The 56915-nt window shown below is 65.7% G+C and carries 51 protein-coding genes and 2 tRNA genes (1 of these 53 running past the window's edge); 28 read left to right on the top strand and 25 right to left on the bottom strand.

Going from position 1 to position 56915, the window contains the following annotated elements; all coding sequences use genetic code 11:
• Nucleotides 1-385, bottom strand: the start of a protein-coding gene (carA, locus tag PV781_RS20325; protein WP_274777452.1) for a glutamine-hydrolyzing carbamoyl-phosphate synthase small subunit. The gene continues 830 nt to the left of window position 1, outside the view; 385 of the gene's 1215 nt are visible here — the first part of the coding sequence; its start codon is at nt 383-385; its stop codon lies beyond the left edge, outside the window.
• Nucleotides 386-769: 384 nt separating this feature from the next.
• Between carA and PV781_RS20320 the strand changes: the two genes are divergently transcribed.
• The 4 genes from PV781_RS20320 to PV781_RS20305 all read left to right on the top strand — a co-directional run bounded on the left by PV781_RS20320 (nt 770) and on the right by PV781_RS20305 (nt 6201).
• Complete coding sequence (locus PV781_RS20320; RefSeq protein ID WP_274777451.1) at nt 770-1228, top strand: GatB/YqeY domain-containing protein; 459 nt, start codon at nt 770-772, stop codon at nt 1226-1228.
• Nucleotides 1229-1383: 155 nt separating this feature from the next.
• Entirely contained in the window at nt 1384-3303 is a 1920-nt protein-coding gene (gene dnaG, locus PV781_RS20315) for a DNA primase (RefSeq protein ID WP_274777450.1), read from the top strand.
• A gap of 191 nt (nt 3304-3494) precedes the next feature.
• Nucleotides 3495-5495: an RNA polymerase sigma factor RpoD gene (gene rpoD / locus PV781_RS20310; protein WP_274777449.1), complete on the top strand. Its 2001-nt coding sequence runs from the start codon at nt 3495-3497 to the stop codon at nt 5493-5495.
• 142 nt (nt 5496-5637) lie between these two features.
• Nucleotides 5638-6201: a type 1 glutamine amidotransferase domain-containing protein gene (locus PV781_RS20305; RefSeq protein ID WP_274777448.1), complete on the top strand. Its 564-nt coding sequence runs from the start codon at nt 5638-5640 to the stop codon at nt 6199-6201.
• Nucleotides 6202-6252: 51 nt separating this feature from the next.
• Here PV781_RS20305 and PV781_RS20300 read toward each other — a convergent pair whose 3' ends face one another.
• The 6 genes from PV781_RS20300 to PV781_RS20280 form a co-directional block, all read right to left on the bottom strand.
• A complete protein-coding gene (locus PV781_RS20300; protein ID WP_425532441.1) occupies nt 6253-6510 on the bottom strand; it encodes a DUF2798 domain-containing protein in 258 nt (85 codons plus the stop codon).
• Between the two features lie 1081 nt (nt 6511-7591).
• Nucleotides 7592-7810, bottom strand: coding sequence for a DUF6538 domain-containing protein (locus PV781_RS24075; protein ID WP_342455461.1), 219 nt, complete (start codon nt 7808-7810; stop codon nt 7592-7594).
• A 96-nt stretch (nt 7811-7906) separates the two neighbouring features.
• A tRNA-Phe gene (locus PV781_RS20295) sits at nt 7907-7982 on the bottom strand.
• Nucleotides 7983-8448: 466 nt separating this feature from the next.
• Nucleotides 8449-11658, bottom strand: coding sequence for an efflux RND transporter permease subunit (locus tag PV781_RS20290; protein ID WP_274777446.1), 3210 nt, complete (start codon nt 11656-11658; stop codon nt 8449-8451).
• A gap of 200 nt (nt 11659-11858) precedes the next feature.
• Nucleotides 11859-13121: an efflux RND transporter periplasmic adaptor subunit gene (locus tag PV781_RS20285; protein WP_274777445.1), complete on the bottom strand. Its 1263-nt coding sequence runs from the start codon at nt 13119-13121 to the stop codon at nt 11859-11861.
• An 18-nt stretch (nt 13122-13139) separates the two neighbouring features.
• Complete coding sequence (locus PV781_RS20280) at nt 13140-13994, bottom strand: alpha/beta hydrolase fold domain-containing protein (protein ID WP_274777444.1); 855 nt, start codon at nt 13992-13994, stop codon at nt 13140-13142.
• 139 nt (nt 13995-14133) lie between these two features.
• On the opposite strand from PV781_RS20280, the gene PV781_RS20275 reads away from it, so the two are divergent.
• From PV781_RS20275 to PV781_RS20235, 9 genes are all read left to right on the top strand, one after another.
• Entirely contained in the window at nt 14134-15078 is a 945-nt protein-coding gene (locus PV781_RS20275; RefSeq protein ID WP_274777443.1) for a LysR family transcriptional regulator, read from the top strand.
• Between the two features lie 117 nt (nt 15079-15195).
• Entirely contained in the window at nt 15196-15816 is a 621-nt protein-coding gene (locus PV781_RS20270) for a cupin domain-containing protein (protein WP_274777442.1), read from the top strand.
• Between the two features lie 216 nt (nt 15817-16032).
• The gene (locus PV781_RS20265) at nt 16033-17259 is read left to right on the top strand and encodes an alpha/beta hydrolase family protein (RefSeq protein WP_274777441.1); all 1227 of its coding nucleotides are present in this window, start codon (nt 16033-16035) and stop codon (nt 17257-17259) included.
• Nucleotides 17260-17324: 65 nt separating this feature from the next.
• Nucleotides 17325-18569 (top strand): C39 family peptidase, encoded by a 1245-nt coding sequence (locus tag PV781_RS20260; RefSeq protein WP_274777440.1) that lies wholly within the window; start codon nt 17325-17327, stop codon nt 18567-18569.
• A gap of 79 nt (nt 18570-18648) precedes the next feature.
• Nucleotides 18649-19641: an ABC transporter substrate-binding protein gene (locus PV781_RS20255; RefSeq protein WP_274777439.1), complete on the top strand. Its 993-nt coding sequence runs from the start codon at nt 18649-18651 to the stop codon at nt 19639-19641.
• 16 nt (nt 19642-19657) lie between these two features.
• Nucleotides 19658-20440, top strand: a complete 783-nt coding sequence (locus tag PV781_RS20250) for an ABC transporter ATP-binding protein (RefSeq protein WP_274777438.1) — start codon at nt 19658-19660, stop codon at nt 20438-20440.
• A gap of 7 nt (nt 20441-20447) precedes the next feature.
• Entirely contained in the window at nt 20448-21263 is an 816-nt protein-coding gene (locus tag PV781_RS20245) for an ABC transporter permease (RefSeq protein ID WP_274777437.1), read from the top strand.
• A gap of 89 nt (nt 21264-21352) precedes the next feature.
• Complete coding sequence (locus PV781_RS20240; RefSeq protein WP_274777436.1) at nt 21353-22573, top strand: alpha/beta hydrolase family protein; 1221 nt, start codon at nt 21353-21355, stop codon at nt 22571-22573.
• Between the two features lie 30 nt (nt 22574-22603).
• The gene (locus tag PV781_RS20235; protein WP_274777435.1) at nt 22604-23437 is read left to right on the top strand and encodes an aldo/keto reductase; all 834 of its coding nucleotides are present in this window, start codon (nt 22604-22606) and stop codon (nt 23435-23437) included.
• Nucleotides 23438-23541: 104 nt separating this feature from the next.
• Here the strand turns inward: PV781_RS20235 and otsA are convergent, their stop codons facing one another.
• Nucleotides 23542-25014, bottom strand: coding sequence for an alpha,alpha-trehalose-phosphate synthase (UDP-forming) (gene otsA / locus PV781_RS20230; RefSeq protein WP_274777434.1), 1473 nt, complete (start codon nt 25012-25014; stop codon nt 23542-23544).
• Nucleotides 25015-25028: 14 nt separating this feature from the next.
• A complete protein-coding gene (gene otsB / locus PV781_RS20225; protein WP_274777433.1) occupies nt 25029-25823 on the bottom strand; it encodes a trehalose-phosphatase in 795 nt (264 codons plus the stop codon).
• Nucleotides 25824-26032: 209 nt separating this feature from the next.
• Between otsB and PV781_RS20220 the strand changes: the two genes are divergently transcribed.
• Both PV781_RS20220 and PV781_RS24150 read left to right on the top strand, forming a co-directional pair.
• Nucleotides 26033-26449: a hypothetical protein gene (locus PV781_RS20220; protein WP_274777432.1), complete on the top strand. Its 417-nt coding sequence runs from the start codon at nt 26033-26035 to the stop codon at nt 26447-26449.
• Nucleotides 26450-26583: 134 nt separating this feature from the next.
• Nucleotides 26584-26865, top strand: coding sequence for a YMGG-like glycine zipper-containing protein (locus PV781_RS24150; protein WP_425532440.1), 282 nt, complete (start codon nt 26584-26586; stop codon nt 26863-26865).
• Between the two features lie 255 nt (nt 26866-27120).
• On the opposite strand, the gene PV781_RS20210 is transcribed toward PV781_RS24150, so the two are convergent.
• Nucleotides 27121-28365 carry a transglutaminase family protein gene (locus PV781_RS20210; protein WP_342455459.1) on the bottom strand — a complete coding sequence of 415 codons (1245 nt, stop codon included), beginning with the start codon at nt 28363-28365 and terminating at the stop codon, nt 27121-27123.
• Between the two features lie 155 nt (nt 28366-28520).
• Entirely contained in the window at nt 28521-28691 is a 171-nt protein-coding gene (locus PV781_RS20205; protein ID WP_274777430.1) for a DUF1328 domain-containing protein, read from the bottom strand.
• A 558-nt stretch (nt 28692-29249) separates the two neighbouring features.
• Here PV781_RS20205 and PV781_RS20200 point away from each other — a divergent pair.
• Entirely contained in the window at nt 29250-29501 is a 252-nt protein-coding gene (locus PV781_RS20200) for a hypothetical protein (protein ID WP_274777429.1), read from the top strand.
• 239 nt (nt 29502-29740) lie between these two features.
• Here the strand turns inward: PV781_RS20200 and PV781_RS20195 are convergent, their stop codons facing one another.
• The 3 genes from PV781_RS20195 to PV781_RS20185 form a co-directional block, all read right to left on the bottom strand.
• Complete coding sequence (locus tag PV781_RS20195) at nt 29741-30322, bottom strand: sigma-70 family RNA polymerase sigma factor (protein ID WP_274777428.1); 582 nt, start codon at nt 30320-30322, stop codon at nt 29741-29743.
• A gap of 182 nt (nt 30323-30504) precedes the next feature.
• On the bottom strand, nt 30505-30774 hold the full coding sequence (locus PV781_RS20190) for a con-10 family general stress protein (RefSeq protein WP_247658670.1): 270 nt from the start codon (nt 30772-30774) through the stop codon (nt 30505-30507).
• A 126-nt stretch (nt 30775-30900) separates the two neighbouring features.
• The gene (locus tag PV781_RS20185) at nt 30901-32628 is read right to left on the bottom strand and encodes a sensor histidine kinase (RefSeq protein ID WP_274777427.1); all 1728 of its coding nucleotides are present in this window, start codon (nt 32626-32628) and stop codon (nt 30901-30903) included.
• Nucleotides 32629-32904: 276 nt separating this feature from the next.
• Between PV781_RS20185 and PV781_RS20180 the strand changes: the two genes are divergently transcribed.
• Both PV781_RS20180 and PV781_RS20175 read left to right on the top strand, forming a co-directional pair.
• Complete coding sequence (locus PV781_RS20180) at nt 32905-33696, top strand: response regulator (protein ID WP_274777426.1); 792 nt, start codon at nt 32905-32907, stop codon at nt 33694-33696.
• Nucleotides 33697-33756: 60 nt separating this feature from the next.
• Nucleotides 33757-34074: an ElaB/YgaM/YqjD family protein gene (locus tag PV781_RS20175; protein ID WP_274777425.1), complete on the top strand. Its 318-nt coding sequence runs from the start codon at nt 33757-33759 to the stop codon at nt 34072-34074.
• A gap of 121 nt (nt 34075-34195) precedes the next feature.
• Here PV781_RS20175 and PV781_RS20170 read toward each other — a convergent pair whose 3' ends face one another.
• Together PV781_RS20170 and PV781_RS20165 are read right to left on the bottom strand one after the other, a co-directional pair.
• A complete protein-coding gene (locus PV781_RS20170; protein WP_274777424.1) occupies nt 34196-34582 on the bottom strand; it encodes a response regulator in 387 nt (128 codons plus the stop codon).
• Between the two features lie 252 nt (nt 34583-34834).
• Nucleotides 34835-35407, bottom strand: a complete 573-nt coding sequence (locus PV781_RS20165) for a PRC-barrel domain-containing protein (protein ID WP_274777423.1) — start codon at nt 35405-35407, stop codon at nt 34835-34837.
• Nucleotides 35408-36117: 710 nt separating this feature from the next.
• Here PV781_RS20165 and PV781_RS20160 point away from each other — a divergent pair.
• From PV781_RS20160 to PV781_RS20135, 6 genes are all read left to right on the top strand, one after another.
• On the top strand, nt 36118-36600 hold the full coding sequence (locus tag PV781_RS20160; protein WP_274777422.1) for a tellurite resistance TerB family protein: 483 nt from the start codon (nt 36118-36120) through the stop codon (nt 36598-36600).
• The gene (locus PV781_RS20155) at nt 36581-37369 is read left to right on the top strand and encodes a glutamine amidotransferase (protein ID WP_425532439.1); all 789 of its coding nucleotides are present in this window, start codon (nt 36581-36583) and stop codon (nt 37367-37369) included. The genes PV781_RS20160 and PV781_RS20155 overlap by 20 nt, the downstream gene beginning before the upstream one ends.
• A gap of 201 nt (nt 37370-37570) precedes the next feature.
• The gene (locus PV781_RS20150; protein ID WP_274777421.1) at nt 37571-40045 is read left to right on the top strand and encodes an ATP-binding protein; all 2475 of its coding nucleotides are present in this window, start codon (nt 37571-37573) and stop codon (nt 40043-40045) included.
• Nucleotides 40042-40419 carry a response regulator gene (locus PV781_RS20145; protein ID WP_274777420.1) on the top strand — a complete coding sequence of 126 codons (378 nt, stop codon included), beginning with the start codon at nt 40042-40044 and terminating at the stop codon, nt 40417-40419. The genes PV781_RS20150 and PV781_RS20145 overlap by 4 nt, the downstream gene beginning before the upstream one ends.
• Before the next feature lie 103 nt (nt 40420-40522).
• Nucleotides 40523-41449, top strand: a complete 927-nt coding sequence (locus PV781_RS20140) for a sugar phosphate isomerase/epimerase family protein (protein WP_274777419.1) — start codon at nt 40523-40525, stop codon at nt 41447-41449.
• A 129-nt stretch (nt 41450-41578) separates the two neighbouring features.
• Nucleotides 41579-43231, top strand: a complete 1653-nt coding sequence (locus PV781_RS20135) for an FMN-binding glutamate synthase family protein (protein ID WP_274777418.1) — start codon at nt 41579-41581, stop codon at nt 43229-43231.
• A 76-nt stretch (nt 43232-43307) separates the two neighbouring features.
• On the opposite strand, the gene paaZ is transcribed toward PV781_RS20135, so the two are convergent.
• The 3 genes from paaZ to paaN form a co-directional block, all read right to left on the bottom strand.
• Nucleotides 43308-45386 carry a phenylacetic acid degradation bifunctional protein PaaZ gene (gene paaZ, locus PV781_RS20130; protein WP_274777417.1) on the bottom strand — a complete coding sequence of 693 codons (2079 nt, stop codon included), beginning with the start codon at nt 45384-45386 and terminating at the stop codon, nt 43308-43310.
• 115 nt (nt 45387-45501) lie between these two features.
• Nucleotides 45502-46710 carry a 3-oxoadipyl-CoA thiolase gene (pcaF, locus tag PV781_RS20125; protein WP_274777416.1) on the bottom strand — a complete coding sequence of 403 codons (1209 nt, stop codon included), beginning with the start codon at nt 46708-46710 and terminating at the stop codon, nt 45502-45504.
• 22 nt (nt 46711-46732) lie between these two features.
• Nucleotides 46733-48382: a phenylacetic acid degradation protein PaaN gene (paaN, locus tag PV781_RS20120; RefSeq protein ID WP_274777415.1), complete on the bottom strand. Its 1650-nt coding sequence runs from the start codon at nt 48380-48382 to the stop codon at nt 46733-46735.
• Nucleotides 48383-48505: 123 nt separating this feature from the next.
• Between paaN and paaG the strand changes: the two genes are divergently transcribed.
• Genes paaG through paaK form a run of 3 tightly spaced genes read left to right on the top strand, consistent with a single transcriptional unit; the run spans nt 48506 to nt 51129 of the window.
• Nucleotides 48506-49294: a 2-(1,2-epoxy-1,2-dihydrophenyl)acetyl-CoA isomerase PaaG gene (gene paaG, locus PV781_RS20115; RefSeq protein WP_274777414.1), complete on the top strand. Its 789-nt coding sequence runs from the start codon at nt 48506-48508 to the stop codon at nt 49292-49294.
• Nucleotides 49291-49779 (top strand): hydroxyphenylacetyl-CoA thioesterase PaaI, encoded by a 489-nt coding sequence (paaI, locus tag PV781_RS20110; RefSeq protein WP_274777413.1) that lies wholly within the window; start codon nt 49291-49293, stop codon nt 49777-49779. The genes paaG and paaI overlap by 4 nt, the downstream gene beginning before the upstream one ends.
• A gap of 18 nt (nt 49780-49797) precedes the next feature.
• Nucleotides 49798-51129, top strand: a complete 1332-nt coding sequence (gene paaK, locus PV781_RS20105) for a phenylacetate--CoA ligase PaaK (protein ID WP_274777412.1) — start codon at nt 49798-49800, stop codon at nt 51127-51129.
• Between the two features lie 1129 nt (nt 51130-52258).
• Here the strand turns inward: paaK and arsC are convergent.
• Together arsC and PV781_RS20095 are read right to left on the bottom strand one after the other, a co-directional pair.
• Nucleotides 52259-52675, bottom strand: coding sequence for an arsenate reductase (glutaredoxin) (gene arsC, locus PV781_RS20100; RefSeq protein WP_274777411.1), 417 nt, complete (start codon nt 52673-52675; stop codon nt 52259-52261).
• 233 nt (nt 52676-52908) lie between these two features.
• Nucleotides 52909-53574 carry an ArsR/SmtB family transcription factor gene (locus PV781_RS20095; RefSeq protein WP_342455460.1) on the bottom strand — a complete coding sequence of 222 codons (666 nt, stop codon included), beginning with the start codon at nt 53572-53574 and terminating at the stop codon, nt 52909-52911.
• Between the two features lie 456 nt (nt 53575-54030).
• On the opposite strand from PV781_RS20095, the gene PV781_RS20090 reads away from it, so the two are divergent.
• Nucleotides 54031-54927 (top strand): DMT family transporter, encoded by an 897-nt coding sequence (locus PV781_RS20090; protein WP_274777409.1) that lies wholly within the window; start codon nt 54031-54033, stop codon nt 54925-54927.
• 128 nt (nt 54928-55055) lie between these two features.
• Here the strand turns inward: PV781_RS20090 and nusG are convergent, their stop codons facing one another.
• The 4 genes from nusG to PV781_RS20070 form a co-directional block, all read right to left on the bottom strand.
• Entirely contained in the window at nt 55056-55586 is a 531-nt protein-coding gene (gene nusG / locus PV781_RS20085; RefSeq protein ID WP_209102882.1) for a transcription termination/antitermination protein NusG, read from the bottom strand.
• Between the two features lie 5 nt (nt 55587-55591).
• Nucleotides 55592-55792 carry a preprotein translocase subunit SecE gene (gene secE, locus PV781_RS20080; RefSeq protein WP_274777408.1) on the bottom strand — a complete coding sequence of 67 codons (201 nt, stop codon included), beginning with the start codon at nt 55790-55792 and terminating at the stop codon, nt 55592-55594.
• Nucleotides 55793-56127: 335 nt separating this feature from the next.
• Nucleotides 56128-56204, bottom strand: a tRNA-Trp gene (locus tag PV781_RS20075).
• A gap of 600 nt (nt 56205-56804) precedes the next feature.
• Nucleotides 56805-56915: EF-Tu C-terminal domain-related protein (locus PV781_RS20070; protein ID WP_489667331.1), on the bottom strand; the 111-nt coding region annotated here is incomplete at its 5' end.

Raw genomic sequence — 56915 nt, 5'->3', positions numbered from 1 at the left:
GCGCCTTCAGCCACTGATCGAAGTGGCGGGTGGCGCGGAAGTTGGATGGGTCGGTGACGGGGGCGCGCAGCACGACGCCGCGCACGCCGGAGGCCGAGGCCATGGACACCGTCTCGATGTCCTCCTCGTTGGTGCCCACATTGCCGATATGGGGGAAGGTGAAGGTGATGATCTGGCCGCTATAGGAGGGGTCCGTCAGGATCTCCTCATAGCCGGTGATGGCGGTGTTGAAGCACACCTCCCCCACCCCTTCGCCGATGGCGCCGAGGCCGTAGCCTTCAAGGACGGTCCCGTCCGCGAGCACCAGCAGCGCGGTCGGTTTCTGTTCGACCCAGCCGTCGGCACCGCCGACGGGGGCATGGGCGTGATCTTGTTCCTGGCTCATGGATCGCCTAGATAAGGGTTCACGCGCCGCTGATCCAGTGGGGCGAGGGCCTTTGCGCGGTTTTTGCAACGCTGCCATTCGCGCAGGGCGGCCGGGCCGGCCGGGTGCCCGAGATTTTTAGAAGCTGGGGCTTGGTGGTTCGGGACAATAAGGCCGGCCAAACGTGTTTTCGCCAACCCGTTTTGGGGCCACCGAGGGGTTCGACCTGCCATAAGTATATCGGACCAGGAGACCTGGAGCGGGGCGAGTGGAGCCACGGGCGGGACGCAAGGTGGACATTGGGGCGAAAGCTGGCGCGTTCAGGCGCTGGCAGAGGCCGGATCCGGAGGCCGCGCGGGGCGGCGGGCGGACGGTGGCAACAAGATTAGACGAGACGAGGACAACGTGCTGCGCGACGACATCAACACCGCTTTGAAAGAGAGCATGAAGGCCGGCGACAAGGTGCGCCTGTCCACCTTGCGCCTCGTCAATGCCGCGCTGAAGGACCGGGACATCGAAGCACGCGGCCAGGGCAAGGACCCGCTGGGCGATGACGAGATCCGCTCGCTGCTCTCCAAGATGGCCAAGCAGCGGGAGGAAAGCGCGCGCATCTATGAAGAAAACGCCCGCCCCGAGCTCGCCGAGCAGGAGCGCGCCGAGATCGCGGTCATCCAGGACTTCCTGCCCCGCCAGCTCGACGAAGCCGAGACCCGCGCCGTGATCGCCGCCGTGGTGGCCGAGATCGAAGCCAAGGGCATCAAGGACATGGGCCGCACCATGGCCGTCCTGAAGGAGCGCTATGCCGGCGCCATCGACTTCGGCAAGGCCTCGCCCTGGGTGAAGGACGCTCTCACCGCCTCCTGAGGCTGTGAATTGCGGGGACAGTGGGCAAGACGGCCCAAACGCGGCCGCCCGCCTCTCCCGAGGCCCACTGCCCCCTGCCCGGCCGGTCGCCCGCGACCGGCCGAACTGCTATGATCGGGTCAGCGGCGGGACGTTGCCGCATGAGACTGGGCTGAATGCGATTCCCCCCCTCCTTCCTGGATGAGATCCGTGCCCGCCTGCCGGTCTCCGAAGTGGTGGGCCGCAAAGTCAGGCTGAAGAAGCAGGGGCGCGAGTTTGCCGGCCTCTCCCCCTTCAATGCCGAGAAGACCCCCTCTTTCTTCGTCAACGACCAGAAGGGTTTCTACCACTGCTTCTCCTCGGGCAAGCACGGCGACGTGTTTGATTTCCTGATGGAGACGGAAGGCGTTCCCTTCGGCGAGGCAGTGGAACGTCTCGCCTCCATGGCTGGCCTGTCCCTGCCGCAAGTCACGCCTGAGGCCGCCGCCAAAGAAGAGCGCCGCCGCACGCTCTATGACGTGCTCTCGCTCGCGGAAGCCTATTTCCGCGAATCGTTGCAGGCCCGTTCCGGCGCAAAGGCGCGGGGTTATCTGTCCGACCGCTCTCTCGGCCCCGCCACGCAGAAGCGCTTCGGCCTCGGCTATGCGCCCGGCGAGCGCTATGGACTGAAGGAAGCGCTGGGCAAGGCGGGCGTTTCGGTCTCCGACATGGTGGAGGCCGGCCTCCTGGTGGCGGGCGACGACATCCCCGTGCCCTATGACCGCTTTCGCGACCGGGTGATCTTCCCTATCACCGACCTGAAGGGCCGGACGGTGGGCTTCGGCGGCCGGGCGCTCGAAAAAGACGTGTCCGCCAAGTATCTCAACTCGCCGGAGACCCCGCTCTTCCACAAGGGGGGGCTGCTCTATAACGGATTTGCCGCCCGCGCCGCCGCGCACAAGGGCGCCCGCGTGGTGGCGGTGGAAGGCTATGTGGACGTGATCGCCATGGTGGAGGCGGGCTTCGAGGCGGCGGTGGCGCCGCTCGGCACCGCGCTCACCGACGAGCAATTGCAGTTGCTCTGGCGCATGGCGGACGAACCTACCTTGTTGTTTGACGGCGACAAGGCCGGCCGGCGCGCCGCCTATCGGGCCATCGACCTTGCCTTGCCCCACATCAAGCCCGGCAAGAGCCTGGCGTTCGGGGCCCTGCCCGATGGCCAGGACCCGGACGATCTGGTTCGGCGCGGCGGCCGGGAGGCCATGGAAGGCGTCCTCGCCCGCACCGAACCCTTGGCTGCCATGCTCTGGCAGCGCGAGACCGAGGCGGTGAACCTCGATACGCCCGAGCGCCGCGCGGCCCTCGAAACCCGGATCAGCGAGGTGGTGAACGCCATAGCCGACGAGACCGTGCGGCGCCACTACAAGTCAGACCTCACCGAACGCATGCGCCGCCTGCTGGCCCCGGCCGGCGCGGTGCGCACCCAATGGTCTGCCAGCCGCCGACCCGGACCTGGCGGCCAGAAGGGGCGCTCGCCCTCCCCGGGCGAGATGATGAGCCCGCGCGGCGGCGGCGAACTCAGCCGCTCCGCCGTCGTGCGCGGGCCGGGCGCCAGCCTGCCCCGCAACGAGGCCCTGCTGCTGTTTTGCTTGCTCAATCATCCCTGGCTAATGGACGAGATGGGCGAGGAAATCGCAGAGCTGCCATTCGCCCATGCGGAGGCCGATCGGTTGCGCCGGAGCATGCTGGAAGCGCATATGCACGGCCTCGACCTTGCCGCCCATCTGGCGGTCCATCCGGCCGAGGGAGCGGCGGACCTGGAAGCGGTCTGCCGGCGCGTCAGGGCACTGGCCAATCCGAAAATGGACTGGCCAGCATATCCTGATACCGCACAAGAGGACGTGAGGCTCTGGTGGCAGCAGCGGACGGCCTTGCATCGTAAGGCTTACGCGCTATCTAGGGAGTTGAGAGAAGCTGAGCGCCACTTGGGTGACGACCCGAGCGAGGCGAATTTTGCCTGGCTGAGGGATGTGCGCGAGCGTCTTTCCGCCATGGATGGAACCGAGGCCCTGGTGGAAGGGTTTGGTGCCTCTTCGGGTCGGACGCCAGCGCGCTGAGGGCGCGGCGGCGTGATCGGAGGGGCCGGCCCAAAGATACCGGGCGAACTGGCCGCGTCGCGCGCGGCGGTTCAGGCTGATTTAACGGAGGGCTTCTATCACGGAGGCCCCCAGGCGGGTGAGTGAGGCGGTGGACCCCTTGGTCGCCGCCGTTTCGCCGTTGGCAGACGGCGATCAGGCAGGAGATGTCCATGGCGAAGCAGGCCACCGAGACGACCGAAGCTCCGGAGAAGGAGAACGACGCCCCCGACGGGCCGTTGCTCGACCTCTCGGACGCGGCCGTCCGGAAGATGATCAAGAATGCCAAGCGCCGCGGCTACGTCACCTATGAGCAGCTCAACGAAGTGATGCCGTCCGAGGAGGTGACCTCCGAGCAGATCGAGGACACCCTCGCCATGCTCAACGACATGGGCATCAACGTGATCGAGGCGGAAGAAGCCGCCGACGAGGAGCACGGCGAGGAAGGCGAGACCGCCGACGAGCCGGAAGAGGCCGAAGGCGGCGAAGTCGCCGAGGCCGCGCCCCGTGCGATCACCCGCGCCGAGACCAAGTCCGAGCCGGCGGAGCGCACGGATGATCCCGTGCGCATGTATCTGCGCGAGATGGGCTCGGTGGAGCTGCTCTCCCGCGAGGGCGAAATCGCCATCGCAAAGCGCATCGAGGCTGGCCGCGAGGCCATGATTGCGGGCCTCTGCGAGAGCCCCCTCACCTTCCAGGCCATCATCATCTGGCGTGATGAGCTGGCCGAAGGCCGCGTGCTCCTGCGCGACATCATCGACCTTGAAGCCACCTATGCCGGCCCCGAGGGGAAGAACCCTCCCCCGGCGCTGGAGGGCGAAGCCGCCCTTGCTCCCGAGGCGGGCGAGGACGGTCTCCTGGGCGATGGCGCCGCCCCCGAGGGAGACGAGGACGACATGGAGAACTCCCTGTCGCTCGCCGCCATGGAGACGGAGATCAAGCCCAAGGTCCTCGAGACCTTCGAGCGCATCGCCGACAATTATAAGAAGCTGCGCCGCCTGCAGGACCAGAACGTCGAGTCCAAGCTCAAGAACGAGACGCTCTCCCCTGCCCAGGAGCGCAAGGCGAAGAAGCTGAAAGAGGACCTGGTCCTCGACATGAAGTCGCTGTCCCTCAACCAGGCGCGCATCGATGCCCTGGTGGAGCAGCTCTACGAGATCAACAAGCGTCTCGTGGGCCTGGAAGGCCGTCTGCTGCGCCTCGCCGAGAGCTATGGCGTGACCCGCGACGACTTCCTGCGCCAGTACCAGGGCTATGAGCTGGACCCCAAGTGGGTGCTGCGTGTCTCCAAGCTCGGCTCGAAGGGCTGGAAGGGCTTTGTCGCGTCCGAGAAGGACATGATCAAGGACCTGCGCGGGGACATCCATAACCTCGCCACCGAGACCGGCCTGGAGATCCTCGAGTTCCGCAAGATCGTCCAGATGGTGCAGAAGGGCGAGAAGGAAGCCCGCCAGGCGAAGAAGGAAATGGTGGAGGCGAACCTGCGCCTCGTCATCTCCATCGCCAAGAAGTACACGAACCGCGGCCTGCAATTCCTGGACCTGATCCAGGAGGGCAATATCGGCCTCATGAAGGCCGTCGATAAGTTCGAGTATCGGCGCGGCTATAAGTTCTCCACCTATGCCACCTGGTGGATTCGGCAGGCGATCACCCGGTCTATTGCGGACCAGGCGCGCACCATCCGCATTCCCGTGCACATGATCGAGACCATCAACAAGATCGTGCGCACGTCCCGCCAGATGCTCCACGAGATCGGCCGCGAGCCGACCCCGGAAGAGCTGGCCGAGAAGCTGGGCATGCCGCTGGAGAAGGTCCGCAAGGTCCTGAAGATCGCCAAGGAGCCCATCTCCCTCGAAACGCCCATCGGCGACGAGGAAGATTCGCACCTCGGCGACTTCATCGAGGACAAGAATGCGGTGCTCCCCATCGACGCCGCGATCCAGTCCAATCTGCGCGAGACCACGACCCGCGTGCTCGCCTCCCTCACCCCGCGCGAGGAGCGCGTGCTGCGGATGCGCTTCGGCATCGGCATGAACACCGATCACACGCTGGAGGAAGTGGGACAGCAATTCTCGGTGACGCGCGAGCGTATCCGCCAGATCGAAGCCAAGGCGCTGCGCAAGCTCAAGCATCCCAGCCGCTCGCGCAAGCTGCGTTCGTTCCTGGACAACTGATCCCGGACGACGGAATCATAGGCAAAGTCAGCGGCGGGCGAGAGCCCGCCGTTTCTTTTTGCCCCGTGCCCCGCGCATGCGGGGGAACGATGCGCCCGCCCCGTCATTGTCCTTTCAGACCCCCACAAAAATGGAGGACAACATGCCGGGTGCTTTGGACGGCAAGCGCATTCTCATTCTCGCCACCAACGGCTTTGAGCAATCCGAGTTGGAAGTGCCACGCGATCGCCTTAAGGACGCAGGGGCGCAAGTCCACATTGCCTCGCCCGAGAGCGGCGAAATCAAAGGGTGGGACCAGAAGGACTGGGGCCGCCCCGTGAGGGTGGACAAGGTCCTGAGCGAGGCACGCGAGGGGGACTATGACGCCCTCGTGTTGCCGGGCGGTCAGATGAACCCCGACGTTCTGCGCGCCAACGAGCAGGCCGTGAAATTAGTGAAGGCCTTTTATGATGCCGGCAAGACGGTGGCTGCCGTCTGCCATGCGCCATGGCTTCTGGTGGAAGCCGGCATCGCCAAGGGCAAGCGCATGACCTCGTACAAATCGATCAGGACAGACGTGGTCAATGCTGGGGCCCAGTGGGAAGATTCCCAGGTGGTCACCGACAATGGCCTCATAACTTCCCGCAATCCCGGGGACCTTGAAGCCTTCTGCGCAAAGATCGTCGAGGAAGTACGGGAAGGCCGGCATCAGCGTCGCGCCGCCTGACCGAAGGTATTTCCTTAGAAACGGGCGTCCCCAAGGGGCGCCCGTTTTGCGTCAGCGACCCGGCGTCTCCACCACAAGGGCAACGATGCGCCGGACGACAGGCAGAACAAGAAGCAGGGTAGGAAAGGCCACCACCCAGGAAATGGCCCAGGCGGCCGGCCAGGTGGTCAGGAAATCCGACCCGAAGCCAAGGCTGCGGGCGGTGGAGATGGCTGAGACCACAAAGGTCATCAGCACGGAGAGCACCAGCGGCATGACGACGGACGCCGAGCGCGCGGGGAGCTTGCGGGAAGAGAAAACTGAAGGCATGGGAGCCATCCTCGAACGGATGGTCCTGCAGGTCCGGTGCGCACTGCATCCGGCCGGCCTGGACCGGGGGATGCGTTGCCTGACGTCGGACGCTTACGACGCACGAAAAGAACCGCACGTGCCACCGATAAGCCAGCGGCGCGGCGGAAAGTCAAGAACGTTCCATGTGACCGCAGCGGGCGCTCGATCCATCTATGAGGCAGCGGTGAGGCGCCGCTCCAGGCTCAGCGCCCAACGGGTCCGCTCCTCCGCACTCGCAGCCTCAAGGTAGCAGCGGGCGCTTTCCAATCCAGCCGCCAGGAACATGGGTCCGAACTTGCACGCTTCAATGCGGTGCACATTCTCGGCCTGCGGCGACCACAGGCGCGCGAACATTCCGTCTAGCGTCTCTGGAGGCTTGGATGTCAACTCGGCAAGGAAACCCCAATCCCTCCCGGGCAGTTCGTGAACGGCGAAGCCAAACCTGCGAAACAAAACCTGAAGCCCGTGCACCGAGTAGGACGCGACGTGGCCTCTCACCAAGGGGTCCAAATACCCAGAATCTCTGCCATCCGAAAGACTTCGGCAGCCCGCAATACGGACGATCCGTAGGACCTATCCCTGGCCGCACTGACTTCAAACGACCAATATTCTTCATTATACTCCCTTGATCCACCCTTATTATTGCTATTGAAAGATCCTTCATCTGCATAAATACTCTGACAGGCAGAGCATTGCAGATACTGAATGCCAGAGCATGACCTAAAGGCATGCAATGTGCCATGTTCACAAACCTGACACCTTGCGCCCATCGTTTCGCTCCGCACATAGGTTCACTTCGGGACACCTTACTGTGCGCAACCAGCGAAGTGAAACGCGCCATACAACCGCAGACTAGCAACCGGTGCTCACACAAGCAGATGACCGGCCACCAGCCTTCATCGTCCCTCTGCCCATCCCAGGTCGGACGCCCGTGTCTGAGCGCGCCCAAGATCATGCCCCAACGGCGGGAAGCGCAGAAGGGATTCGGCCTCCCGGGCGCACCGCAAGATGGGGGGACTTGTGGGACTTGAGGGGCGGATAAGGACCGGCTTGTTAGCACTTACACTCCCGCCGCCTCACGGAGGCGAATCGGGAAAAAACAAACCAGGGTCCGCCGCCCCAGCCCACCCTGCCCGCGATCCGCGCGGCCATCATCGCCAGGCTCGGTGCCGAGCGAGCGCTTCACCTCGGTCTTGCCAATGATCGTCCTCAGGCGATCAGGGACGGCCCTGCGGAACTGATAAACGCCGCTCTTGGGGTGCTTCGTCGGACGGGACATGGCGAGGACCATTGGACCACCTGTCTGTACCACCAGACGGTTTCCAACACTTTGAGAAACAAAGAGTTTTTGCAGATCAAAGCCTTAGAAGGGCGATGGTGCCCAGGGCCGGAATCGAACCAGCGACACTGCGATTTTCAGTCGCATGCTCTACCAACTGAGCTACCTGGGCGTCCGGGCGGCGGTGCCGTCGGGAACGGTGGCGGGTATAGTCAGTTCGTCGGCTCCTGTCCATAGGGAGGAGGAAATGAGCGGTGTTTCGGGCGCTGGCCTGTGGATGACGCGGGGCGCGGGCGGCGGCGCGGTCCAGGAAACTCTCCGCGCGCGCCTCGGGGCGGGCGCACGAACGGGCAAGGACCGGAAGCGCGCGGCCCCTTGCGGGCGACCCTGAAGGCGGTTCAACCGGTGCGTCCAGGGCGGGATTGGCACCTCGTGGGCGAGGGGGTCGCTGAGCCCGGGAAACGTCGCCCGACCAGCCATAAGGGCGTTGCGGACCTACATCGCGTGACTTTCGAGAAGAACGTCCCGGTCATCGGCGGCGCATGGTCGGGGAAGGCGCCGCCTCCCCCGATGATGCGAGAGAGGCGGGATTGGAGCGGAGGGCGCCATTTTTTTGGGCCGGTGCCCCCCTGCCCGTCTCAATGGGCGTCAGCGGGGGCAGCATGGTCCGTCGGGCTCCCGTGCGGGGCGGAAACGGCCGCGCCATGCTGCACCAGCGGACGGTTCCCGGAGAGCTGACGCAGCAGCACATAGAAAACGGGCGTCAGGAAGATGCCGAACACCGTCACCCCGATCATGCCGGCGAACACCGCGACGCCCATGGCATGGCGCATTTCCGCCCCGGCGCCGATGGAGGTGACCAGCGGCACCACGCCCATGATGAAGGCCAGCGAGGTCATCAGGATCGGCCGCAGGCGCAGCCGGCTCGCCTCCACGGCGGCTTCGCGCGGTGAGCGGCCGGCAAACTCCAGCTCGCGGGCGAATTCCACGATCAGGATGGCGTTCTTCGCCGACAACCCCACCAGCACCACAAGGCCGATCTGGGTGAAGACATTGTTGTCGCCTCCCGAGAGCCAGACGCCGGTCATGGCAGCCAGCAGCCCCGTGGGCACGATCATGATGATGGAGAGGGGCAGGACGAGGCTTTCATATTGAGCCGCGAGCACCAGGAAGACCAGGAAGATGGCCAGCGGGAATACCCACACCGCCGAATTGCCGGCCAGGATGTCCTGATAGGTCAGTTCGGTCCATTCAAAGCCGATGCCCTTGGGCAGCGTCTCGGCGGCGATACGCTCCACCGCCTTCTGGGCCTCGCCGGAGGAATAGCCGGGCGCCGCGCCGCCATTGATGTCGGCGGTGAGAAAGCCATTGTAGCGCATGGCCCGTTCGGGACCGGCCACCGACTTGACCTTCAGGAGCGCGGAGAGCGGCACCATCTCGCCGGTGGCCGCGCGCACCTTCAATAGGCCCACATCCTCGGCACGGGCGCGATAGGGCGCATCGGCCTGGACGCGCACCGTGTAGGTGCGGCCGAACTTGTTGAAGTCGTTCACATAGATGGAGCCGAGATAGATCTGCATGGTGTCGAAAACATCGGTCACCGCGACGCCCAGCTGGCGCGCCTTGGTGCGGTCGATGTCGGCGTAAAGTTGCGGCACGTTGATCTGGTAGGAGGAAAAGAGCCCCGCCAGTTCCGGCGCCTGCCGCGCCTTGGCCAGGAAGGCTTGCGTCGCCTCATTGAGGGCCTGGTAGCCAAAGCCCGCCCGATCCTCGATCTGCAACTTGAAGCCGCCGATGGTGCCCAGCCCCTGGACGGGGGGCGGCGGGAACATGGCCACCATGGCCTCCTCGATGGCCGCGAACTTGCCGTTCAATTGCCGCGCGATGGCGCCGCCCGAAAGATCCGGCCGCTTGCGTTCCTCGAACGGCTTGAGGCCCACGAAGACGATGCCGGAATTGGAGGAATTGGTGAAGCCGTTGATGGACAGGCCCGGGAAGGCGATGGCGCTTTCCACCCCCTCCTGGGCGAGGGTGATCTCGCTCATGCGGCGGATCACCTCCTCGGTGCGATCGAGGGTGGCCCCATCGGGCAATTGGGCGAAGCCGACCAGATATTGCTTGTCCTGCGCCGGCACGAAGCCGGGCGGCACTGTGCGGAACAGGAAGGCGGTGGCGCCCAGCAGCAGCACATAGATGCCCATCATCACCGCCTTGCGGCCGATCACGCCCCTCACGCTCCGCCCATAAGCGTTGGAGCCGCGGCTGAAGGCGGCGTTGAAGCCGCGAAACAGCCAGCCGAGGCTTGCATCCATGATGCGGGTGAGGCGGTCCTTCGGCGCGTCATGGCCCTTCAGCAGGAGGGCGGCGAGGGCGGGCGAAAGGGTGAGCGAATTGACGGCCGAGATGACGGTGGAGATGGCAATGGTGAGGGCGAACTGCTTGTAGAATTGCCCCGTCAGGCCGGTGATGAAGGCCAGCGGCACGAACACCGCCACCAGCACCAGGGCGATAGCGACGATGGGCCCTGACACCTCCTGCATGGCCTTGTAGGTGGCAGCGCGGGCAGACAGGCCCTCCTCAATGTTGCGCTCCACATTCTCAACCACCACGATGGCGTCATCCACCACAATGCCAATGGCCAACACCAGCCCGAACAGGGTCAAGGCATTGATGGAGAAGCCGAACACATACATCACCGCGAACGTGCCGACGATGGAGACCGGCACCGCCAGCAGCGGGATAATGGAGGCCCGCCAAGTCTGCAGGAACAGGATCACCACCAGCACCACCAGGACGACGGCTTCCAGCAGCGTATGGACCACCGCATCGATGGAGGCACGCACGAACTGGGTGGTGTCGTAGACGATCTCATAGTCCACGCCCTCGGGCATGTTCTGCTTGATCTCCTCCATGACCTTTCGAACATCGTCGGCAATGCGGATGGCATTGGAGCCCGGCGCCTGGAACAGGGGCACGGCCACCGCCGACTTATTGTTGAGGAGCGAGCGCAGCGCATAGTCGGCCGCGCCCAGCTCAATGCGCGCCACGTCCCGCAGGCGCACCACCTCACCATTGGCGCCGGTCTTCACGACGATGTCGCCGAACTCCTCTTCGTTCTGGAGCCGGCCCTGGGCGTTCACGGAGAGCTGGAGGTCCACGCCCGGCAAGCCCGGCGAGGCGCCCACCACGCCGGCGGCGGCCTGGACGTTCTGCGCCCGGATCTCGTTCACCACGTCGGCGGCGGACAGACCATGCTCGGCCACCTTCTGGGGGTCGAGCCAGACGCGCATGGAATAATCGCCCGAGCCGAACAATTGCACCTGCCCGACGCCATCGATGCGCGCCAGCCTGTCCTTCACATTGAGGACGGCGTAGTTGCGCAGATAGGTCATGTCATAGCGCCCATTGGGCGACAGCAGATGGACCACCAGCGTCAGGTCCGGCGAGGACTTGACCGTGGTAATGCCCAGTTGGCGCGTCGCCTCGGGCAGGCGCGGCTCGGCCTGGGAGACGCGGTTCTGGACCAATTGCTGGGCTTTGTCCGGGTCGGTGCCGAGGCGGAAGGTGACGGTGAGCGTCATCAGGCCGTCGGTGGTGGCCTGGCTGGACATGTAGAGCATGCCCTCCACGCCGTTGATCTGTTCCTCGATGGGGGTGGCGACCGTCTCGGCGATCACCTTGGGATTGGCGCCGGGATATTGGGCGCGCACCACCACCTGGGGCGGGACCACTTCGGGATATTCCGAAATGGGCATCACCCGCATGGCGATGAGGCCGGCAAGGAAGATCAAGGTGGACAGGACGCCCGCAAAGATGGGGCGGTCGATGAAGAACTTGGAGATGTTCATGGCATCCTCCCCCATAGGGGCGCGGCAAAGCCTTCCCCGCCCGCCGGCACGCAAGCGCCACGGAGGCCCCGGCGCCGGGGGCGCGAGGCTGGGAAAAGCATGGAAAGAGCGGGCAGGCAGGGGCACGAGCCCCTGCCCTTCAGGTCGAATAAGTCTGCGTCAGGTCGGGCGCCGAGAGCGCCGTTGCCCTGCCCCTGAGGTCAGCGCTGCGCCACGTCGTTCGTGGCAGCAGAGGCGGTGCGGGTGCCATCCATGGCCACCTGCTGCGGGGCAACCGTGACGCCGGGCCGGATGCGGTGCAGACCGTTGACCACGATGGTCTCCCCGGCCTTCAAACCGGAGGTGACGATGCGAAGGCCGTTGACTTCCGCGCCCAGCGCCACCTCGCGATAGGCCACCTTGCTGTCGTCGCCCACCACCAGCACGAACTTCTTGTCCTGGTCGGTGCCCACGGCGCGCTCGGTGATGAGCAGGGCCTTGCCGGTGTCGGGGCGGCCCATGCGCAGCCGCACGAACTGTCCGGGAATGAGGCGGCCATCCGTATTGTCGAACACGGCGCGCACACGCACCGTGCCGGTGCGCGGGTCCACCTGGTTGTCGATGAGCTGCAGGTGACCCAGATAGGTCTTGCCCGCGCTCATGTCCTCGTCGATGGCGGTGGTCATCTGCACGGGGATGGTTTCCACCGGCAACGTCTTGCCAGGCTTTGCCACCAGCGAGCGGAGCGCGCGGGTCACAACCTGCTCGTTCACCGAGAAGGCGGCATAGACCGGATCCACCGAGACAAGAGTGGTCAAGGCCGCGGAAGACGGGCCTGCCGAAATGAGGTTGCCCACCGTGATTTCGAGCTTGCCCACGCGCCCCGCCACGGGGGCGCGGATCTCCGTATAGGAGAGGTTCAGCTCGGCCGTATGGAGGGCGGCCTCGGCCGCCTTCAGATTGGCGATGGCCTCCTTGGAGGCATTCACCCGCTCGTCCAGGTCACGCTGTGACACCGTGCGGCTGTCGAACAGACGCTGGCCGCGATCCAGGTCTGCCTTGGTAAGGGCAAGACGCGCCTCGGCAGCGCTCACCTGAGCCTGAAAACGGTCCACTTCAGCCTGGTAGGGCGCGGGGTCCACCGTGATGAGGAGTTCGCCCTCCTGCACCAGGTCGCCCTCGCGGAAATGCACCTTCTGGATGGCACCGGCGACGCGCGAGCGCACCTCCACACGCTCAACCGCCTCCAGGCGGCCGGAGAACTCGTCAAAGACCGGCGCCTCGCGGGCTTCAACAATGGCCACCGACACCGGCACCGCCATGGGGGCAGAGGCGGCGACGGGGTCGGCGGCCCGTGCTCCGCCAGGCGGCAGCACGTAGGGTGTGGCCAGTCCCGCCCCGATGATGAGGGCGACAAGGGCCGGAACGAGAAGCCGGCGGCGCTTCAGCGGGGCGCCGGACGAAGAATTTTCGATGCCGGACATGGCAGTTTCCTTGGAAGATCAGGGAGTGGCTTGCTTGGCCAGGCGCTTGGCGGGCCCGGCTCGCGTGGTGTCGAAAAAGGTGCGCAGGACAGGCGGGAGGAAGCGCAGACACGGACACTCGCCGTCGCTCTCGCCATCAATCGTGCAGGGCCAGCCGGTTGGTGCGGGAACGACGAACTTTTCAACCGCGACACCGGCCCCGCCGAGGCGCTTGGCATAGGCGAGCGCCTCGTCGCGCAGCGGGTCATCCTCGGCCGTGATAACGAGGGCCGGCGCAAGGCCGCCGAGGCGGGTGGCCGTCAGCGGAGCCGCATAGGGATGGCCGGCCTTCTCGGCGGAGCCCAGATAGGTGTGCCAGCCATCGGCCCATTTGCAGCCTACGGGACCGGCATCGGCCATGCGGAGCGAGCAGGTGGCGAGACTGGCATCCAGCATGGGCGAGATGAGGATCTGGCCCGCGAGATTGGGAAACTGCTGGTCCCGCGCCATCATGGCCAAGGCGGCGGCGAGGTTGCCGCCGGCCTCGGCGCCCGCCACATAAAGGCGCGCGGACTTGCCGACGAGACGGGCCTTCGCCTTCTCCGTCCAGGCGAGCGCCTCATAGGCAGCCTGGAGCGGTTGGGGAAAGGGGTGGTCGGGGCCGCAGGGATAGTCCACCGAAATCACCACTGCGCCGGCTTCCACCAGGATGCCGGCGACATCCGCACCGCTCTCCAGCGAACCTCCGGTGAAGGCCCCGCCATGGAGCTGGAGGACCAGGGGCGCGGAGCGGACGGCGCGGTCGCCGCCATAGATCCGCACCGGCATCGCGCCGGCCACGGTCGTCTCCACCTGCTCCTCGGTCCAATGGGCGATCATGAGTGCACCTGCCATTCGCGGCCCGACACCCGGGCGCTTCGCAGTGCACAAAGCCTACTTCTCCGTCTGGCGTCCAAAAAATACGCCAAACGTGACTTCATTGTTTCTGTATGGAAATAATAAGCCAGAGATTGAAGCTGGAAAGTAGCCGAACATGGACCAACTTGCGGCGATGCGCGCTTTCGTGAGGGTTGTGGAGGCCGGCACCTTCACCCGCGCTGCGGACCTGCTCAGCATTCCCAAGCCGACCCTGACCAAGCAGGTGCAAGCGTTGGAAGCCCACCTGCGCACCAAACTGCTGAACCGCACCACCCGCCGGGTGACAGTGACGCCGGATGGGGCCGCTTATTATGAGCGCGCGCTAGCACTGCTGAACGACCTGGACGAGTTGGACGGCTCCATGACCCTGTCCCAGGCGGCGCCGCGTGGACGGCTGAGGGTGGACATCAGTGCCTCGCTCGCGCTGCTCGTGCTTGTGCCCGCCCTGCCGGATTTCTTCGCGCGCTATCCCGACATCCAGCTGGACCTTGGCGTCACAGACAGGGCGGTGGACCTGGTGGGCGAGAATGTGGATTGCGTGATCCGGGGCGGTGATTTGACCGACCCGTCCCTCATCGCCCGCCGCATCGGCGAGATCCATCGCATCACCTGCGCCGCGCCCTCCTATCTGGAGCGTTATGGCATCCCCACGCACCCCCGCGAACTTGAGACTAACTTTCCCACCGTGCGCTATTTCAATGCCCGGACCGGGCGCCTCCTGGAGCTGGAATTCGAGCGGGACGGGGAGACCCTGGAGCCGGACGGCCGCTACATGATTGCGGTGAATGACGGCAATGCCTATCTGGCGGCCGGCCTTGCCGGCCTCGGCATCATCCAACTGCCCACCTTCATGGCGCAGGCCCATATCGGGACAGGAACCCTGGTGCCTGTTCTGACGGCATGGACGACAGAATCGTTCCCGGTCTTTTCCGTCTTTCCGCCCAACCGCCATCTCTCCGCACGCCTGCGTGTCTTCGTGGACTGGGTCGCGGAACTGTTCGCCGGACATGACCTGATCCAGCGACGCACCACCCTGCCTCGCGTGCAAGGCGCGCCTTGACGTCGGCAGCGCCCGAATCCAGGTTCCGGAGATACCGTTGCGCTCCCCCATCGCCCATCTGTAGGTTGGAGGGGAGGCCTGAGCCACCCATCCAACGGCTCGATCGAATGTGCAGGAATGACTGAGCTTACCGAAATCGTTGCGCGGGCAGCCGCGGAGAAGGGCGAGGACAATCCCGGAAAGTTCCAGGTGGGCACGCGCCTGCGCCACGCCCGACTTCTGGCCGGTGCCCGTCTGAAGGACATTGCCGAGGCGGCCAATTGTTCGGAAAGCCTGCTGTCCAAGCTTGAGAACAACAAGATCCAGCCCTCGCTGAACATGCTCTCCCGGGTGTGCGACGCGCTCAACCTGACCATTGGCGAACTGTTCGCCACCCCCGATGCGGAGCAGGACGTGGTGCTGCGCGCCGGCCAGCGCATGGTGGTGGAGTTGGACCCGCTGCGGCGGGGCGACGGCATTCAGATGGAGCGGCTCATTCCTTACGCGAAGGGCCACCTGCTGCAGGGCAATGTACATATCGTGGCGCCGGGCGGCGGCAGCGACGGACTGGTCACGCACGAGGGCGAAGAGATCGGCTACGTGCTCGCCGGGCAAGTGGAACTGCTGCTGGGCGATCGCAGCTATAAGATCAGCACCGGCGACAGCTTCACCTACCGATCCGAAATCCCCCATGGCTACCGGAACATCGGGGATGAAGAGGCGCGCATCATCTTCATCAATACGCCGCCTTCTTTCTGACGAGACGAGTCCCCGGCGTCCAACCCTCCACCACCATCGGCGAACACTTTGCCCTCGCCCGTCCCACGGGCGGGAACGCCCCTGCCTGCTCGCACCACCCAGGGAGCGGGAGCGTGACTTTCCTATCCTTTCTTATTTTTCAAGTCACTTGAATTTGGAGCCGGCATCGCCTTAACTTCCTCCATGGTCGCCGTCGCGGCCCAACGGAGGACAAAGATGGCGGAAGAACTGCTCATCGATCAGGTGATGAAGGAGACCCACGGCACGTATCAGCCTTATGGCTGGCACCACTGGCCGCAATTTCCCTGGATGAGCTACCAGTTCCGCCGGGCCCTCGGCGAGACGCAGGAAGGCGGCGGCGCGGTTTCGGAATGCTTCCTGGCGGCCAGCCGCATGATCCCCGGCGACCAGGAAAGCTGGCACCGCGAATGGAAGATCATCGCCGACTTCAACCAGCAGCGGGGTGATGAGGAATTCGCCAAGGGCCATGTGCGCACGGCCATGAATTGCTGGTTGCGCGCGGCCAACTACTACCGGCACACCGAATTCTGGCTTGAATATACAGACCCGCGACGCCTCGCCACCTTCACACAGATGGAGAACTGCTCGCGCAAGTTCATCGAGAACCTCAACCCGGCGGGCGAGGTGCTGGAAATCCCCTATGAGGACGGCAAGACGCTTTACGCCTATTTCGTGCGCGCGCCGTTCGATACCGGCAAGCAGCCGGTGCTCATCTGCATGGGTGGGCTGGATTCCATCAAGGACGAGATGTGGTTCATGCAGGCCCATGGCGCGCTCCAGCGCGGCATTTCGGTCCTCATGATTGACGGACCCGGCCAGGGCGGCACCCTTCGGCGGCACAAGATCCCCACCCGGCACGATTATGAGGTGCCGGTGGGCAAGTGCATCGACTACCTCCTCACCCGCGACGACATCGACCCCGAGAAGATCGCGGTGTGCGGCTCCTCGCTCGGCGGCTATTACGCCGCCCGCGCCGGCTGCTACGAACCGCGCCTTGCCGCCGCCATCTCCCACGGCGCCATCTGGTCGATCCAGGAATTGTGGGCAAGCGCCGGCGAGGATCACGGCCTTGCCGACCACATCAAGACCGTATTCGGCGCCGCGACCATGAAGGAGGCCATGGAAAAGGCCGCCCCCTTCAAGCTGGAAGGGCACCTCGACCACATGAAGTGCCCCTATCTCATCGTCCATGGCGGGCACGACGTGCTCGGCGTCGCCGCCGCGCAGAAGGTGGCCGACTATGCCAAGTCCAAGGGCGTGGACGTGACCTTGCGCTTCGTCACCGAGGAGGAGACGGGCGCCGACCATTGCCAGCACGACAATCCCACCATCGGCCAGGAGCTGATGGCGGACTGGCTGGCCGACGTGTTCGGCATCGATCAGCGCGAACTGCGCAAGAAGATGACCAACCCGCTGATCTGACCCCCGCGCGCCCGGTCTCGCGCCGGGCGCGCTTCACTCATCGACGTCATCATCGGAGTGGACCCATGGCCTACGTGACCGGTTACGACGACGCCTATCATTCCATGACCTGGTTCGGCGCGAAGGGCTATCCGGAGGGCGGGAATGCCGGCCGGTGCTACTTCACCGGGCTGCTGGGCATGTATCGCCTGCATGGCGAGCCGGACGTGCTCTTCGCCGACGGCACCTCTGGCGACGGCTTCTCCTTCCGCTGGACCCATGTCTGGGGCGCCCCCGCCTTCAATGGCGGCGCCGGGCCCTTCCATGAAATCTGGGAGTACACATCCAAGTCGCTGGGCTTCAAGGCCCATTGGGAAGAGGACCACGAGGGCGGCTTCGAGGAAGCCTTCGGGAAGCTGCGCGCCCTGGTGGACCAGGGCATCCCGGTGCAAGTGGGCCTGCATTATTCGCTGATGCTGCCCTATGGCGCCAAGACCTCGCCCCGCCTCAAGTTCCAATACGAGACCATGGGGCGCAGCGGCTTCGGCCACCATGTGGTGGTGGCGGGCTATGACCTCGACAAGGGCACCGTCACCATTTTCGAGCCCAACGACGTAATGCCCCATTCCCGCTACGAGGCGCCGATCGAGGTGTTCCGCGAAGCCTGGGTGCAGTCGAAGCAGCGCGGGCCCAATGGCTATGAGGCCTGGGAACACCACCACCCCTTCGGCGGTGAATGGAGCCTGCATGACGGCTACGGCCCGTATCTGATGGTCTGGGTGGAGCCCGGCCGCGATCCCGACTGGGACATCGCCACCTCCATCCGCCATTCCTTCCGCCGCAACCTTAAGATCCTCTGCGGCGATTATCCCAAGCCCTATGCCCTGTTCGGCAACCAGTGGCAGATCCCCCGCTTCGAGACCGGCGCGCCGGGCATGGCGGTCTTCGCCGCCAAGATTCGCGCGGGCGAGATCGAGGATGTGCTCGCCCCCAATGGCGAGCGCCGTCCGCTCTTCCTGCGCGGCCAGATCCCCAATCACGGCGTGCTCGGCCGTGCCGGTGCCGCCGGCTATCTGCGCCGGGTGACACGAGAACTGGGTCTTCGTGGCCTCGACACCACCCGCGCCGCGGCGGCCGCCGAAGCCATGCAGGCCTCTTCCGATGCCTTCCGCGTGCTGCGCTACGAGGCCGACCTTAAGGCGGCCGGCGAGATCCTCTCGCGCATCGCCGACACCGAGTTGAAGGCGCTCGACCACATGACCCGCGCCTGGGAGCAAGTGCGCCACATCCATGAGGTCGCCCCGAAGGCCCAGACCCTCGCGGCCGAGTGACATCCCGGCCGCGCGGCACCCCCGCGCGGCCCAAAAAGACGTTCGCAAAGACCTTCGCTCAGCCTTCCAGGGGACAAAAATGACGATCAGAAGCGCTTTGCTGGGCCTCTTCATGGGGGCCCTCGCTGCCGGCTCCGCCGCCGCCCAGGCGGTCGATACCTACAAGGTAAAGGTGGTGGCTGGCACGCCCGGCTACGATCATATCCAGCCCTTCATGGCCGAATACCTGAAGCTCTGGGAAAAATATGGCGTCAATGTCGAGTTTATCGGCGGCAACTACCAGCGCTCCAACCAGCTCATGTCCATCGGCGACTATGACGTGGGCTACAACCAATATGCGAGCGCCCTGCGCTATCTTTCCGCCGGCATCGAGAACGTCATCGTTGCCGCCTCCTCCGCCAATTGCGCGATGATTGTCGCATCGCCCAAGGTCAATTCTTGGGCGGACCTGAAGGGCAAGCGCATCGGTATCGTCACCAAGTTCGACGTGCAGTATCTGACCCTTATCCACGAGATCCTGCCGCGCTTCGGCCTGTCGGAAAAGGACGTGCAACTGGCCCTGGTGCCGGTGCCGGAGGTGGCCTCCGCGCTGGTGACCGGCGACATCGCCGCCGCCTTCCCGTTCGAGCCCTATGGCACCAACGCCGTGGACAAGGGGGCAAAGCTCCTGCTGCCCGCCGACCAGCTGGTGGACAAGTCCAAGATCGCGTCCGACATGCTCCGCAACGGCCTGATCATGAACAAGAAATTCGTGAAGGAGCATCCCGAGCTCGCCAAGCGCATCGTCTGGGCCCATCTCGATGCCGTTCAGATCATGCGCACGGACAAGAAGCTCGGCATGGAGGTCCTCAAGCACTATGTGCCCAACATGGACTCCAAGCTGCTTGAGCAGTCCTATGACAATTGCGGCTGGACCTATAACGCCCCGCCCAAGGTCTGGATCGAGACCCTTCTGAAGTGGATGAAGGAGGACAATCTCCTCCAGAAGCCGGTGGCCTATGAGGACGCCGTCGACCTGTCCATGGCGGAGAGTTATCCCGGATATCCGGGCTATGAAAAACTGAAGAAGTGAGGCCCCTCGGATGCTGATGATCGAGGGACTCAACAAAAAGTATGGCAATGAAGGTGCGGAGGTCTCCGCCCTCGTGGACATCAACCTGAAGATCGAGGACGGCGACTTCATATGCCTCCTCGGCCCCTCGGGCTGTGGCAAGTCCACCCTGCTGAAGATCGTCGCCGGGCTCATCCCGGCGACGTCCGGGCGCATGACCATTGAGGGCGCGCCGGTGAATGGACCGGGGCCGGAGCGGGCCGTGGTGTTCCAGGACTATGCGCTGTTCCCCTGGATGACCGTGCGCGACAATGTGGAGTTCGGCCTGCGTGCCCGCGGCCGCTCCCCCAAGGAGCGGCGGGAAATCGCCGACCGCCTTCTCAAGACGGTGGGGCTCGCGGACTTCGCCACCCGCTTTCCCCATCACCTATCCGGCGGCATGAAGCAGCGTGTTTCCATCGCCCGCGCGCTGGCGGTGGACCCCTCGCTCCTTCTCATGGATGAGCCCTTCGGCGCCTTGGACGCCCAGACCCGTGAGAGCCTGCAGGACGAACTGCTGCGCATCTGGCGCGAATACAAGAAGACCGTGATCTTCGTGACCCATTCCATCGAGGAGGCGCTCTACCTTTCCGACAAGATCGTCGTCATGACCGCCCGCCCCGGCCGCATCAAGGAGATCATCGCCGTCGACGAGCCCCGTCCCCGCGACATGACGGGCGAAGCCATGGGGCGCCTCCAGCGCGAAGTGCGGGCGGTGCTCGGCGAAGAAATCAACCGCGCCGCCGAGCTGGAGCAGGCGGACATGAGATTGGGAGCCTGAGATGACCATGACGGTGACTTCCAAGCGCTCCGGCTCCACCTATCTGCCCCGCCTCCGGCGCCCCAGCCGAGAGACGGTGCTGGGCCTTTCTACGATCGCTGCCTTCCTGGTCATCTGGCAGGGCGTCTACATGCTCGGCCTGATGCCCAAATGGGCCTTCCCCTCTCCCATCCAGGTGGTGCGGGCCTTTTATGACCTCGGAATGTCCGGCGCACTCCTCTCCAACACGGCGGCCAGCGTCGGGCGGCAGGTGACGGGCGTGCTGCTGGCGGCGGTGGTGGGCATCCCGGCGGGCCTTGCGCTCGGAGCCTCGCCCACCGCCCGGGCCGCCTTTCTGCCTTTGTGCCGGCTGCTCTATCCCATTCCCGGCATCGCCTGGATCCCGCTTGCCATCCTGTGGTTCGGGGTCGGCTTCACCTCCACGGTGTTCGTGATCTTCTTCTCGGGCATCTGGTCGATCATGTTCAACACCATGACCGGCGTGCAGACCCTGTCGGGCCAGTACACGGACGTGGCCCGGGTCTATCTCGCGTCCCGCAGCCTCTACACGCGGGCGATCCTGATTCCTGGCTCCCTGCCCTACATCATCACCGGCATGCGCCTGACCTATGGCGTGGGCTGGCGCGTGATCGTGGGTGCAGAGATGATCTCCTCCATCACCGGCCTCGGCTTCCTCATCGACGATGCCCGCTGGCAACTCCGGCCCGACATCATGATCTGCGGCATGATCACCATCGCCATGATCGGGTGGGTCTCGGAGAACTGGTTCTTCGACTGGGTGGAAAAGAAGACCATCGAGCGCTGGGGCATGAAGACCGCCTGAGCGCCCCTCTTTCCCGAAAAGACATCGGCCGGCGCCACAAAGGCGCCGGCTTGCCCCCTTGCGACCGGCATCTCTCCGGAGGCTTTCCCATGGTCGATACCGAAGCCAAGCTCATCGACGCCGCCGTCACCGACACCGCGCCCCATTACGAGCCTTATGGCTGGCACCACTGGCCGGAATTTCCCTGGCCGTCCTACCAGTTCCGCCGCGCCTTGGGCGAAACGCAGGAAGGGGGCGGCAGCGTCTCCGAGAGCTTTCTGGCCGCCAGCCGCATGATCCCCGGCGACTATGACAGCTGGCACAGGGAATGGATGGTGGTGGCAGACAACAATTTCCGTCGAGGCGAGGCAGCCGAGGCCAAGGGCCACATCCAGACCGCCATGAACTGCTACCTCCGGGCCGCTGACATGTATCGATCAGCCGAATTCTGGCTGGAGCCCACCGATCCCCGCCGCATGCCCACCTTTGAGCAGGCGGAGCTCTCCACCCGCCGCTTCCTGGAGCACACCGTCCCGAAGGGGGAATTCGTGGAAGTGCCCTATGAAGCGGGCAAGCCCATGTATGGCTACTTCATCCGCGCGCCTTTCGACACGGGCAAGCAGCCGGTGCTCATCTCCTTCGGCGGCCTGGACAGCTACAAGGACGAGTTGTGGTTCATGACCGGGCGCGGCGCGCTCCAGCGGGGCATTTCCGTGCTGCTCATGGACGGCCCCGGCCAGGGCGCGACGCTGCGGCGCCACGGCCTGCCCAACCGCTTCGACTATGAGGTTCCCGTCGGCTGCTGCATCGACTGGCTGGCAACCCGCGACGATGTGGACATGAGCCGGATCGCGGTCTCCGGCTCATCGCTCGGCGGCTATTATGCCGCCCGCGCCGGCGCCATGGAGCCGCGCTTGGCGGCCGCCATCTCCCATGGCGGCGTGCTTAGCCTCTATGAGCGATACAAGGACCGTGGTGAGGACCATGGCCTCGCCTCCCACATGAAATGGGTGTTTGGCGCCGACAGCATGAAGGGGGTCGCCGAGAAGACCCGCAACTTCGATATGCGCGGCGTGTTCGAGAACATGAAGTGCCCCTATCTCATCCTCCATGGCGGGCATGACGTTCTGGGCGTCGAGGCCGCGCGGCAGGGCTATGCCTATGCCAAGGAGGCGGGGGTTGACGTCACGCTCATGCTGGTGGAGGCGGACATGACCGGCGCCGAGCATTGCCAGCACGACAACCCCACCTTGGGGCAGGAACTGATGATCGACTGGCTTGCCGATATTTTCGGCATCGACCAGCGTGCCCTTCTCAGCGGGAAGGCATAGACTGCCGCCGCCCCTTCCGGAGATCGTGGAATGAGTGACATTGAGACGCGCGGCATCCGCCTGCCGCGCATGGGCTTCGGCACGTTCATGATGACGGGCGACACCTGCCGCTCTGCGGTGGAGAGCGCCTTGTCCGTCGGCTACCGGCACATCGACACGGCCGCCCGCTACGAGAACGAAGCGGACGTGGGCGCCGCGCTGGCGGAAAGCGCCCTGCCCCGCAACGAACTCCACGTCACCACCAAGGTGTGGCACGATCAGCTCGCGCCAGACGCCATCCGTCGCTCCATGGGCGAAAGCCTGCGCAAACTCAAGCTCGACCAGGTGGACCTGTTCCTGATCCATTGGCCGTCTCCGGGCATCGACCTTGGGAAGGCTCTTGAGACACTTATGGCGCTGAAGGAAGAAGGGCTCACGCGCGCCATTGGGGTGGCCAACTTCACCCTCCCGCTGCTGAAGCAGGTGGTTGAGGACATCGGCGCGCCGATTGCTTGCAACCAGATCGAGTATCACGTCTATCTCGACCAGACACCCATCCGCACCTACCTAGCGGACCATGGCGTCGCGGTGACTGCCTATTGTCCCATCGCCAAGGGCGAAGTGGCCGACGATGACGTCCTGAAAGCCATCGCCGCGCGCCATGGGGCCACGCCCGCCCAGGTGGCCTTGCGCTGGTTGATGGACCAGGGCGAGGTGGCGGTCATTCCGAAGGCTGCGGGACGGGCCAGGCAGGCCGAGAATTTCGGCGCCCTCTCTGTGACGTTGGACGGCGAAGACCATGCCGCAATCGCGGCGCTGCCGAAGGCCCGGCGCTATGTGAACCCCGCCTTCGCACCCCAATGGGATGAGCCGGTCGCGGCCTGAATGAACAAAGAAGGCCGGCCCCTGGTGGGGACCGGCCAACACACAATGTCTGAGCGCCGCGGTCCCCGTCAATGCAGACGGGGACCGCGGCGAATCACATCCTTTCACACCCCTTCGGCGCGATGCTCGCCGCTCCATGCCGCTCCCAGCCCCAGCCGGCCGGGGCTCACCCGGGACGTGCCGCCCATCCGGACGGCCTGGGGCGGAAAGGACAAGGAATTGAGGAAGGACGACGCCCACTGGGCGATGTCATACTGCTTCAGCACGGCCATCATTCGCCCGTACCGTTCCTGCCGCTCGTCCAACGGCATTTCCAGCGCCCGGCGCAAGGCAGCCGCGACGCCATCGGTGTCGTGAGGGTTGACCAGCAGCGCGCCGCCGCCCAGCTCGGAAGCTGCACCTGCGAACTGGGACAGCACCAGCACGCCCGGATCTTCCGGATCTTGAGCCGCCACGAACTCCTTGGCCACCAGGTTCATGCCATCCCGCAGCGGCGTCACCACTGCCACATCTGCCGCGCGGTAGAAGCCGGCCAGCGCGGAGCGGGAATAGGTCTTGTTCACATAGCGCAGAGGTGTCCAGGCCACGTCGCCAAAGCGACCATTGATCTGGCCGGCCTTGAAAGACAGGGCGCGATCCATCTCGGCATATTCCGGCACGTCGGTCCGGCTGCGGGGCGTCACTTGCACGAACGTCATGCGGTTATGCCATTCCGGCGCGGCGCGCAGCAGATTCTCGTACGCCTCCAGGCGATTGGGAATGCCCTTGGAGTAATCAAGGCGATCAACGCCCAGGATCAGCTTCCGCCCCGCCAGACTCTCGCGGAAGGCGCGCACGAAGCCGGTGCGGGAGGCATGGCGCGCCCGACGGGCGAACGACTGGGATTCGATCGCGACAGGGAAGGCCCCAATCCGAACCCGCCGACCGGCGACCTCATAGGCACTCGCCTCGGGGATGGCGCGACCACCACGGGATTCCAGGTAGCGGCCGAAATTGTCGCGGTCGCCCTCCGTCTGGAAGCCCACCAGATCATAATGGGCCAGCGAACCAATAATTTCTCCGTGGCGCGGCAGGGCCTGGATCAGGTCGGCCGGAGGCATGGGAATGTGAAGGAAGAACCCGATCTTATTCTTATGCCCCTTCTCCCGCAGATATTTCGCAAGGGGCATCATATGGTAGTCATGGATCCAAATGATGTCATCTTCATCAATGATCTTGGACACATGGTCAGCGAATATGCGATTGACCCGGATGTAACCGGACAAATCAGAGCGCTGAAATTCCGCAAGATCGACGCGATAATGAAGAATCGGCCACAGAACGCGATTGGCAAACCCGTTATAATATTCCTGGAAATCATCTTCTTTCAGGTCAATGACCGCATATTTCACCTTGCCCCGCGTCGTGACGCTGGGACGGGACGAAGGTTCGTCCACGATCCGTCCGCTCCATCCGAACCAGATGCCGGGCCGCTCATTCAGGGCTGCATTGACCGCAACCGCAAGGCCTCCGGCGGCAGCCTTGCCTCCCGCCTGAGGAACCGCGACCCGGTTGGATACGACGATAAGTCGTGACATGGTCTGATCTCCACTCAGGTAATAGACAAGCGGTGCACCAGCGCCCGGACATCGGATGGCCGGGCCAGCACCACATTCACATGTTCAAAGGCACGGCCCACCGAGACGGGCAGGCCGCCACGGCGCAGGACCGCATCGAAGCCGGCTGCGTCGGTCACATCGTCGCCGAAAAAGACCGGTCGACGGCCGGCAAAGGGCGCCTCCTCCATCAGCCCGTCGATGGCGACCCCCTTGTCTCGGCCGGCATGCTTCAGCTCGAAAACGAAGTGCCCGGGCAGAACGCTCAGCGGCTCAGGGGCGCGGGCTGCCAGCGCCTTCAAGCGCTCACCCAGAACGTCCTTCACCTCAGGCCGCGAGCGATAATGGATCGCAATGCTCAGCCCCTTGTCCTCCACGAACAAGTCCCCGCACGCGGCCGCCAGGGCAAGAGCCTCGGCCCGCGCTTGCGCGGGAAGCGAGGGGCTCATCTGCTCCACCTTTCCCTCTGGCTGCCGACGGACCTCGGCGCCGTGTGCCCCGGCCGCCACCAGGCGCAGCGGCGCGAACAAGGCATCGAGCCGGGAGACAGAGCGCCCCGACACCAGAGCGACTGCACCGCTGCTGCGAGCCAGAAGCCGCTCCAGAGCATCCGTGAGGGCAGCAGGAACCACAACGGCCTCCGGATGTTCCGCAATGTCGATGAGGGTGCCATCCACATCAAAAAAGAAAGCATCCGAGCGGGGATCGAGCCCAAGGTCACTCGCTTCCTCACTCCTCCCCTCGCCCTTGCGGGACAGGTCTTTGCGGAGCAGCGTAGGCGAATTGCTCATGGGCGGGCGCTCGTCCTTCACGTTTTGATACAGATCCGACACACGTTATTAACGGCCGCCATCCGCCATCGGTTCCACAAAAAATTGCCCAGAATGCGCCGCGAATGCGCGCGCCTCTTTTTTCAGCAGCCCCGGAAGGCTGCAAACTGAACCGTCGCTGGAACCTTCGTCAGCCCACAGCGTTTCGGGTGTGAAAAGGAGGCTTGCCGATGTTCGCATGGAAGTCGCGATCGAAGTCGCACGAAATCTCCCGGCGCCTGGAGGACCTCAAGGAGGACCTCACGCTGTTGGGCGCCGCCATCGCGGATGCTGCCGACGAAGGCACACGGGACCACCGCCGCAGAGCGCGCCAAATGGCGCACAATGCTATGGAAGATGCCAGTGAGCGCGTCCATCGGCTGACCGATACGTCCCTTTCTCTGGCGGCCACCGGGTCGCGCGAGGCCATGCGGCATGCGGACGAGGCCATCAGCCACGTGCGCTACGCTGCTGCCCGCCACCCTGCCACCACGGCCATGGCTGTGGTTGGGATAGGCTTGACGGCCCTATGTGTGCTTAACTGGATGTCGTCCCGCGAATCCGCAGGGGCAGGACGGGCAGCGAAATCCAGGCGGTGGGAGCACTAACTTCACGCCTGTCGCAGGCCCGCTCAAAGTTGGCCGGCGATCCGCCTCAATCGAGGCTTAACAGTATCGAAGCTGCGCTGCATCGAAGCGGCGCGGATCGGTGAGGTGAACGGCGTCAAGCCGGCGCAAGGAGAATGGAGAATAAAATGAGGGCGGCTATCATCGTTGTTGCGGCAGCACTGGCCCTGGGCGGATGCAGCCAGTATTCGGAGTCTGATCGCGCGGTGGGCGGCGGTCTCCTTGGCGCAGGCGCGGGCGCTCTCATCGGCGGTGCCGCGACCGGAACCGCGGGCGGAGCGCTCGTGGGTGGCGTGCTGGGCGGTGCGACTGGCGCCATGGTCGGGGCGGCGACGACTCCGAAGGCGTGTTGGGCGCGCGACGCCTACGGCAATAACTACCGGGTGGCTTGCCCCTGAGGCGCCCTCGGATCATTATCCGCGATCTTCAGAAAAGGGCGCCCGCAAGGCGCCCTTTTTTGTTTCGCCTTGCGCACCTGCACCTGAAGGCTTCCCTGCGTTTTCCTCAAGGCTGAGTTGCAAAGGCCCTCATTCACAGGCCCTTGATCGACGGAACCTCTGGAGTGTGGCAGAGTTTCATCACTGTCGGTTTTCATCGACACCTCCAGGCAGACTAAAGGGTGGCCCCACGGCCACCCTTTTTTTTTCGCCCGATTAGATTGCGGGCTGCGTTGCCGGCGGGTCGCCGCTCGGGTTCGGCTGCGTCGTGGCCTCAAGGTCCAACGGCTGGGAGGCGCGGACGCCAGCAAGGGCGCTCTCCTCCCCTTCCTCCTCGCCATGGGGCAGCGCGATCGTGATGGGATCTGCCGGGGCCGCCACTGCGCCTGGCAGAAGGGCCTCACCGACCGGAGCTTGCTCCAATGCCTCCCCCGTAACTTCCGACGCTTCCCCGTCGCGGAGGCCGGTCCTCGCCTCATCGGCTTCAGGCGGGGGATCGCCCCCTTCCCCAATCTCCACCTGCCCCGTCTCACTGCGTGTTTCCAGCGGCATGATGGAAATTTCCGGCTCCGGCCAAGGTGGGGCGGGCCGTGACGACACAAACACAGCCACATCCATGGACAGAAACGCACTCGGCGAACCGGAGAAGGTCCCCGCGATCGGTGAGGCCTGGCGCGGATCGCGCACCACCGCCACTCGGACCAGATGGTCCGTGCCCACCAACGCATTGGTGGGATCGAAGGCGATCCATCCGGCTCCCGGCAGATAGACCTCTGCCCAGGCATGGGTGGCGCCGGCGCCACGAAACTCCTGCTCGAGGCTGAGATCCAGGTGCGGCGTGTAGAGATAGCCGGTCACGAACCGCGCCGCGAATCCCAACTCGCGCACCGCCTCAATAAAGAGCAGGGCGAAATCCCGGCATGTGCCGGAGCGCAGCGCGAGCGTCTTCGCGGGAGGCTGGGTGCCTTCCTCGAAGCGAGCATTGTAGGTGAAGGTCGCGTGGATGGCGGCATTGAGCGTGTTGAGCAGCTCGAGCGTGTCCACAGACTGGCCGGGGACGACGAATTCGCCCACCCAGGCCTTCACCTCCCCCTCGTCCGGATAGTGCCGAGTGACCATTTGCGACGCGTCGAACCTATCGTCGCTGGAATAAACGAAGGGATAGTGAGTGGCTGCGGGTTCGATCAGCCCATCCAACTCTGGCGTTGAATAGACGTCCAACTCCAGCACGCTCTCAATCAGGAGCTCCGTACCGTCCGTGTGAAAATCCACAAGGGCAATGGAGTTTCCAAAGATGTCATAGACGTAGCGGACGTTGCCCGTGGGCGACAGGGTGAGCTTGGCGGAATGGAGCCGCAAACCGTGGCTGTCGCGGGGCCGGAGCATCAGGCGGTGCTGCCCGAAATTCACCGGCTCGGAATAGTGATAGTGCGTGCGATGTTCAACCGTCAGACGCCTCATCTGCCCCGTGTCCCTCTGCTGCCGGATCATAGGCCAGCGCCAGCCCTGGCGCCAAACGAAAGCCGCCCGGCCTCCGCAAATGGAGAACCGGGCGGCTCTGATCTCCCTTCACGACTGGGGTCGCCGTAGCAGCAGCGACCTGCCAGCCTCATCCGTTAGGGACGACCACGCCGAACCACTCCGGCGACGGCGGAGATCAGAAACAGAATAATCGCAACCACGAAGATGATTTTCGCGATTTCCATTGCTGTTCCGGCCAGCGCCCCGAATCCCAGGACCGCAGCGATCAGAGCAACAACAAGAAACGTGATGGCCCAACTAATCATGATTATTCCTTTCCCCCGCGCCAACCGTCCCATTCGGCTTTGCGGGCATCGTTTTCCTTTCCGTCAACGAAAGGGGCGAAAGAGAGTTCCCCAAGCGTGGCCAAAAATGTCGGAAATGCGGGCGCCTGTAAGGGGTGATGAGACCTGCAGCATCCCGTCGGCTCAGGCCGGGTGTGGCAATCGGAAAAGGCCAATTTGTTTCATCTCGCGCGGGAACAATTCCTGCGGGCATGCGTTTGGAAGGAACAAGAAGCTGTTGCCACAACTGGAGTGGAACCGGGCGTCTCCGACACCGCAAGATTCCGAATGTCCGGCACAGCGCGTGCCCTCTCGGGGGGTTACTGGGAAGGCAAAAAGTGGGATGATGCGGATGGCGTTCATGCAGCGGGCAAAGCCTGGGGCAAGCTTCACCCAACATCCCGATCACCGTGGATGGCGGGGCGAGAGTCTTGCTGTCTTTGTGTCCGTCGCCTGCGGCATGGGGCCCATTGGACTTCCAATTGGCCTGATGTCTTTCGGCGTAGAACCTTGATGCGAAATATGCGGTCCGACCGGCCCATGACCACACCCGACCACAGCGAGAGCGGCTCCAAGCGTGCCACTCACCGCCGCGACATCTCTGCGCGCCAGGATCTGCTCGGCAAGGAGCTCAGACAGCTCTTCGACGACTACACGCGCGAGGATGTACCGGACGAATTGATGCGCCTTGCCATGCAACTGCAGGGGGCAATGGCGAGCAAAGGTCCCGCGGATGCGGAACCCGTTGAGACACATGAGGATGCTTCCACGGACAAGACCGAGGGGAAGTAAGCCTCTTCTCACACACCGCAAATCCAGGAGCGGCCCCTCGCGGGCCGTTTTTTTATGGCGAGGTCGTAAAGCGAACCCCGTCATCCAGGATTCTCCAGAGACTGGGGAGCGCGTTTTCCAGGTCACGGCGCTCAGGCACGCGAAAAAAGCCCGACACTGCACGCGCCGGGCTTTCAAGTTAAAATCAATCCATAAGCCCGACGCTGCTCCCGCTGAAGAAAAGCGCGCCCGCCACAGGTTCAGCCGGTGCTGCTCGGCAGCCGCACGGCCGACATGGCCACGGGATCGGCTTCCACCACATCAGCGGTCGCCTCGGCTCCCATCAGGGACAGGAGCTTGGCTCGCGCCCGGTTCACGCGGCTCTTGATGGTGCCAAGGGCGCAGTTGCAGACTTCGGCTGCCTCTTCGTAAGACAGCCCCGCCGCGCCCACCAGGACCAGTGCTTCGCGCTGATCGGAAGGCAGCATCTCCAGCGCTTCCTTCAGGCTGCTCAAGGTCACCGACCATTCCTGCCCAGGACCCATGTTTGTGTCCTGCTGGGCCAAGGAGGATAGGCCATCGCTCTCGCGGCGGCGCTTGCGGATCTCGGTGTAGTAGGTGTTGCGCAAGATCGTGAAGAGCCACGCGCGCAAGTTTGTCCCTGGATCGAACTTGTCGATGTTGGAAAGGGCCTTCAGGAAGGTTTCCTGCACCAGGTCGTCTGCTTCTGTGCGATTGCGGGTGAGCGACCGGGCAAACGCGCGCAAGGCCGGCAAGAGCTCCAGCACTTGCGTTCGCAGGTCCGGTGCGGCCGCGTCGGCGCGAGACGGCTGGAGATCCATGGGCTTGTCTTATCCGCTCTCTTTGATGAACAGCCCGGCCACCAGCCTTCAACAGGTGCACCGGTCGCTGCCCTATCCTGAAACCTTAAACGCGGCCAATGGGGATGTGGTTCCCCACAAACCAGCCTAACAGCCAAGAAAAAAGGGGAGGCGAGCCTCCCCTTCTTCCACATGCAGGGAAATCAGGACGAGCGGGTGGAATGGGAGGCCTGCCCCCCTTTCTGCCCGGCCTGGGACGCGAGGTTGCGGTCACGCGAGAAACTGCGCTGTTCGTCAGCGACGCTTTGACCACCCTTGCGCCCGGCGGCAGACGCCAGTTCGCGGTTCTGCGAGAAGCTTCGTTTTTCCGCCGGAACGCTTTCGCCACCTTTCCGGGCGATGGCCCGCTGCTTTTCGGCGTCCATCGCCGCAAAGCCGCGGTTCGAGCCGCCCTTTCCTCGAGTCTCAGCCATCTCAACACTCCCTGCGGAATTCTGAAAAGTAGGATTGTCTGACGTCCTTTTTCAGGACTACTCCCGGCAAACGCCCTCAACCGCCCTCAGGTTCCTCAGAGGGCGGGAAAAACGGAGCAGGATTTTTCAGGGGGTCTTGGGGCGAACCTTAAAGCGGAGCTCGGCCAAGCTGTGTCCGCCTTCTTCGCGGGTGGAAATTGCACCGCCCAGTTGACGTGCAAATCCATGAGCGAGAGGAGCGTGCGTTTCGTTCAGGGCATCTCCGACGGCGCGTGAAATGTCCAGGCGCAGGCAGATATCGTTGCCCTCCTGCGCGCACGTCACCACCACCCTGCCCTGTCCGGAGTGCTCGCCCGCAGCCACCACCATCATGATCTCCGTCAGGAGCAAGGCAAGCGGCACGGCATAGTCCGTGGGCAAGGCGACGTCGTCCGCCTCGACCAGCACCAGGACATTGCGGTCGAGTGCCACCTCGAGGAGACTTCCCAGCTCTCGCAGCAATTCGCGCGAGCGCACCTCGGAGCCCTCGTTCGCCTCATAGAGCACGCGATGCACCACAGCGAGCGTGTTCACCCGCGTGCGAAGCTGGTCGAAGCGTCGGCGATCCTTGTCGTTCGCAAGGCCAGAGCCATAGAGGCTCATGAGGCTAACGACGATCTGAAGGCTGTTCTTGATGCGGTGGTGGATTTCCCGCACCAGTGCCGTCTTTTCCGCAAGTCCCTCCCGCAACCGGCCGTCCCGCTCCCGGATGGCTTGCGCCATTTCCTCAATGGCGTTTCCCAGCACCCGAAACTCGCTTGGGGCCTGATCCATGCGGGAAGGTCGGAAGCCGTAATGGCCCTGGGCATAGACTGCCGTGACGCGACGCAAATACAGGAGCCACTGAAGCACCATGCGATCGGTGGCCAACCAGATTGCCACGATGGTGAAGATCACCATGCAGATCGGCAGGATGAAGCTCACCGCCACGTGGAATGCCGTCCACTGGAACAACTGGCTGGTCGGCTGCGCGAAGGCGACGGTCAGGCCATAGCGGTCGAGCGGCGCAATGGCATAGCTCCAGGACTGGCCGCTCTCGTCCCACGCTTCCCCCAACTCGTTCTGATGGGCCAGCAAGTCCCGGTCCTTGAACAAGGCTCGGCTGAGAGCGGGGGCATTGGAGACGAGTTCCTGTCCCGCGCGGTTGATCACCGCGACGACGCCAGATGAGACAGGGGCCTCCCGCTTCAGGAGATTGTCCAGCCACACGCCATCAATGGCGACCGAGAGGGCCCCTGTGAGTTCGCTGCCCGCGTCAAACAAGGGCAAGGTGGCGGGCAGGATCTCGCCGCGGGTCACCGGGCTGATTATGCGCGCAGAGAGGCTGAAGCCTTTCTCGCGAATGGCGTCCCGCCACCACGGGCGCTGCGACACATTGGGATTGGGGCTGGGCAGCGCCGAGCACCGCACGATCCCGTCCCTTCCGATCATCGCCACATTGGACGCGAAAGGAAGGCTGAGCGTTGCGCCATAGAGAAGCGACTGGCACTCGGCGCCCCCCGAGGTGACCTGAGGCACGTTCTTGAGCGCCTGGAGCACGTTTTCCGCGGACGTGAAGATGTTATCCTGACCCGCGGCCGCGACAATCGCTCCTTGCTGGAGCTTGTGCTGGGCTTCTTCGCCCGAGCGGCGCAATTGCAGAACACCTTGCAGCATCGCCGCCGTGGCGATGGGCATGATGGCCACCAGGATGACCAGGATCAGGCCGCGTCGGACACTGTCAAGGAGATGCCGGGGCTGGCCGACCGCGGATGCGAAAAGCGCAGCGCGTTCATTGTTGCGCGCACGCGCCGCCTCCCCTTTCAGCCACCGCATTCCAGGCTCCGAACCACCACATTCCCCCACCGAATTCGCAGACCTGGCATCCTCACCGCAAAATCGTCCCTCTACGGAGCCGCCCCATCGCCAAGGCTGCCCCCGCAGCACCGGATCAGGATCGACACCAAGCGTCGTCGCCCTAAGGACCTCGTCAAGGACTTCAACCAAACTGTATCGCGCCTATAATGCCAATCGCTTGCCTTGGGTTCCATGCCAGCGGAACCAATATGGCATTCCGCGCGTTCCTAGTGACTTCCTTCGAGGCGAGAGAGCATGTTTCAGCAGCAGCTCATTAAGCAGCTTCCTCTTTTGCGGCGATACGCCCGCGCCCTGCTGGGAAGCCAGCAGGCGGGAGATGCCCTGGTCCAGCGCACCCTTCAGTCCGCCATCGATGGCGGCATCACCCTCGACACGTCCCTGTCGCCGCGCGTCGCGCTCTACAAGGCGTGCCACGAGGTGTGGTCGCGCGACCAGGCAGCGGATGGCAGCACCGGCAATAAGGCCGACGAGCGCCTTCAAAAATTGGACGCGAGTTCTCGCGTCGCGTTGCTCCTCACCGCCATGGAAGGCTTTTCCTTTGCAGAAGCTGCCTCCATTCTGTCCGGCACCATCGAGCAGGTGGAGACTCAGGTGGTGGCCGCTCAGGCCGAGATCGACGCCCAGTTGAAGACCAACGTACTCATCATTGAGGATGAGTGGGTCATCGCTCTCGATCTGAAGACGCTGGTCACCGACATCGGTCATGAGGTGGTGGGCGTTGCCCCGACCCACACCAAGGCGCTGGAACTGGCCGAGCTGGGCAATTTCGGCCTGGTATTGGCCGATATCCAGCTGGCCGACGGGTCTTCAGGCATTGATGCCGTGACGGACATCCTGCGCAGCTTCGATGTACCGGTCATTTTCATCACTGCCTTCCCCGACCGCCTCCTGACGGGCGAGCGTCCGGAGCCGACCTACCTCATCACCAAGCCGTTCCTCGGCGAGACCGTGAAGGCGACCATTGCGCAGGCGCTCTTCTTTCACGGCGCGCGTTCCAATCCCGAACCCGCCCGCCGCATCGCCTGAGTCGGAGGCGCTCACACAAACAGCCCGCCAGCCCTGGCGGGCGCAATGGAGAGATGCAACATGGTGGATAATCCGTCCGGCTTTACCGCCGACCCCAATGAAGCCGGCAAGCCCAGTGATGCCCTCGCCGAACTGCGGAGCGATCTCGCCGCTCTGAAGGCGGACCTCTCGCAACTCACTGAAACCCTCGGAAAGACCGCCCGTGATGGGGTGCGAGGCGCGACATCGGAGGCCGAGGTGGCGATGGGCGAAGTGACCGATTGGGCGGAAGACCAATATCTGACTCTTCGGCACTCCATCCAGGCGCAGCCTGTGACCTCCATCGCTATCGCGGCAGGTGTCGGTTTCGTTTTGGGACAACTGCTCCTGCGCCGTTGATTGCCTGTATTCAAAAAGAAAGGGCGGCTCCGGGATCCCGGGGCCGCCTTTTTTGTGTTCGGCGTGTGAGGTGGCCTTGGACGAAGCGCCCAGGCGAGACCTGTCGGGGGCTCTAAACCCATCAAAAACTTGGATCGGCGCGGCGTAGAGCCGTGATCAACGTGTCTCCATCATAGGGCTTGGAGACGATGCCAACGTTCGGCTGGTCGCGAAACAACGCTCTCAACTCATCCGTCCCGTAGCCGCTCGCCACGACCACGCTAAGGCTTGGCAAAATGGCCCGCAATTGTTCCACCAGGGCGTCCCCTCGCATGTCGGGTAGGCCGAAATCCACCAGGGCAGCACGGATGCTCGACCCCAGTCCCTTTACGATGGCCATCGCATCGGCGCCGGAGGCTGCCACATGCACGTCAAAGCCCTCGTCCTCCAGTATTTGCTGAGCCACGAGCGCAACGAAGGGCTCATCCTCTACCAGAAGAACTTTCCTCCTGGACGTCTCCAATGGCACGCCCCCTTCTCTCTGCTCCCGCCCGATGCGAGTGCAGCGACAGCTCGGTCTTTGTCGCCTCGCAAGAGGGACCCTCTCCTGAACACCACGTCGCACGAGCCCGGAAGCAGCTACAGCCTAGGGCCCACGGAGACGTCCTCATCCTTAAAGTGAAATTGGGGCAGCGTTATAGCGAAGCGGCATGATGCCCACGCGCAAAAGCCCCCGCCGCTGGTGCGACGGGGGCTGAGCCTCTATGCGCTGAGGATAGGATTACCGCGTGGTCGCCGGAGCGCCAGCCGGGCTGGTGGTGCCGGTGGCACCGGTAGTACCCGTGGCGGTACCCGTACCGCTACGCGTCATTTCCTTGAAGGTGGGCGCGTTCTTCAGCTCATCCTTGGACTTGTTCAGGACGACCCGATCACCGTCGGAATTGCGCACCATCTGGAGCTGGTTGAAGGGCACGGCGACGTCCTTCTCACCCATCCCCAGGAAGCCGCCCACGCCGATCACCGCGCCGATAACGTTGCCATTGCGGTCGAGGAGGACGTCATTGATCTCGCCGACGGACTCGTCACCCGCGCCGCGCACCTTGGTGCCGATCAGGTTGGATGCGAGCCACTGTTCCTGCATCTGCTCCGAAATGAAGGCCGTGTTCCCGCCCGTGGTCATCGCCGCAGAGCCACTGGTCGTCGGAGCCGTCGTCCCGGAGGGCGAAGTGGGCGCAGGCGTAGTGGCAGACGGCGCAGGGCTGGAGGGGGTGGTGGTGGGGGCAGAAGATTGAGCGAAAGCCGGAGCGGTCAGCATCATGGCCACGGCGGCAGCGGACAACAATTCTTTCTTCATGCGTAACTCCCTCGTTAGCAGCGTCGCGTCCGAGCGGCGCGCTGCGATCGATTACATGGCTTAAACACGAAGCCGCCGTTTTTGTTCCTGATTTCCTTTGCGGTAGTATCGCGATCAACGATCGGGCTTCGGTGTCCTTGAATGCGGAAGTCTCTGTCCCACATAAGCCTGAAGCGGTGTTATCGATGGCGATGACAGCGATGGCAGTGAGCGCAGTCGCGCCTCCGAGCCATTAAGCGTTCGGGACAGCACACGGTTCCCACGCGCGTCTAGGAGACAGAATGATGGCGAGGTTCGACGCAGCGAGGCTTTCTTCACCTAAGTGGCGCATGGCGACGTCCGGCGCACTTGTGCTGGCTGCCGTCACTTTGGGCATTTGCCCCGCCTCGGGGCAGACAAAGACGACACCACCACCACCGGTGATCATCGTGCAGCCGCCTGTGGTGACTCCTCCAGCGCCGCGCCAGAACCTCGTGCCGCCGCCCCCGCCGCCCACGCGCCCGGGCGAGGGGGATTCGACCACCCGCATCAACGGCGACTACCGCTCGCGCCTGCCGGCTCCCAAGCAACCGAACCAATGATTGAAAATCGCAGCCCCAGCGCCACACCTCGCGCAGAATTTAACCTCGCGGAAGCTGTGCTTGCAGCTTCGCCTTGTTCCCGACGTGGGCTTCAGGCACCACAAGGGGTGTGAGGCCCGAGGGGAAGCCATGTTCCGCGTTCTGTCCGACTTCATCTCAGAGATCACCGGAGGCCACCGGGACGCTGCAGCCTTTGCGGAAAACGACTATCGGCTGGCCGCGGCGGTTCTGCTGGTCCATGTGATGTCCATTGATGGAGCTGTGACCGACGCGGAGAGCGCGATCGTCAAGCGCATCCTTTCGTCCCGTTTCGACCTGGACGAAGCGCACACGGAAGCGCTCGTAGAGCTTGCCATCGCTCGGGACGCGGAAGCCGTCGATCTTTATGCCTTCACGAGCATCCTGAACCGCGCCCTTGACGACGAAGGCCGTCGCCGCGTGGTGGAGATGATGTTCGAAGTCGCCTATGCCGACGGGGGTCTCACCGAGTTCGAGGACAACCTGGTTTGGCGGGCGGCAGAACTCTTGCATGTGGGGTCCAGGGAGCGCGTCCAGATCCGGCGCGAGGTCCGCGAGGAGGCGGAGACGGAAGGTGGACAGACGGAGCAGTGACGAGGGGTGGAGCAGCGGGATCGATCCTGCTCCGGCCACCCGCCGCGAACGCATCCTGATCATCTTGCACCAGGCGCATTCGACCCCTGGACGGATCGGGCTGCGGCTCGAACAGAGGGGCTATGAGCTGGACGTGCGCCGCCCCGCCCTCGGCGATGATTTGCCTGCCAATATGGACGGACATTCGGGAGCCGTCGTGTTCGGCGGTCCCATGAGCGCGAACGATGCGCATCCGTGGATCCGGCGTGAGATCGACTTCGTGGGCATGGTCATGGGCGAGGACAAGCCCCTGCTCGGCGTGTGCCTTGGAGCACAGCTCATGGCGGTGCAGCTGGGAGCACGGGTGGCACGACACGGAGAGGGCCTGAGCGAGATCGGCTATTATCCGGTGCGTCCCACCAAGGCTACCGAAGGCGTCCTGCCCTGGCCCACCCACGTCTATCATTGGCACTCCGAGGGCTTCGACCTGCCGTCCGGCGCGGAGTTGCTCGCCTGCGGCGATGTGTTCCCGAACCAAGCGTTTCGCCATGGTCGCTGCGCATACGGCATCCAGTTCCACCCCGAAGTCACCCACGAAATGATGTGCCGCTGGACAACACGCGGGGCGGAGAAGCTGGGCCTGCCCGGGGCTCAGCCTGGCGAGGCCCATTTGGAGGGCTGGTCCCGCTATGACCCCGCAATCTGCCGCTGGCTGACCCGTTTCCTCGACATGTGGCTGGCGCCCCAGAGCGAGACCTCTCCCACTGCTCTTCATTCAGCTGGGGCTTGACCATTTGCTGGTTGGCTTGGCAGAGGGGCAGATGGCAGGATGCCGTCTGCTCTCCCTCCACCGCGCACGCCTGCGCCCCATGGGCCAAGGGCGGGAAGCACGCGGTCCCTGAAGGCGATTGGAAAGGTCGTTCGGATGTCCGGTAAGGCGCAGCCGCGTTTTGAGCGGCGCAGGCACCGAAGGGGCATCCGGCGCGTTGCTGTGGTCACGGTCCTTGCCGCCTTCGTGGCGGTCACCATCGTCCTCGCGGTGGGCTTTGCCACCTTCAAGGAGTTCGCCGCCGGCAACCATCTGCGCGAAGACCTGCTTTACTCCTCTTCCATCCGCGACAATCTCCAGAGCATCTATGAGGACCTCCTGCAGGCTGAGAGCGGCACGCTTGGCTATGTGATCACGGGACGGGAGGAGTTTCTCGCTCCTTTGGCGCGCACACGCTCCGTCATCGCCGATGAGATCGCCTCCCTCGCCCGACTGGCGGTGGAGCGTCCGCAACATGCGGTGGCGCTGAAGGAGCTCGCCCGCTTCGCCGAGGAGGAGATGCGGCTGCTGCGTGACATGGTGGCCAGCCGGAACGCCTCCGGCAGCATCTCGGCCGCCAGCGTCATGGAGACACGGCGCGGCAAGTCGCTGATGGACGAAATCCGCTCCACCGTGTCCGACATCTCGCGGGAAGAGGTCGCCGCCATTGAGCGGCGCACCTATGAGGTGCGGGTGGCGAGCCAGCGCACCCGCCAGACGGTCCTTCTGATGCTCGCGGCCGCCATTGCCGTGGTGGCCGGATCGTCCCTCGTCATCATCGCCCATCTGTTGGGCCGCCGTCGGGCGGAACTTGCGCTCGCTGATACCCTCGCCCGCCACCGCGCCATCCTGGCAAGTGCCATGGACGCCATCGTCACCATCGGCAGTTCCGGCCGCATCGAGACCAGCAATCCCGCCACCACACGGATGTTCGGCTGGACCGAGGAAGAACTGAGCGAGCGCCCGGTCTCGGATCTGTTCGCCCTGGCGGCGGAGGCCGAGCCTGGCGATGCCTTGCGGCTGCTGGAGGCAAATGCCGCCGGCGGAGGCCATGCAGCCGAATTCACCGGACGCAGGAAGGACGGCTCCAGCTTTCCCATCGATGTGGCGGTGGGCCAGATGCGCGCCAGCGACGGGAACCGCCTCGTGGCCATTCTCCATGACGTCACGGAGCGCAAGCGCGCAGACATCGCCAAGAACGAGTTCGTGTCGACGGTCAGCCACGAACTGCGCACGCCGCTCACCTCCATCTCCGGCTCGCTCGGCCTGCTGGACGGCGGCGCCGCGGGCCCGCTCCCGGAAACCGCAAAGCGGCTCGTGACCATCGCCCACCAGAACAGCCGCCGGTTGGTGCGACTGATCAACGACATTCTCGACATTCAGAAGATGCAGTCCTCCGCCCTCACATTCGCCCGCGAGCCGGTCTCGATGGCGGATGTGGCGCGCGAGGCGGTGGAACAGAATCTCGGCTTTGCCGCCCAACACGACGTGCGCCTCAATCTGGTGGTCACAGACCTCGACACCTCGCTTGTGGGGGACCACGATCGCCTGATCCAGGTGCTGACCAATCTCATCTCCAACGCGGTGAAGTTCTCAGCGCCGGAGAGCGTCGTCGACGTGAAGGTGGACCGGGGGGAGGACACCGTTCGCACGTCGGTGCAGGACCACGGAACGGGCATTCCCCCATCTTTCCGCTCCAGCATGTTCACCCGCTTCGCCCAGGCCGACAATTCGGACACCCGGCAACGCGGAGGAACAGGCCTCGGGCTAGCCATCGTCAAGGAGATCGTGGACCATCACAATGGCCGGGTCTCCTTCGAGACCGAGGAGGGGGTGGGCACCACTTTCCATGTGGACCTGCCGGCCCGCGTGCCGCTTCGCACATCCGACGCCACCTCAGCGGCAACCGCGCTGCTGGTGGTGGACAGCGACGCCATCCGGGCGCAGGCGGTGGCGAGGGAGCTTGAGGCCCTCGGACTGGGCATCGATGTGGCCGGCACAGCCGCAGAAGCGGAAGGCCGGGCAGCGTTGCGGAACTATGGCGTGATCCTGCTGGCGCCAAATTTGCGGGACCGGGACGGGATTGGCCTGGTGCGAACCTTGCGCCGGGCGGAGCGCACCCGTCTGACGCCGCTCCTGCTGCTGGGCTCGCCAGACGCGGACAGCATCGTCTCGGACGGCACGCGGGTTCTTCCCATCGCCGACTGGTTCGACATGCCGCCAGACCCGCAGCGGCTTGCCGCACTTGCCCTGCGCCTTGGCATGGGCGCTCCGAAGCCCCCCATGCTCCATGTCTGCCCTGCCGGCGACGTGCGCCGGCGCTTTGCAGAGGCTGCGCGGGAGGCGGCCACCGTCTTCGCCGCCGCTTCTTCGGACGACGCCGAGGCGGCCCTGGCCATGGGCGCGTGTCGTTTCGCGGTGGTCGACCTTTCCGCGGGTCCCATGCTGGAGTCCATGGTGGGCACCCTGGCGGCACTCAGCCGACGCGGAGTTCCGGTGGCGGGATGCTCGCCCCAGTCCCGCGACCGAGCCGTATGCCTTGCCTTTGAAACCGTGGCCCGATCCCGTGGCGCCCTCTTTCCAGCCGCCCGCGATATCATACCGCCGATCTTTCCCGTGGCCCCAGCACTTCCTCCCAAAGAGCGGCCCTCTTCATGAGCTTGCGCATTCTCTACGTCGACGACGAAGCCGACATTCGCGAGATCGTCGCGCTCTCGCTCAGTCTCGACCCAGAGATGGAAGTCGAGACCGCCTCATCCGGGGCGGCGGCCATCGAACGGGCCGGAAAGGGGCGACTGGACCTGATCTTGCTCGACGTCATGATGCCCACCATGGATGGTCCTGCCGTGTTCGCCGAGTTGCGGAAGACAGAGACAACCCGGGACATCCCGGTCGCCTTCGTGACCGCGCGGACCCAGCAGCATGAAGTCACACATTTCCTGGAACTGGGGGCCGTGGGCGTCATCGCAAAGCCCTTCGACCCCATGACTCTCGCCCGCCAAGTGCGGCGGCTGTGTTCCCACGGGGAATGACGCGGCGGCGCAGCATACCCTTGACTGCAATGCAAAATTCACGTGCCTTCAGCCACGTTCACGCCTATGGTCCCCCCTCCTGACGGATTGGGGGGATACGACCATGGTCGCCACCGTGCAGAATGCCGGCATCAGGGGCATCGGCTATTCCATTCGCGCCACTTCGCCGGACTTTGATGACCTGACAGGCAAGCTCGATGAAGCCGAACGGCTCGGGGTGGATTTCGTTGAGCTCCCCCTCTTCGCCTGGACGATGATTGCCGGGGGACGTGTCATCCCTGAGCGCCTGGACAAGTTGCAGCGCTGCCTGGAAGGTCGCCCGTTCGGCTATACGGTGCATGGGCATCTGGCCATCAACCTGATGGAAGTGCCCTCCCAATTGCCTGCCCATGAGCGGCTCCTGGCCGCAGCCATTGAGGTGGCCGGCGCCGTCCGCGCGGCCAATCTGGTCATCCATACCGGATGCGTGCGCGACCATGACGACTATGTCCGCGTGGCCTATGTGCGCCAGCGCGAGGCCCTTCAGAAAGCCGGCGACCTGGCGGCTCCGCACGGCGTCACGGTCTGCGTCGAGAACGTCTTCGAGTTCGAGACCATGCGCGAGACCGCCTCGCCGTCTCGGCTCGCGGAGGAGATCGACGCCATCGCCCACCCGTTCGTTCGGGCAACTCTGGATGTGAGCCACGCCTTCATCCGGTGCACGCAGGGCCGGCTCGACTTCCTGCCCGAGATTGCCGCCCTTGCCCCCTTCGCCCGCCATGTGCACGTGCATGACAGTTTCGGCACGCCATCCCGCGCCTGGGCCATCGACGATGCGGAGCGCCTTGCCCTCGGCGAAGGTGACCTGCATCTGCCCATCGGCTGGGGCTCGATCCCCTGGGAGACCATCGCGCAGACCTGCCGCCTGGATGCGGGAGCCATCCTCAATCTGGAACTGCACCGCCGCTATTGGAGCGAACTGCCGCTTCAGGTGGCGGCCATGCGCGCACTGGAAGCGCGCTTCCGGGGCGCGCAGGCCGACGCGGCCTAACGCGACATCCCGGGCCGGGCGGCCCTAAAATACCGTTGCTTCTCCTCCAAGGCGGCTTTTCCCTTGGGCGGGCACGCTCTACGGTGCCGTCCAGGCTAGACACGTTAAAAATACGAAGTGGGGAGATGCATGCCCTTCCACCTCAACCAGAGCACCCGCCTTCTGCTCGGTCGCTACAGCACCTTCGCCATCATTCTTGCGCTGTGTGCGATCACGCTCATCGCGTCCTTCGTCGGCAACCCCGCTTGGCTCTTTGCCTTCTGCGTCCTCTTCCCGCTGGCCTGGATCGGCGTGTTCGACGTGACGCAGGAAAGTCATTCCCTGCTGCGCAACTATCCCGTCATCGGCTCCATGCGCTGGGTGTTCGAGGCGCTGCGGCCCTATCTGCGCCAATATATCGTCGAGGACGACCTGGAGGGGCATCCCTACAACCGGAACCAGCGCTCGCTCATCTATGCCCGGGCCAAGAGCCAGGAGGATCGCCAGACCTTCGGCACCGAGCTGGACACCAATGCCTCCCATTATGAATGGATGACCCATTCCATCTCGCCGATGCCGGTGGCGGAAGAACCGTTCCGGGTGATGGTCGGTGAGGGCACCTGCGCCAAGCCTTATGCCACGGCGACCCTCAACATTTCCGCCATGAGCTTCGGCTCCATGGGCCGCAATGCCATCGAGGCGCTCAATCTGGGCGCCAAGATGGGGGGCTTTTATCACGACACCGGCGAAGGCGGCCTGAGCCCCTATCACCGCATCCATGGCGGCGACATCGTGTGGGAACTGGGTTCGGGCTATTTCGGCTGCCGCAACCGGGACGGCTCCTTCTCGCCCGAGCGCTTCGCCGAGAAGGCCTGTGACCCCCAGGTCAAGATGGTGGAGATCAAGCTCTCCCAGGGCGCCAAGCCCGGCCATGGCGGCGTCTTGCCCGCCGCCAAGGTGACGCCGGAGATCGCCGAGATCCGCGGCATCCCGCTCGGTGAGGACTGCATCTCGCCCTCGCGGCACCCCGCCTTCGCCACCCCCGCCCAGATGATGGAATTCGTCGCCCAGCTGCGCGAATTGTCCGGCGGCAAGCCGGTGGGCATCAAGATGTGCGTCGGCCATCCCAGCGAGGTCTTCGCCATCGCCAAGGCCATGGTGAAGACCGGCATCCATCCCGACTTCGTGGTCATTGACGGCTCCGAGGGCGGCACAGGCGCTGCGCCCCAGGAACTGGCTGACCATATGGGCATGCCGCTGCGCGAGGGCCTCGTGCTCATGCGCAATGCCCTTGTGGGCACCGGGCTGCGGCCGAAGGTGCGCCTGGCCGCCAGCGGCAAGGTCACGTCCGGCTTCTCCATGGCGGCCAACATGGCGGTGGGCGCGGACTGGTGCAATGCGGCCCGCGCCTTCATGTTCTCGCTGGGCTGCGTCATGTCCATGCGCTGCCATACCGGCCATTGCCCGACCGGCGTCACCACCAACGACCCGCATCTCCAGCGGGGCCTCGTGGTGTCCGACAAGGCCGAGCGCGTGGCGAGCTACCAGCGCCACACGGTCTCCGCTTTGGCGGATCTCGTTGCGGCGGCGGGCCTTGCCCATCCCAGTGAGCTGGCCCCGCACCATGTGTGGCATCGGATCACGCCGGTGGAAGCCAAGCCCCTGGACAAGCTCTATCCCTTCCTCGACGCCGGCATCCTCCTCGACACCCCCGAGGCGACGCCCTATGCCGCCGAATGGGCGGCGGCGCACGCGGACAGCTTCACGCCGGTCCACTCGGTGGGACCGCGCCGGGCGGCCTGACCTCGCCTGCGGCACTTGAGAAACATGCGGCCCCGGTCAAACCGACCGGGGCCGCTCGCGTTTGCGGCGGCGCGGTTTATGCCGCAGGCGTGCGGGCGCTCATGGTGAGCAGCTCGTAGCGGGCGACCGTCTCTCCATTCTGGTTGAACACTTCCGCGTCCCACCGCACCTCGCCATAGGCCGGCAGCCGCGCGGCCTGCTTCTGCTTGACCGTAAGCCGTACCTTGATCTCGTCGCCGGGCGACACCGGCTTCAGGAAGCGCAGATTGTCGAGGCCGTAATTGGCCAGCAGCGGGCCGGGCGCCGGGTCCACGAACAGGCCGGCGGCGAAGGACAGGATGAGGTAGCCATGCGCCACCCGGCCCGGGAAGAAGGGATTGGCCTTGGCCGCCTCTTCGTCCATGTGGGCATAGAAGGTGTCGCCGGTGAAATGGGCGAAATGCTCGATGTCCTCAAGCGAGATGACACGGCTCGCCGTCTCCACGCTCTCGCCGATGGAGAGGGCGTCGAACGGCCGCTTGAAGGGATGCTCGGGGGTGACGGGCGCCGGCGCGCCCTTGATCCAGGACCGCGTGAGGCCCGAAAGGCGGGCCGGCGAACCCTGGAGCGCGGTGCGCTGCATGTAATGGAACATGCCCCGAAGGCCGCCCATCTCCTCGCCGCCGCCGGCGCGGCCCGGGCCGCCGTGGACGAGGCCGGGCAGAGGCGAGCCGTGGCCGGTGGATTCCTTGGCGCAATCCCGGTCCACCACCAGCACCCGGCCATGATGGCACGCGATGCCGAACACCAGGTCCTCCGCCACGGCGGCATCATAGGTGAAGACGGACGCAACAAGGCTCCCCTCCCCCTTGGCCACGATCGCCACGGCGTCGGCGAGGCTGTCATAGGGCATGAGGGTGGCCACTGGCCCGAAGGCTTCCACCGCGTGCGGCGTGTGGGCGTCCAGCGGGCGGTCGCACTGGAGCAGAACGGGCGCCAGGAAGGCGCCGGTGGCGGCATCGGCACCCACCGGATCGACATTGGCCGGATCACCGGCGATGATCTTCGCCTCGGTTGCGATCTCCGCAATGGCCGCCCGCACCGCCTCGCGCTGGGCAAGGGAGGCCAGCGCGCCCATGCGCACCTCGTCAAGGCGGGGATCGCCGATGCGGATGGCGGCCAGTTGCGCCGTCAGCGCCTGAGCCACCTGGTCGACAACGGGACGGGGCACCAGGATGCGGCGGATGGCGGTGCATTTCTGACCCGCCTTCACCGTCATCTCGCGCACCACCTCTTTCACGAAGAGGTCGAATTCCGGCGCACCCGGCGTCGCGTCCGGTCCCAGCACGGCGGCATTGAGGCTATCCCGCTCGGCGATGAAGCGCACCGCATTGCGCGAGACCGCCGGATGATTGCGCAGCGCGTCAGAGGTCTCCGCCGAACCGGTGAATGAGAGCACATCCTGTCCGGTGAGATGGTCGAGGAGATCGCCCGTGGAGCCGCAGACGAACTGAAAGGCACCTTCGGGAAGGGCTCCCGAGTCCACGATCAGCCGTGCCAGCGCCTCAGCCATATAGGCGGTCGCGGTGGCCGGCTTGGTGATGACGGGCACGCCGGCCAGGATGGCGGGCGCGAGCTTTTCCAAGAGGCCCCAGCAGGGGAAGTTGAAGGCATTGATGTGCACCGCCACGCCCTGGAGCGGCGTCAGGATGTGTGTGCCGAGGAAGGTGCCACCCTTGGAGAGACTCTCTGGCGCACCTTCCACGACGAAGCGCTCGCTCGGCAATTCGCGCCGGCCGCGGGAGGCATAGGCATAGAGGGTGCCGATGCCGCCATCGATGTCGATCAGGTTGTCCCGCTTGGTGGCGCCAGTGAGCAGCGCCAGGGCATAGAGCGGCTCCTTGCGCTCGGAGAGATAGGCGGCCAGCGCCTTCAGACGGTCCGCCCGCTCGTGAAAGGTCATGGCCCTGAGCGCCGGTCCGCCCACGGCGCGGGCGTGGTTGACCATGGCGCCGAAGTCGAGCCCCTTGGTGGAGGCCCGCGCCACGATGCTCCCGTCAATGGCGCTCGGAACATCCACAGCATCAGGCCCTGTGGGCACGAAGCGGCCCAACGCATAGCTTTCAAGCGCCAGCGGGGCGGCAGAGACGTCAAGGGAAGCGGCGGCGTTTGTCATGGCGTGCCTTTTTCTGCCTGGAAGGAGGCAGCCGGACCGAAGACCGGATGCTTCCCTGTCTGGATTTCGGCGGCTCCGCGTCTCATGCGCGGCGCCGCGCGGTGATGCTCTCGGCTCAAACCCGCTCAATGAGCGCGGCGATCCCCTGCCCGACGCCGATGCACATGGTGGCCACCGCCCGCTTGCCACCGCGCACCTCCAGTGCGCTCACCGCCGTCATGGCGAGGCGCGCGCCGGACATGCCCAGCGGATGGCCGAGCGCGATGGCGCCGCCGTGCGGATTGACGTGCTCGGCATCGTCCGGGAGGCCCAATTGGCGCAGCACCGCCAAGGCCTGGGAAGCGAACGCCTCATTAAGTTCGATGAGATCGATGTCGGCCAGGGAGAGGCCGTTCTTGGCGATGAGCTTCTGCGTCGCCGGCGCCGGGCCAATGCCCATGATGCGCGGCGGCACACCCGCCTGCACCACCGAGACGACGCGGGCGCGGGGCGTCAGGCCGTATTTGCGGGCCGCCGCCTCGGAGGCGAGGATCAGTGCGCCCGCCCCGTCATTGACGCCCGAGGCATTGCCGGCGGTGACCGAGCCTCCTTCCTTTCGGAACGGCGTCTTCAGCGCAGCGAGCTGTTCGAGGGTGGTGTCGCCGCGCGGATGCTCGTCGGCCTCCACCACCATGACCGCGCCCTTCTTACCTTTCACCGAGATGGGCGCGATCTCGCGGGCGAAGAAGCCCGCCTCCTGCGCCGCCTTGGTGCGCTGCTGGGAGCGCCAGGCGAAGAGGTCCTGGTCGGCGCGGGAGATGGCGAAGTCCTCGGCCACGTTCTCGCCGGTCTCGGGCATGGAATCGACGCCGTACTGCGCCTTCATAAGCGGGTTTATGAAGCGCCAGCCGATGGTGGTGTCGTAGATTTCCGCCTGCCGCGAGAAGGCCTCTGTCGCCTTGCCCTGCACGAAGGGCGCGCGGGTCATGCTTTCCACCCCGCCGGCGATGATGAGGTCTGCGTCGCCGGTCATGATGGCGCGGGCGCCCATGCCGACCGCATCAAGGCCCGAGCCGCACAGGCGGTTGATGGTGGTGCCTGGCGCGCTCACGGGCAAGCCGGCCAGGAGGGCGGCCATGCGGGCCACGTCGCGATTGTCCTCGCCCGCCTGGTTGGCGCAGCCGAGGATCACGTCGTCCACGGCCTCCCAGTCCACGCCCCCGTTGCGCTCCTTCAGGACGCGGATGGGATGGGCGGCCAGATCGTCGGCGCGTACGTCCTTCAGGGCGCCGGCATAGCGGCCAATGGGCGTGCGGGCGAAATCGCAGATAAAGGCGTCGACCATGTCTGTCTCCAATCTGTCCGGCTCAGGCGGCAGCGGCCGGGCGGCGCACGCAGACGATGCGGAAGCGGCCGGCGATGTAGGCGGCGTCGGTGAGGCACGCATTGCCGGCGGGGTTGGCGCCGGTGACGTGATAGTCCGAGAAGGCCGCGCTCTGGTTCACATAGATGCCCCCCGTGAGGTTCACCGAGAGCGCGACGCCCGCTTGCGCGCTGGCCTTTGCGGCGGCACGGATCTCGTCCTCATTGGTGCTGTAGAGGGCGGCGGTGATGGCGCCCTTCTCCCGGGCCGCATGGGCGGCGCGAGCGATGCCGTCAGCCGTATCGTCCACGGCCACCAGGAAGGCGATGGGGCCGAAGCGCTCCTCCAGATAGGCTGCCTCGTCGGCGGCCTCCACGGCGAGAAGGAGCGGCGTCGCCGTGCGGGCAGCGCCGTCCAACGGAGCACTGTCGCGCACAATGCGGCCGAGGCGGCGGGCGGCGGCGATTCGCACCAGGGTGGCCGGGTTCTGGATCGCGCCCAGGACGGCGGCGGCGCGTGCGGGATCGGACAGCAGGGCGTCGATGGCGCCTGCTATGCCCATCGCCACCTCCTCGAAGCTCTTATGGCCCTCGTCGGTGGCGATGCCGCCGCGTGGAATGAAGAGCGTCTGGGGCGCCGTGCACATCTGCCCGCTATAGAGCGAGAGCGAGAAGGCGATGTTCTGGCACATGCCAGCGAAGCTGCCGGTGGAGCCGATGACGATGGTGTTGACCCCCGCCTCCTCCGTGAACAGCAGCTTGCCGCGCAGATGGTCGCGCAGCCAGCCGCCGAAGGCCGGCGAGCCGGTGAAATCGACGATGCCCACAGCTGGGTGCGTCGCGAGGTCCTTGGCGAGCGGCGCCTCGGCCGTATCGGGCGCCAGTTGCAGGACATCGGGATCAAAGCCGGCCTCGGCCAGCACCTGCCGGCCGATCTGCACCGTCAAGGCCAGCGGCAGGATGGCGGCCGGATGGGGCTTCACGATCACCGCATTGCCGGTGACAAGGTCCGCGAAGAGGGCCGGATAGCTGTTCCAGGTCGGAAAGGTGGCGCAGCCGATGACGAGGCCGAGGCCGCGCGGGACGATGTGGAAGTCCTTGTCGAGGCGGATGGTGGTGCGCCCTGCCGGCTTTTCCCAACGCACCGCGCCGGGCACCTCGGCCATGTCTTTATAGGCATAGGCGACCGCCTCCAGGCCCCGGTCCTGGGCATGCGGGCCACCGGCTTGGAAGGCCATGGCGAAGGCCTGGCCCGTGGTGTGCTCCACCGCGTGTGCCATCAGGAAGCTGGCTGTGTTGAGCCGCACCAGGATTTCCAGCGCGACCCCAACCCGTGCCTCGACCGAGGCCTCGGCCCAGCCCGGTGCGGCCCGGCGCGCGGCGGCCACCAGCGCCTCGGTGCTTAAGGCGGGATAGGTGATTCCCAGCTTGAGGCCATAGGGCGAGACCTCGCCGCCGACGGAGGCAAGATCTCCTGCCTGGCCAAGGTCGAAGGGCTGGCCGATCAGCGCCTCGAAGGCGGCCTTTCCTTCTGACGGCGCGGCCTCGCCATAGGTGCGTGGCACGTCCGAGAAGGCGCTCCAGAAGCCCCGCTCGCGGGTTGCCGTGACCGCAGCCTCCAGAAGCGCGCGGTGCGCCTGGAACAGATCAGCCATACTCTCCTCCCTGATGGTGGAGCCGTCTGCCCGTCTGTTGACAAGCTCGCCCCTTGCGCTAAAGATTAACCGATCGATCGGTTAATTCAAGAGGCTCATACAGAGCCCGACTGGGAGGATGGAGTGGAGCCAATTCTTCTCGTGGACCGCCACGAAGGCTGGACCGCGCTGACGCTGAACCGGCCGGACCGGCTCAATTCCTTCAACGAGGACCTGCACCGGGCACTGGCCTCCGCCCTCGACGAGGCCGGGCAGGACGAAGGCGTGCGCGCGGTCCTGCTCACGGGCGCGGGGCGGGGGTTCTGCGCCGGGCAGGATCTGAGCGACCGGTCTCCCTCCGATGCCCCGCGCGATCTCGGCGCCACCATCGAGGCCTTCTATAATCCGCTGGTGCGCCGCATCCGGGCTTTGCGCAAGCCGGTGGTCTGCGCGGTCAATGGGGTTGCGGCCGGCGCGGGAGCCAATATCGCGCTCGCCTGCGACATTGTGCTGGCGGCCCGCTCCGCCAAGTTCATCCAGGCCTTCGCCAAGATCGGCTTGGTGCCCGATTCGGGCGGCACCTATTTCCTGCCGCGCCTCATCGGCGATGCCCGGGCCCGCGCTTTGGCCCTGCTCGCCGAGCCGCTGCCGGCCGAGACCGCCGAGAGCTGGGGCCTGATCTGGAAGGCGGTGGATGATGCCGCGCTCCAGGACGAGGCCCGCGCCCTCACCGCGCGCCTGGCCACCCAGCCCACCCAGGGCCTTGCCCTCACCAAGGCGGCCTTCAACGCTTCCGGCGGCAATGATCTTGACGCCCAGCTGGACCTGGAGCGCGACCTTCAGCGCCAGGCGGGGCTGACGCCGGATTATGCGGAAGGCGTGAAAGCCTTCATGGAGAAGCGCGCGCCTCATTTTACCGGCCGCTCCTCATGAGCGCCCCGGCCTCCGCCGCGCCGACGCGCGACCCGGCCGAGGTGGCGCGCCTCTCCGCCGCCGCCATGTGGGCCACCGACAATGCCAGCCAGGGCCTCGGCATCGAGATCCTGGAGGTGGGCCCCGGCACCTCGACCCTCGCCATGACCCTGGCCGACCACATGACCAACGGCCACGGCATGGCTCATGGCGGCTTCATCTTCGCGCTCGCCGACAGCGCCTTTGCCTTTGCCTGCAATTCCTATGGCGAGCGGGTCGTGGCGGCCCAGTGCGCCATCACCTATCTGCGGCCCGGCCTGAAGGGCCATCGCCTGATCGCCACCGGGCGCGAGGTGGCCCGCTCCGGGCGCAGCGGCATCTATGACGTGACCGTCACGCAGGATGGCGTGACCATTGCTGAATTTCGCGGCCATTCCCGGCTCATCGGCGGCAGCATGCTGCCCGAGGCCGGGGACGAGAACCGCCCCTCGCAAACGCGACCTTGAGTGGAGGAGACGGACCCCATGGCTCTCCCGGCCTATGCCTTCGACCGCGACGTGAAGGGCGGCCTTGATGCCGCCGAGCGCGCCTCCCGCGACGAGATCCAGGCGCTCCAGCTGGAGCGCCTCTCCTGGTCGCTGCGCCATGCCTATGAGAATGTGCCCTTCTACCGGGCCCAGTTCGACGCGGCGGGCGTCCACCCGTCCGACCTCAAGAGCCTGTCGGACCTGGCTAAGTTCCCCTTCACGGTGAAGACCGACCTGCGGGACCATTATCCCTTCGGCCTGTTCGCCGTGCCGCGGGAGAAGCTCGCCCGCATCCACGGGTCGTCGGGCACCACGGGCAAGCCCATCGTGGTCGGCTATACCCAGGCCGATATCGACATGTGGGCGGACGTGATGGCCCGCTCCATCCGCGCCGCTGGCGTGCGGCCGGGCCAGATGGTGCATGTGGCCTATGGCTATGGCCTCTTCACCGGCGGCCTTGGCGCCCATTACGGGGCCGAGCGGCTCGGCTGCACGGTGGTGCCCATGTCGGGCGGCATGACCGAGCGCCAGGTGCAGCTCATCCACGACTTCAAGCCGGACGCCATCATGGTCACGCCCAGCTACATGCTGGCGCTGCTGGACGGCTTCCTGAAGGCCGGCATCGACCCGCGCGCCACCTCGCTCAAATACGGCATCTTCGGCGCCGAGCCCTGGACCAATGCCATGCGGACGGAGATCGAGCAGGCCTTCGCGCTGGATGCCACGGACATTTATGGCCTCTCCGAAGTCATCGGCCCCGGCGTCGCCCAGGAATGCGTGGAGACCAAGGACGGGCTGCACATCTGGGAGGATCATTTCTACCCGGAGGTCATCGATCCCATCACCGGCGAGGTGCTCCCCGATGGCGAGAAGGGCGAGCTGGTCTTCACCTCGCTCACCAAGGAAGCCTTTCCCATCATCCGCTACCGCACGCGGGACCTCACCCGCCTTCTGCCGGGCACCGCGCGGCCGGGCATGCGGCGCATGGAGAAGGTGACCGGACGCTCGGACGACATGATCATCCTGCGCGGCGTCAACGTCTTCCCCACCCAGATCGAGGAGATCCTGCTGAAGGCCGAGACCTGCTCGGGCCACTACCAGCTGGAGCTCATCCGCGAGGGCCGCATGGACGAGATGATCGTGCATGCGGAAATCCGCGAGGACCGCTGGGCGGGCGCCAACCTGGACGCGGTCGCCGGCCAGATCCTCGCCCGCATCAAGGATACGGTGGGCATCACCACCCGCATCGAGCTGCACGAGCCCGGCGGCATCGAGCGCACTGCCGCCGGCAAGGCCAAGCGCATCATCGACCGCCGACCGAAGGACTGAAGGCCGGCGCCGGGGCCGTGGTGTCATGGCTTCGGCCCTCCCGCCCCGTCCTCCCGGTTCCCTGCCGTCCGGCCGATGTCCGGCCGGATCACCTCGGCGTCCTCCCTCCTGCCCCGTCCTCCCTGGCCCTTTGCCCCCTCCCTATCCCTCCCCCGCCTTGCGGGAGAGGGAACGTTCGTGCGCCCGGTCAGGGCAGAGGTTTGACCGCCATGGCGGCCGTCACCCGGACCTCTCCTGCGGCGCGACCGGCCCCCTCTCCCCGCGAAGCGGGGGAGGGTTGGGGAGGGGGAAGGAAGGAAGGATGAAGCGTCCTCCTCCCCCAACCCGCGCCCCGCCTTTTCCTCAACTTCTCCCCACCCCAGGCCCTTTGCCCCCTTCCTAGCCCTCCCCCGCTTCGCGGGAGAGGGGACTTTGGTGCGCCCGGTCAGGGCAGAGCTTTGACCGCCATGGCGGCTGTCACCCCGACCTCTCCCCCGGCGCGACCGGCCCCCTCTCCCGCGAAGCGGGGGAGGGTTGGGGAGGGGGAAGCATGGACGCCAACGCCCCAGCACCAACATCCCCGCCAAAGGCGAGGTGGAGGGATGCGGGAGCGGCCGGCGCGCGGCGGCGCGCCGTAAAGTGTGGGATGAGGTGGAGCCTCGCTCCGTCCGCTCCCGCGCGGGGATTTATGGCCTCGGCCCTGCGCCGCGTGGGCAACAGGTTCTCCCATCAGCACCGGCCGAACCAGAACCGGATCGGTGCGCCTGGGCCTTCAGCCTCCTCTGCTAACGGGCGCGAGGTGCGTTACTCCCCGTCCCGTCGGACACCCGCCCCCGACACCACCCGTCAGGCCGCTCCGGACGCGCCCCTCCTTGGTGCCAAGTGAGGACACCATAGCAGAGGCGCAAGGAATTAGGAATATGGTCTAGGACATTTTTCTTAAATGGACGCGATCACCGTTCGAAGCAGGGTGCCCGACTGGCGTTTTGGCCGTGGCGCGCGAGCCCCATCGCGTTCGTGAGCAGATGCACCCTGCCTCAGGGGTCGGCATACAGGCCTGTCTTGGCCTCGCACGGGCGTGGATGCGCGAGACAAGCCCGCGCATGACACCGATGGGGTGGCAAGAGCGCGGAAATGGCGCGCCTGGCCCCTACCTCTTCGGGATGACCACCTCGCCATCCTCCTTGGTGAAGTGATCGGGCCGGCGCTCCAGCAGGGTAAGCACCACCTCGGAGGGCCGGCACAGCTTCACGCCCAAGGGCGTCACCACGATGGGCCGGTTCACCAGGATGGGATGGGCCACCATGGCGGCGAGGATCGCCTCATCCGAGACGCCCGGCTCCAGCAGCCCCAGTTCCGCCGCCGGCGTGCCCTTCTCCCGCAGGATGTCCCGGGGGGCAACGCCCATGCGGGCGAGCAGGTCGCGCAGCAATTCCGCCGTCCAACCCGCCTTCAGATAGAGCACCACCTCGGGCTCGTAGCCCGCCGCCTCCACCATGGCGAGGGCGTTGCGGGACGTGCCACAGGCGGGGTTGTGATAGAAGGTGATCGGAAATTCGGACGTCATCGCCTCGCCCATCATGTGCCTGCCTTGCGCTGTCACGCTCAGATGCCGGTCTCAGTGGCGCCTGGCCGCTCACCAGAGGTGATCCCGGAGGACACCACCGCTTCCTACGCAGTTCATTTCTATATTTCTAGACTAATCGAAATATTGAAGGACACAAGGCCCAAACCGCAGTGCGCATGAGGGGCGCGGCTTTTCGACCGGGCGGACCTGCCCACCGGCGCGCGCCAGATTGGTCAGGCCTCCTCCCCGGGATCGGCCTTAATGCCGAACCGCGCGGCAAAGCCGGCCTCGCCGCGCCGCGTCACCTCCAGCGCGCGGCTGCCCGGCACCCGCGTCACCCAGCCCAGCGCCACAAAGCGCTCCAGCAGCACCGCACCCAGCCGACCGGCGAGGTGCGGCCGGCGTTCCGACCAGTCGAGGCAGGTGCGGCACAGGGGTCGGCGACCGCCGCCCGGCGGATCGGGGTCCACGCCCAGGTCCGCCAGGAAAGCGCGCCCGGCGGGCGTCACCCACCCGGCCCCATCCGCCATTTCCACGTGCCCGCGCTCCACCAGGGCGGCGGCCAGTGCCACGGCCAGCCGACCGGCCATGTGGTCGTAGCAGGTGCGGGCCCGGCGCAGGGCCGCATCGCGCGGACCGGGCGGACGATGCCGTCGCGGGCCGGTGGCCGCCAGCGCCATCAGCGCGGCCACCGCATCCGCCACCTCGGCGCCGGCAAGGCGGAAATAGCGGTGGCGGCCCTGCCGCTCCACCACCAGCAGGCGCGCCGCCACCATCTGCGCCAGATGCCCGCTGGCGGTCTGGGCGGTGATGCCGCCCTGGGACGCCAGCTCGCCGGCGGTGAGCGCCATGCCGCCCATGAGCGCGCACAGCATGTGGGCGCGGGCTGGATCGCCCATCAGGTGGGCCACTTCCGCCACCGCGCTGCCGGAAGCGAAATTGGGTGCCTCGGGGACGGGCACCGGGGGCGACGGGCAGCGCGCCGGCCCGGTCCCAGCGCTCCGGAGGGTCCCCCGGGCGGCGGCAGGTCGCACGGCTTTCGGCGAGACGTTCATCCCGGTCCCCTCCTCCCCCCCTCGCGGCGCCGCCCGACACGCCCCTCCATGGCCGCGAGAGGCTTCCCCACGCGCCGGACGGGGAGCGCCCGCCACGCCCTTGCACCGGATGGCGCCGTGTCCCGCATTCTAGCGCCCCACCTCCGTCCCGGTCAGCCCGCCATGCTTCGGCGCCGGCCGAAACGTGCAAGCGAGGATGCCGCTAAGGTGCCGATCGCCGCCACTGCCGCGGCCCCATTTCCTCCCGCGACCCCGGCCCCGCCTCGGCGGCGGACCGCCGTCGCAGCTTCGCGGACGTTTATGCGCTCCCCTCCCCTTCGCGATCCCGCCCTTCTCCTCCTGCTCTCCACCTTGTGGGGGGCCTCCTACAGCTTCATCCGCGTGGGCGTGGAGACCATCCCGCCGGTGACCTTGATCGCCGCCCGCACTCTCATCGCGTGCGGACTGCTGGCGCTGGTGGTGGTGGTGGTGGCCCGCGGCCTGTCCTGGCCGCGCAACCGGGGCTTCTGGCGGAATTGCGCCATGCAGGCGCTGCTCAACAGCGTGGTCCCCTTCACCCTCATCGCCTGGGCAGAGCAGTCCATCGAGGCGGGGCTCGCCACCATCCTCAATGCCACCTCCCCGGTCTTCGCTTTCCTCATCACCGCCTGCCTCACCCGGCACGAGGCGGTGGGTGGCCGCAAGCTGCTGGGCGTCGCGGCGGGCCTTGCGGGCACCTTCCTGATCGTGGGAGTGGATGCCCTGTCCGGCCTCGGGCGGGATGTCTTGGCACAGCTCGCCGTGGTGGCGGCCAGCGCCTGCTATGGCGGGGCGGCCGTGTGGGGGCGACGCTTTGCGGGGGTGGACCCGCTTCTGCCGGCGGCGGGCTCGCTGCTCTGTGGGGCGGTGGTGCTGGTGCCTTTGAGCCTTTTCCTCGACCGGCCCTGGACGCTGTCGCCTTCCCCGGCTTCGCTCGGTGCGCTCCTGGCCCTGGCGGTGGCCTCCACGGCGCTGGCCTTCGTACTCTACTTCCATCTGGTACAGCGGCTCGGCGCCGTGGGCACGACGGCGCAGGCTTATCTGCGCGTGCCCATCGGGGTGGCGATCGGCGTCCTCGCCTTGGGCGAACGCCTCTCCGCCACGGCCTTTGTGGGGCTGGGGCTGATCCTGGTGGGGGTGGTGGCCATGACGACGCCCGCAGGGCGGCGTCAAAAGTAGAGAACGCGCGACGCCCGCAGGGCGGCGTGAGAGCTAAGGGCGCGGCGCCCGCGCGCCACGCGCGCCGCCAAAGAAAAAGGCCGGGCGCCTCGCGGCGGCCCGGCCTTGGTCGTGAACGGAAAAGGTCGTCAGACCTTCTCCACCTGTCCGAATTCCAGCTCCACCGGGGTGGCGCGGCCGAAGATGGAGACGGCGACCTTGAGGCGGGAACGGGTCTCGTCCACTTCCTCGACAATGCCGTTAAAGGACGCGAAGGGGCCGTCGGAGACCTTGACCGTCTCGCCCACCTCGAAGCTGATGGAGGGCTTGGGCCGGTCGATGCCTTCCTGCACCTGCTGCAGGATGCGCATGGCCTCGTTCTCGGAAATGGGCATGGGCTTGTTGTCGGCGCCCAGGAAGCCGGTGACCTTGGGGGTGTTCTTGATGAGGTGGAAGGCCTCGTCGGTGAGGTCCATCTTCACCAGCACATAGCCGGGGAAGAACTTCCGCTCCGTGTCCACCTTCCGGCCGCGCCGCACCTCCACCACCTTCTCGGTGGGGACGAGGATCTGCTCGAACAGATCGGCGACGCCGCGCTGCTCCGCCTGCTCGCGGATGGCGTCGGCCACCTTCTTCTCGAAGTTGGAATAAGCGTGAACGATATACCAGCGCTTGGCCATGACGCTCACCACCGACCGATTTTCAGGAGCTGGCTGACGCCGAACGACATCACCTGATCCGCCAGGAGGAAGAAGATCGAGGCCACCAGCACCATCACGAACACCATGGCGGTGGTGATGAGGGTTTCACGGCGGGACGGCCAGGTGACCTTCGCCGTCTCGGCGCGGACCTGCTGGAAGAACTCGGTGGGACTGTTCTTGGCCATGTCATACACCTTTGTGCCGGAAGGCTTCCGGCACTTGTCCGGACGCCGCGCTACGGCCGGCCCTCTGGCCGCCCCGGCGCCCTTCCTTGCCCGACCCTCCGCCGCGCGTCCGCGATGGCGGGCCTTCACCGATCCCCCCCGCGCGACGCGCCGGGCGGCTCTCAATTGCGATGGACCCGGCGGCATCCGCCGGTCCCTCTCCCATCCGCCCGAATCGCAACTGACGCTCTCGTCGCGCGTCGCGCATCCCGGCAACGGGGCCTTATGTGTGGTTCGAAGGGGACCGCCGCAACGGCGCCGTCGCCGTTTCTCCCCTGTCTGCTTTCGGAGGCGCCTGGCAGGAGTGGAGGGACTCGAACCCCCAACCCCCGGTTTTGGAGACCGGTGCTCTAACCAGTTGAGCTACACTCCTAATGCCGGCGCCCCGAAGGCGGCCCAGGCGGGCTTCCCCCTTCGAGGGTAAAGTCCGCCGCGCCGGGAAAGCGACCCAGCGCATCGGACGCGTGTGTGTAGTGGCATGCGCGGCGTCTGTAAAGGGGCGCGCATGCCGCCCGCCCACGCTGTCCCCAGCCGGCAAAGACAGGCGCCCGCCCTTACTTTCCGCCCGGCGCGCCTTGGGTCGGGGATGGCGGCGCGGCCGGTGGGCGCGGGCCGTCCGTGGCGCCGAGGGCGCAATCGCGGTTGGCCCCGGTTCCAGGCGCATTCTCGAAGACGCAACGGGTTTCAGGCGGCGTGCCGCACACGCTGGCGAGATCCTTGAAGCCGACGCACCGCCCGTCTGGCCCCCGATAGCCCGGCCCGCCCTTGCAGCCGCAGCCCGAACAAGCCGGCCGCTCCGGACACCGCGCCGCGCCGGAGGCGCTGGGGACGCCCGCAAGGCCGACAGCCAGCAGGAGGGAGGCGAGGGCGAGAATCAGGGACGCACGAGCCAAGGGCAGACCTCAAAGCAAAGGGGCGGCACCTTGCGATGCCGCCCCCTGCATATCTCAATCAGACCAATGGTCCGCTTCGATCACTCGATGATCGAAGCGACCACCCCTGCTCCAACCGTGCGGCCACCTTCGCGGATCGCGAAGCGCAGCTTCTCTTCCATGGCGATCGGCACGATCAGCGCCACGTCCAT

The sequence above is a fragment of the Aquabacter sediminis genome, assembly GCF_028863665.1.
In the GTDB taxonomy this organism is placed as follows: Bacteria; Pseudomonadota; Alphaproteobacteria; order Rhizobiales; family Xanthobacteraceae; genus L1I39.
The sequence above is the reverse complement of the archived record's forward strand: the minus strand, read 5'-3'. Positions and strand labels throughout refer to the sequence as shown.

Bases quoted from the DNA above. Each gene is read 5' to 3' on its own strand.
- PV781_RS20305 (WP_274777448.1), top strand. From the start codon at position 5,638: ATGCCGGGTGCTTTGGACGGCAAGCGCATTCTCATTCTCGCCACCAAC.
- PV781_RS20220 (WP_274777432.1), top strand. From the start codon at position 26,033: ATGTTCGCATGGAAGTCGCGATCGAAGTCGCACGAAATCTCCCGGCGC.
- otsA (WP_274777434.1), bottom strand. From the start codon at position 25,014: ATGTCACGACTTATCGTCGTATCCAACCGGGTCGCGGTTCCTCAGGCG.
- PV781_RS20165 (WP_274777423.1), bottom strand. From the start codon at position 35,407: ATGAAGAAAGAATTGTTGTCCGCTGCCGCCGTGGCCATGATGCTGACC.
- PV781_RS20270 (WP_274777442.1), top strand. From the start codon at position 15,196: ATGACTGAGCTTACCGAAATCGTTGCGCGGGCAGCCGCGGAGAAGGGC.
- PV781_RS20200 (WP_274777429.1), top strand. From the start codon at position 29,250: ATGACCACACCCGACCACAGCGAGAGCGGCTCCAAGCGTGCCACTCAC.
- PV781_RS20205 (WP_274777430.1), bottom strand. From the start codon at position 28,691: ATGATTAGTTGGGCCATCACGTTTCTTGTTGTTGCTCTGATCGCTGCG.
- paaN (WP_274777415.1), bottom strand. From the start codon at position 48,382: ATGGCTGATCTGTTCCAGGCGCACCGCGCGCTTCTGGAGGCTGCGGTC.
- PV781_RS20175 (WP_274777425.1), top strand. From the start codon at position 33,757: ATGGTGGATAATCCGTCCGGCTTTACCGCCGACCCCAATGAAGCCGGC.
- PV781_RS20140 (WP_274777419.1), top strand. From the start codon at position 40,523: ATGGTCGCCACCGTGCAGAATGCCGGCATCAGGGGCATCGGCTATTCC.
- PV781_RS20160 (WP_274777422.1), top strand. From the start codon at position 36,118: ATGTTCCGCGTTCTGTCCGACTTCATCTCAGAGATCACCGGAGGCCAC.
- paaI (WP_274777413.1), top strand. From the start codon at position 49,291: ATGAGCGCCCCGGCCTCCGCCGCGCCGACGCGCGACCCGGCCGAGGTG.
- PV781_RS20240 (WP_274777436.1), top strand. From the start codon at position 21,353: ATGGTCGATACCGAAGCCAAGCTCATCGACGCCGCCGTCACCGACACC.
- dnaG (WP_274777450.1), top strand. From the start codon at position 1,384: ATGCGATTCCCCCCCTCCTTCCTGGATGAGATCCGTGCCCGCCTGCCG.
- PV781_RS20250 (WP_274777438.1), top strand. From the start codon at position 19,658: ATGATCGAGGGACTCAACAAAAAGTATGGCAATGAAGGTGCGGAGGTC.
- PV781_RS20265 (WP_274777441.1), top strand. From the start codon at position 16,033: ATGGCGGAAGAACTGCTCATCGATCAGGTGATGAAGGAGACCCACGGC.
- PV781_RS20095 (WP_342455460.1), bottom strand. From the start codon at position 53,574: ATGGGCGATCCAGCCCGCGCCCACATGCTGTGCGCGCTCATGGGCGGC.
- PV781_RS20190 (WP_247658670.1), bottom strand. From the start codon at position 30,774: ATGGCTGAGACTCGAGGAAAGGGCGGCTCGAACCGCGGCTTTGCGGCG.
- paaZ (WP_274777417.1), bottom strand. From the start codon at position 45,386: ATGACAAACGCCGCCGCTTCCCTTGACGTCTCTGCCGCCCCGCTGGCG.
- PV781_RS20195 (WP_274777428.1), bottom strand. From the start codon at position 30,322: ATGGATCTCCAGCCGTCTCGCGCCGACGCGGCCGCACCGGACCTGCGA.
- PV781_RS20280 (WP_274777444.1), bottom strand. From the start codon at position 13,994: ATGGCAGGTGCACTCATGATCGCCCATTGGACCGAGGAGCAGGTGGAG.
- PV781_RS20285 (WP_274777445.1), bottom strand. From the start codon at position 13,121: ATGTCCGGCATCGAAAATTCTTCGTCCGGCGCCCCGCTGAAGCGCCGC.
- PV781_RS20245 (WP_274777437.1), top strand. From the start codon at position 20,448: ATGACGGTGACTTCCAAGCGCTCCGGCTCCACCTATCTGCCCCGCCTC.
- PV781_RS20185 (WP_274777427.1), bottom strand. From the start codon at position 32,628: ATGCGGTGGCTGAAAGGGGAGGCGGCGCGTGCGCGCAACAATGAACGC.
- PV781_RS20275 (WP_274777443.1), top strand. From the start codon at position 14,134: ATGGACCAACTTGCGGCGATGCGCGCTTTCGTGAGGGTTGTGGAGGCC.
- PV781_RS20135 (WP_274777418.1), top strand. From the start codon at position 41,579: ATGCCCTTCCACCTCAACCAGAGCACCCGCCTTCTGCTCGGTCGCTAC.
- PV781_RS24075 (WP_342455461.1), bottom strand. From the start codon at position 7,810: ATGTCCCGTCCGACGAAGCACCCCAAGAGCGGCGTTTATCAGTTCCGC.
- PV781_RS20290 (WP_274777446.1), bottom strand. From the start codon at position 11,658: ATGAACATCTCCAAGTTCTTCATCGACCGCCCCATCTTTGCGGGCGTC.
- PV781_RS20090 (WP_274777409.1), top strand. From the start codon at position 54,031: ATGCGCTCCCCTCCCCTTCGCGATCCCGCCCTTCTCCTCCTGCTCTCC.
- PV781_RS20145 (WP_274777420.1), top strand. From the start codon at position 40,042: ATGAGCTTGCGCATTCTCTACGTCGACGACGAAGCCGACATTCGCGAG.
- PV781_RS20210 (WP_342455459.1), bottom strand. From the start codon at position 28,365: ATGAGGCGTCTGACGGTTGAACATCGCACGCACTATCACTATTCCGAG.
- pcaF (WP_274777416.1), bottom strand. From the start codon at position 46,710: ATGGTCGACGCCTTTATCTGCGATTTCGCCCGCACGCCCATTGGCCGC.
- paaK (WP_274777412.1), top strand. From the start codon at position 49,798: ATGGCTCTCCCGGCCTATGCCTTCGACCGCGACGTGAAGGGCGGCCTT.
- PV781_RS20255 (WP_274777439.1), top strand. From the start codon at position 18,649: ATGACGATCAGAAGCGCTTTGCTGGGCCTCTTCATGGGGGCCCTCGCT.
- rpoD (WP_274777449.1), top strand. From the start codon at position 3,495: ATGGCGAAGCAGGCCACCGAGACGACCGAAGCTCCGGAGAAGGAGAAC.
- PV781_RS20260 (WP_274777440.1), top strand. From the start codon at position 17,325: ATGGCCTACGTGACCGGTTACGACGACGCCTATCATTCCATGACCTGG.
- arsC (WP_274777411.1), bottom strand. From the start codon at position 52,675: ATGACGTCCGAATTTCCGATCACCTTCTATCACAACCCCGCCTGTGGC.
- PV781_RS20235 (WP_274777435.1), top strand. From the start codon at position 22,604: ATGAGTGACATTGAGACGCGCGGCATCCGCCTGCCGCGCATGGGCTTC.
- PV781_RS20180 (WP_274777426.1), top strand. From the start codon at position 32,905: ATGTTTCAGCAGCAGCTCATTAAGCAGCTTCCTCTTTTGCGGCGATAC.
- PV781_RS24150 (WP_425532440.1), top strand. From the start codon at position 26,584: ATGGAGAATAAAATGAGGGCGGCTATCATCGTTGTTGCGGCAGCACTG.
- nusG (WP_209102882.1), bottom strand. From the start codon at position 55,586: ATGGCCAAGCGCTGGTATATCGTTCACGCTTATTCCAACTTCGAGAAG.
- otsB (WP_274777433.1), bottom strand. From the start codon at position 25,823: ATGAGCAATTCGCCTACGCTGCTCCGCAAAGACCTGTCCCGCAAGGGC.
- secE (WP_274777408.1), bottom strand. From the start codon at position 55,792: ATGGCCAAGAACAGTCCCACCGAGTTCTTCCAGCAGGTCCGCGCCGAG.
- PV781_RS20300 (WP_425532441.1), bottom strand. From the start codon at position 6,510: ATGCCTTCAGTTTTCTCTTCCCGCAAGCTCCCCGCGCGCTCGGCGTCC.